This window comes from Rhodococcus sp. NPDC059968, from assembly GCF_042738615.1.
Taxonomy (GTDB): domain Bacteria; phylum Actinomycetota; class Actinomycetes; order Mycobacteriales; family Mycobacteriaceae; genus Rhodococcus_F.
This window is the reverse complement of record NZ_JBHWUE010000041.1, coordinates 1-57,671: the sequence shown is the minus strand read 5'-3', so window position 1 is coordinate 57,671 and position 57,671 is coordinate 1. Positions and strand designations below refer to the sequence as shown.

The following is a 57,671-nucleotide window of genomic DNA, read 5'->3' as shown; positions in this document are numbered from 1 at the left end:
CTGCCGTCCCGACCGAAGGAAGGATCGCAGGCGTAGGTGCGGTACGCGGCCTGGCGGTGACGTCCAAGCGCGAGTTGCTGATCAACGAGGCTGTGAAGATCTTCGACCGGCACGGCTACCACGACTCGAGCATCGAAGAAATCGGCGCCGCGGCCGGCATCAACGCGTCGAGCGTGTACCGCCACTTCCCCAGCAAGGCAGACCTTCTCGCGGCGGTGTTCTATCGCGCGTCCGACCGGCTGGCCGTGGCCACCTCGGCGGCGCTGTCCACCGCCACCGGCCCCGAGGATGCGCTCCGCAAACTCGCGGAGTCCTACCTGGAACTCTCGTTCGGGAACCCGGAGGTGCTGTCGGTGTACTTCGCGGAGATCGGGAACCTCCCGAAGAACGAGCGGACCAGTCTCCGCAACGTGCAGCGCCTGCACGTCGAGGAGTGGGTCCACCTGGTGACCGCCGTGCGCTCCGAACTCTCGGCTCCGGAGGCACGGTTCCTGGTACACGCAGCGCTGGGGCTGGTTCTCGACATCGGCCGACTGGTCCACTTCGACACCCGCGAGGAGTCGCGTGCGCGTCTCCACACCCTGATGACGGCGGTACTGCTGGGCGACTGAGGCCGTGTCTGTGGACGAATCGCCCAGGGACACAGCCGTCATGCCGCCCGTCGACGGGCTCCGCGGTGATTGTCGTTGTCCGCTCCCAGATCACGGGGACGGTAGCCCTCCGGATATCCGGGGTAGCTCCGGTTGCGCCGATCCCGTGCAGCCTTGGACTCCCTGCGGGGCGGCAGGAAGCGCACGAACCTCGCACGGATCCCCAGCGCACGGCGGGACGCGTTCTGCAGCCAGGTCGGGGCGGCGGGAAACCCGAACGCCGACAGCATCATCGGGTCGAGGAGGGCGAAGACCCCCTGCGCGACGAGCGGCCGCAGTGGCGCCGGAAACCAGGAACAGAACAGCTTCAGCGTGTAGGTGCCGACGCGATGATTGTCGTCGGTGTACCGGAAATGCCTCCGCTCGTAGTCGACCTTGAACCGGTAGAAGTCCTCGAAGCTTTCAGGAATGTTCTTGATTCCCATTCGGATTCCCACCTGACGGTAGAAGTGGAAACACGCGAGACGCTCGTTCGGGGTCAGCCGCCGCCACCCGAAGCGGTCGATCCAGTCGATCGGCTCGTAGATGAAGGTGGTCAGAACGTAAAGCATGTCGTCGTTGTCGATGTCGTACTTGCCGTGCATGCGGTTCACGACGCGCAGCGATTCGACGCCGCGCTCGGAGTCGTAGCCGTGTTCGACGAGTTCGGCCATCAGCAGTGCGGTGTCGTCGTACCGTTTCTGCGGCCGTTTCTCGAACTCACCGGTGCGCTGCAGCAGTTCCGAAATGGTGGGGACGCAGTACGTCCGGAACAGCGCGAACTCGAGGGACCGCTGGTAGTCCCATGGAAACTCGTAGCCGGCCGTGATCCTATGGATCTCCTGGTGATCCCGGACCGGGTCGAGTTCCTCGATGCGCCGCTGCCAGCCGTGCCTGCCCCGCGAAACCCCGCCCGGCGCGCCGGTGTCGGCGCGCTTGGTCTTCATCAGCATGTGGATACCCTCCTGCCGTGTGATCAGCGTCCGTGCCGGTTCTTCAACATCCAGGCCGAGATCTTCATGTCCCGCGACTTGCGCTGCATGGTGAGCAGGTTCAGCGGAGCCGCGAACTTCTGCCGGGCGATGGATTTGACCCGGCTGAATTCACGCAGACCGTCCGCGCCGTGGATGCGGCCGAAGCCCGAATCTCCGACCCCGCCGAACGGCAGTGCCGCCACGCCGGCGAACCCGAGCACCGAACCGATCGTCACGACACCGGCCCTGAGCTTCCCGGCAGCCTGCATCGCCTTCGTCGCATCCTTGGTGAAGATGGACGCGCCGAGCCCGAACGAGGTGCCGTTGGCCTTCGTGACCGCTTCGTCGAGGCTGGCGACCTTGTTGATGACGACTGTGGGGCCGAACGTCTCCTCGCGGATCGCGGTGCTGTCCTCGGGAACGCCGGTCAGCACGATCGGCCCGACGTAGCCGTCCTTGATGGAGTCCAATCCGCCGACCACCGCGGAGCCGCCCTTGTCGAGCGCGTCCTGGACGTGGCCGCGGACGACGTCGGACTGGCTGGTCAGCGTCATCGGTCCGTAGGCGGCGTCCCGGGGTCCGGGGCGCAGGACCTTCGACTTCTCGGCGACCAGCCGGACGAACTCGTCGTAGACCGAGTCGACGACGTAGATGCGCTCGACGCCGGCGCACGTCTGTCCGGCGTTGCCCATCGCGCCGAACACCGCGAAGCCGGCCGCCTCGTCGAGGTTCGCGTCGGCGTCGACGAGCATGGCGTCCTTGCCGCCCGCCTCGACGACGAGGGGGGTCAGCGTTTCGGCGCACGCGGCCATGACGCGCTTGCCGGTGGCGGCAGATCCGGTGAAGGCGATCTTGTCGACCCCGGCCGAGACGAGGGCCGCGCCGGTCGACCCGTCTCCGGTGACCACCTGCAGCACGGGTTGGTTGGGGACGAGCGCCTTCCACTTGTCGGCGAGCCACACCGCGACCCCGGGGGTCAGCTCGCTGGGTTTGAAGACGACGGTGTTGCCCGCCGCCAGCGCATAGGAGATCGACCCCATCGGGGTGTACACGGGGTAGTTCCACGGCCCGATGACACCGACCACACCCATCGGCTCGTATCCGACGCTGCTGGCCTGGTTCGCACTGACCAGTCCCGACGGCACCTTCCGCCGCTTCAGGACCTTGCCCGCGTTCTTCGCGGCCCAGTCGAGATGTTCGATGGCGAGCATCACTTCGAGGAGCGCGTCGTCGTACGGCTTGCCGGTTTCGGCGGCGACGAGCGCGGCGAGCTGCTCGCCGTCCCGGGCCATCGACTTCTTCCAGTCGAGGAGCCATTGCTTGCGGCCGTCGAACCCTAGAGCGTTCCACCACTGCGCGGCCGCGCGGGCCGCATCGACGGCGTCGCGCACCTCCTGCTCCCCCTGGATCGGGTACTCGGCCAGGACGTTGCCGTTGCGCGGGTCCAGGGACGCGAACGTCTTCGGCGCCTGCTCTGTCCGGGCTGCGGACTGCTCGCCGGCCGTCGTCTCGGTCGTCTCCGCCTGCTGTGGCATGGTCGATGTCCTCCCTCGAGATCACATCAAATATATGTGATGTGATGTAATGTAGTGGACATCACAGTATGCGGCTGACCCCATCGCGGCAAGCCCCACACAGTCACCTCCGGCCGACCGATTCGCCGGCCGAATCAACCATGAGGAGTCCCCCGGACATGAGCGTCGAATTCACCAGTGAACAGAAGGACTTCGCGGCGGCGATCGCCGATTTCTGCAAGCGCGAGAGCGGCACCCGCGAGCAGCGCGACAGGCTGACGAATCACGGCGAGCACAACCACAATCAGGACCTCTACGAGAAGATGGCGAAGCTGGGCTGGCTGGGCATCACCATTCCCGAGGAGTACGACGGCTCGGCCGCCAGCCACGTCGACATGTGCATCCTGCTCGAGGAGGCCGCCAAGGGGATGGCACCCATCGGCGGCATCGGTCCCACCCTGATCACGGGCGGCGCCTACGCGAAGTTCGGAACCGACGCCCAGAAGGACGTCGTGCTGCGCGGCATCGTGGCAGGCCGGTCGCAGTCAATCTCGATGTCCGAGCCGGAAGCCGGTTCCGACGTCGGCAACCTCAGCACCCGCGCGGAGAAAACCGCCGACGGCTGGGTGATCAACGGCCAGAAGACGTGGTGCTCCAACGCGCACTTCGCCGACAACATCCTGCTCGTGGCCCGCACCGGGCGCGGCGACGGCAAGCACGAAGGCCTCACGATGTTCCACGTCCCGGCGGATACCGCCGGGCTGAAGATCAGCGGCATCGACACGATGGGTGGCAAGGAGGTCAACGATCTCTACTTCACCGATTGCATCCTGCCCGAGGACGCGGTGGTGGGCGAGGTCGGCAACGGCTGGCGCCAGCTGATGACCGGCCTGAACTTCGAACGCCTGATCCTCGCCGCCATGATGCTCGGCACCGCGCAGCGTGCGTTCGCCGACACCCTCGACTTCGTCACCCAGCGCAAGCAGTTCGGGCGCCCCGTCGGATCGTTCCAGGCGCTGCGCCACCGCATCGCCGATCTCGCGACAGAGATCGAGTGCTGCAAGCTGCTCGTCTACAGCGTCGCCAAGGACGTCGACGCGAACCCGGACAAGATACTGGCCCGCGAGGCGTCGATGGCCAAACTGAAGGTCACAGAGACGGCAAAGAAGGTCGCGCTCGAGGGCATGCAAATGATGGGCGGGTACGGCTACGCCACCGAGTTCGACATGGAGAAGCACGTCCGCTCCACCATCGTCTCGAGCATCTACGGCGGTACCAACGAGATTCAGCGCGACATCATCGGCAAGACCTACGGCTTGTAATCACCCCCTGCGGTTTATGCTGGTTTGCCGCATCGAAGGAGTTCTCCATGGCATCGCCCTCCGTGTCACGATCCCCAGCGGGCCGCCGCACCCTGCGCCGCCGACCCCAGTTGTCGGACGACGTCGCCGTGCACGTCCGCAACCTGATCATGTCCGGGGTCGTTCGCCCGGGTGACTTCATCCGGCTCGACGAGACCGCGGCGGACCTGGGGGTCAGCGTCACACCCGTCCGTGAGGCGCTCCTGACCCTGCGCGGCGAGGGACTCGTCGAACTGGTTCCCCACCGCGGGTATGTGGTCGCACCGCTCAGCCGGGACGACATCCACGACCTCTTCTGGCTGCAGGGGCAGATCGCCGAGGAACTCGCGGTCCGCGCGAGTCGGTCGGCCACCCCGGAGGCCGTGGAGGAGCTGACCGCGATCAACGAGAAGCTGCGACGCGCCGTCGAGGACGGCGACGCCGACCGCATCGAAGATCTCGAGTTCTCGTTCCACCGGGTCATCAACCGGCTGGCCGACGCGAGCAAACTGTCGTGGTTCCTGCTCAGCGCCACCCGGTACACCCCGGTTCAGTTCTATTCGTCCGATCCGGCGTGGGGCGAGTCGGCGGTCGAGAGCCATCGCCGTCTCGTCGCCGCCCTCGCCGACGGGAAGGCCGACGTGGTAGGTGCGGAGAACAAGGCCCACTTCATCGACGGCGCCCAGCGACTGGTCGCGCATCTCGACGAGGTCGGCATCTGGGACTGACCCGCACCACCGATCCCCGGCGCCCGGTCAGCACGGTGCGGGGTTGCGCGCTCCGTAGGTGGGGTCCAGCGCCCGCTGGATGATGTACACGGCCCGCGGATCGGTGGTCAGCTGGTTGTGTTCGGCCGTGTTCGCGTCGCAGCCGTCCTGGAGCCAGATGTTGTGCACGACGGCCCCCGGACCGGCCGTCAGGAACGTGTTCTCCGGCGGGGTCGACACGGTGTCGCTGCGACTGGCGACCACCGTGTACTCGATGCCCGGGTCGGTGTCGCCGCCCGCGTTGAGGAGCTGAAGGAAGGGCGAGCCCACCATCTGCTGGATGTAGGACGGTCCGACCGCGACACCGGCGAGCGTCGTGACCGGCACTCCCAGTGCCTGCGCGATCGCACCGAGCGACTGGACGTCCCCGAAGCTGGTGCCGTGGTTGGTGGCACCGAGCGTGACGAGCGAATGCACCTTGTTCAGCGCGGGGTTCGTGCGGTCGGCGCCGCCGTCGAACCGCAGGTACTGGCGGGACACCGTGCCACCGAGCGAATGCCCGATCATGTCGACCTGCGAAGCGCCGGTGGTGGTGCGGACCTGGTCGACGAATCCGGCGAGCTGCCGAGCAGACTCCGCGATGTCGGCGCCGCCGAACATGCGCATCATGTTGCCCTCGGTCAGACCGGCGGCCTGTCCGTAGTTGAGGGCGAAGACGCAGTAGCCCTCCGCGGTGAGCGCCGGAGCGAGGTCCTTCCACGTTCCCAACATGCCGGTCCAGGTGCCGTGCACCAGCACGACGGGACGCGGATGTGCCGCGGTTGGCCTACAGCTCCAGTCGTTCGCCCCGGAAAGCATTGACGGATCGACCACGGGCGCGGGTTCCGCTTCCACGGGATCCGCTGCCGCTGGTGCCGCACTGCACAGCATCACGATGCCTGCCAGCACGAACAACAGGGCCCTACCGGCCGACGATATACGCATATTCCTCGTATCCTGAGTTAGCGGAAATAGACTTCAGGTTACGTTAGCCAACCGTCCATCAAAGTCTCAACTTGAGATCGAGACTCTGGGGGTGATAACCCACCTGGTTCGTATTCGGCCGATCGAACACAGCCCTCCCGGCCATCCGGAAGGCTAATGGAAACGAACCACCAACGACACACGATAGTCGGGATGAGAAAGCTACTGCCGATCGAGTGAGTGGGGCGACTATGTACTTCTCCGTAGAACAGCGGAACGGCGACGATTCCGGAGAGCATTCTGACGCCTCGGCGCAGCACGCACTCGAGGGTCTGCGCGCGGAACTCGACGCAGTCGACGCGACCCTGCTCGAAGCAGTCCGGCAGCGCTTGGAAGTGTGCCTGCGCATCGGCGAACTGAAGCGACGCGAGCACATCGCCATGATGCAGCCCGGCCGGATCCACATCGTCCACGAGCGGGCGCGACAGTACGCGGACAGCCACTCACTGTCCCCGGAGTTCTTCGATGCGCTCTACGACCTTCTCATCGCCGAGACCTGCCGACTCGAGGACCTCGTGATCAACACGGAGCCCGCAGACGAGGGCCCCCACCACAACGGACACCACGACCACCGTGACAACCACCACGTTCGTCACAGTTCCGTGCCCTCTGCGAATGTCGAGTCGTGATGAGTACCCGGACGCTCTTGGTCGACAACTACGATTCCTTCACCTACAACTTGTTCACCCTGCTGGCCGAGGTGAACGGTGAACCCCCCACGGTCGTGCACAATGATGTGGAGTGGGATTCGATCCCCTGGTCCGACTTCGACAACATCGTCATCTCCCCCGGCCCCGGACGCCCGGAGCGGCAACGAGACTTCGGGATCAGTGCGCGCATCATCACGGAGACCGAACTCCCCGTCCTCGGTGTGTGCCTCGGTCATCAGGGACTGTGCCAGCTGTTCGGGGGCAGTGTGGTTCTCGCCCCCGAACCGATGCACGGTCGCGTGTCCCTCGTCGAACACGACGGATCCGAACTGTTCGCCGGCATTCCGTCACCGTTCCCGACGGTCCGCTATCACTCGCTGATCGTCGAGGACCTCCCCGAGGACCTCGAGACCACCGCCTGGACCGCCGACGGCCTGCTGATGGGCGTCCGCCACCGCACCCGCCCGCTGTGGGGCGTCCAGTTCCACCCCGAATCGATCAGCACCGCGTTCGGTCACGAACTGCTCGCGAACTTTCGCGATCTCACCCAGACGCATTCCGGGACACCCACGCACGGTTCCATGCTCAGAATCCCGATTCCCCACGCGCCCTATGTGGTCCAGCAGGTGCGCGTCGACCACGAAGTCGATCCCCGCACCACATTCGAGGACCTCTTCGCGTCCGGGCCCAACGCGTTCTGGCTGGACGGGACGTCGGCATCGGAACCGACTTCGCGATTCACCATCATGGGTAATTGTTCCGGCCCGCGCGCCGAGTACATCACGTACGACGTCAGCGAATCGATCGTCCGAATCACGCGCGAGGGGTTGCCGGTCGAACAGGTGCATGCACCGTTCTTCGACTACCTCGAGCGGCAACTGCAGGCCCGGTCGGTGCCCGGCCTCCCGGGTGTGCCGTTCGGCCTCGGCTATGTGGGGTACCTCGGCTATGAACTGAAGGCCGAGACCGGCGGCGCGGCGACCCACAAGTCGCCTACCCCCGACGCCGCGCTGGTGTTCGCCGATCGCGCCGTCGTCATCGACCATTCGGGCGAGCGCACCTACGCGCTGTGCCTGAGCGATCACCAGGACGATCCCGAGTTGCGCCGCTGGCTCGACGAGATGGAGGTGGCGCTGCATCGGCTGGCCGAGCCGGACAACGCGCCGTCCGCGGTGTCGCCGATCCGGAAGCCGGAGTCCGCCGAACTCGCCCTGCGCCACGAGCACGACAAATACCTGGAGCACATCGCGACCTCGCTCGGTGAGATCCGGACCGGCGAGTCCTACGAGGTGTGCCTGACCAACATGGCGACGGTGGACCAGTCGATCGATCCCCTGCACACGTTCGAGTTGCTGCGCTCCATCAGCCCCACCCCGTACAGCGCTTACCTCCAGTTCGCCGGACTGTCGGTTCTCAGCGCCTCACCCGAACGGTTCCTCAGGATCGGCGCGGACCGGGTGGTGGAGTCCAAACCCATCAAGGGGACGCGCCCGCGCGGCGCCACCCCGGCCAAGGATGCGGCGCTGCGGCAGGACCTGCTGGACAGCGAGAAGGACCGCGCGGAGAACCTCATGATCGTCGATCTGACGCGCAACGATCTGGCCCGGGTGTGCGTCCCCGGATCGGTACACGTTCCCAAACTCTTCGACGTCGAGACGTACGCGGCCGTGCATCAACTCGTGTCGACCGTGCGCGGGACCCTCAGCGCCGATGCCTCCGTCGTCGAGTGTGTTCGTGCCGCCTTCCCCGGCGGATCGATGACGGGCGCCCCGAAGATCCGGACCATGGAGATCATCGACCGGCTCGAGTCCGGGCCGCGCGGTGTGTATTCCGGTTCCATCGGCTACTTCTCTCTGACGGGGACGGCCGACCTGTCGATCGTCATCCGCACGATCGTCGCCACGGACACCGAGGTGACGTTCGGTATCGGTGGTGCGATCACGGCACTCTCCGACCCGGAGGAGGAGTTCGACGAGGCGATGGTCAAGGCCGCCACCATGTTGCGGGCCCTGACCGTGACGGCAGACCGGCCGAACGAGATCGGGCCGTGAACGTCCCGGCCGCATCCGCCCGGACCGTCGCGCTGATCGGCGGTTCCGGCGATGTCGGCCGGATGCTGGCGGCTCGGCTGCGTGCCGACGGAAACACGGTGCGCACCATCGACATCCGATTCACCGACCGGTCCGACGCGGATCAGGTGAAGGGCGACGTCACCGACCCGTCCCCCGAGCTGCGGGCGGTGGTGAACGCTGCCGATGCGGTGATCCTGGCGATCCCCGAAAGCGTCGCGCTGGCGGCGATTCCGTTCGTCGTCGCCGAGTTGCCCGAACACGCCCTGCTGGTCGACACGCTGTCCGTGAAGTCCCGATTCGACGCCGCCCTGCGTGACAGTGCGCTGCGCAACGGCGCTGTGGGCATCAACCCGATGTTCGCGCCTTCCCTCGGACCGGAGGGCCGCCCCGTCGCGGCGGTGACCTACCGACACAGCCGTGAGGTCGAGTGGTTCTTGTCGGTGCTGTCCGGCTGGGGGTCGTCGGTGGTGCGCCTGGACGCCGAACACCACGACCGGCTCACGGCAGCGACCCAGGCACTGACACACGCCGGCGTCCTCGCCTTCGGCCTCGCGCTCGCCGAACTCGGTGTCGACGGCGCCGAACTCACCACGGTGGGGGCCCCTCCCCACCTCGTGTCGCTCGCGCTCCTCGCCCGGGTCGGCGGCGGCGTCCCGGAGGTCTACCGGGACATCCAGGCCGGCAATCCCTTCGCGGGCGAGGCCCGCCGTGCGCTCGCCGCGGCGCTGACCACTCTCACGGAAACCGTCGAGCAGGGCTCGGAGGACGATTTCGCCTCACTCATGTCCCGCTCGACATCGGCCCTCGGCGACCGGAGCGAACCCCTCGCCCGGCTGTGCGCCGACCTCTTCACCGACCTCGTTCACAGACAGCCGCAGTCGTGGGACAGGAACGGAGATTCGTCATGACACCCCAGAAGACTCCCTCGCTCCCGGAGTACGACCCGGCGGATCCGGTGGAGAGCGCCGTCGTCACCCGGCTCGCCCGGAACTGGGGACAGCGGGCGACCGTGAAGAAGCCGGAACCGGACCTCGACGCACTGTTCGACCTCGACAAGCAGGACTACCCGAACGAGTTGTTGCCCTTCGCCGATCACGATCGGTTCCTCGGCATGCACGAGGAGCAACGGAACCAACTCCGGGCGTGGGCCTGGATCGCCTTCAACAAGAACGTCATGGACATCGAGCAGTACGTCGTCAATCCCGGGTTCGACCTCGTCGCGCACGACGCCCTGGACACCGGGCTCGGAGACACGTTCGCCGTGGCCGTCCACCAGGCGATGGTCGACGAGCAGTACCACACCCTCATGCACCTGAACGCGAGCGCGGTCACGCGCAGGCAACGCGGTTGGGCGATGCCGAACAACGCCCTGCCCGACGTCCTGACGTTGCGCCGTCAACGTGCGGCGACTGCCGATGCCGCCGACCCGAGGAGGCGGGCGATCACGACGTTCGCCTTCATGACGGTGGCCGAGATCTCGATCAGCTCGTACCTCGACCTGATTTCCGAGAACGACGTCATCCAGCCGGTCAACCGGGCGACGGTACGACTCCACAACCGCGACGAGTACTGTCACGCCTCGATCGCCGACGACATCGCGGGCGTCGTCTACGACACCCTGAGCCCCGACGACCGCCGCCATTTCCTGGACGGGCTCGTCGACGCGATGACCGCGTTCAGCAGCAACGACTACTCGACGTGGCACACCATTGTCGGACTCATGGACTTGGGCGGCGGTCAGGCGATGATCGACGACGCCGAACACGACACCCGCCGATCCGCACTGGTCCAGGATTTCGGTGGCATCCACAAACTGTGCAAGCACCTCGGCGTCGCGGGCGAGATGTCCTTCGACTGGGCCTGACTCCGCGGCGACGGGAACCGACGGGGCCACGTGGTGGGATGGCTCGGAGCCTTCCCACCACGGGCCGCGGAGATCAGCGCCCGGAACGCTCCTCTGCCTGAGCCACGAGCGCGGTGAGCGCGGCCACCCAGAACTCCCCGAACCGCTCCACTTCCGGCGTCGAGAGGATGCCGGGCGGGAACGACATGAACGCCGACAACTGCAGGCCCTCCGCGGTTTCCGAAACCGCCGACTGGATGTCGAGAACCGCCTGAGCGGGCATCGCACTGTTCTCGAATCCGCCTGCGACGGGCGTCTCGAAGTCGGGCAGCCAATCGAGGCCGCGTACCGCCTCGGGGACCTCGGCCGCGCTGACGCGTCCGATGTAGTTGAACACGATCTGCGGTTCCGACCACTGCCTCATCACCGAAGACGTGTCGGGGTTCAGGTAGCGGAGCAGTCCGTAGCCGATGCCCCGGTCCGGGATCGCGCTCAGCTGATCCCGCACCGTGTGCACCGCATTCGCCGCTCCGGTGCCGCCGTTCATGGCATCCGCGATGTCGACCCCGGCGAGATCGAGACGTGCCGGATACATCGTGGTGAACCAGCCGACCGTCCGGGACAGATCCGCACCCGGCACCGTGGACTCTTCCCGTCCGTGGCCCTCGAGGGTGACCACCGTCGACGACGCCTCGACTCCGCGGTCGCGGCGCCAGGCGGCCACCGCCAACGCGAGAGCTGCCGCGAGGACGTCGCCGATCTCACCGTCGAGCGCACCCGGCGTGCCACCCAGCAATGCCTCGGTGACCGGTGCGGGAACATCCACCCGAGTCCGCTCCAGCGTGCTGATCAGATCGGTTTCCAGGTCCAGCTCACGCGATCCGAGCAGCGAATCCGGGCCGGTCAGCATGTGTTCCCACACCTCGAGTTCGGCCACCCGCTCCGGCTTCGCTGCCGCCTCCAGCAGACCGTCGGTCCAGCGCCGCAGCGACGTTCCGACCGGCTCGAGTGACGGCGACGCGCCGGCGGCGATCTGGGCGCCCGCGGTCGCGAAGTCCGGCACCAGGATCCGCCACGACACGGAGTCGATGACGAGGTGGTGCGGCACCACGAGGAGCCGGCCGCGCCGATCCGCCTCGGCGGGGTCGAACCAGACGAACTGGAGCATCGACCCGGTGCGCGGATCGAGGCGATCCAGCGCCGCGTCGAAGGCGGCACTCGCGACCGCGTCGAATTCCGGCGAACCGGGTTCGTCGCCGGCCGCGATCTCCACCCGCTGCACGGTGGCGTCGATGTCGACGCTGCCCGCGGGTGCGATCTCGAGCACATCCTCGACGCCGGACGTGACCAGGGTCGACCGCAGCACGTCGTGCTTGTCGACCACGGCGGTGATCGTCGCGATCACCTGCTCGCGTTCGATCCCGGCGGGCAGTGTCAGCAACAACGGCATGACGAACCGGTCGAAGTCGCCGCCACGCGCGACCATCTTGCGGGCGACCGGGGTGAGCGGCACCGTTCCGACGCCACCACCCTCGTACTCCTGCAGTGCGGCCGCCGCGGACTCGCCCGAATCGGCTACCGCGGCCAGCTCGGCAACGGTGCGCCGCTCGAACACATCTCGCGCGGTGAAGTGGATACCGGCGGAACGTGCCCGCGCCACCAACTGGATGGACACGATGCTGTCGCCGCCGAGCTCGAAGAACGAATCGTCGATTCCGACGCTCTCCCGGCCGAGCAGCTCGCCGAACACGGTCACGAGTGCACGTTCGGTGTCGGTGCGCGGCGCCCGGAAATCGGCCGCCGATGCGAAGTCCGGCACCGGCAGCGCGCGCCGGTCGAGCTTGCCGCTGGTACCCAGCGGAAGTTCGGCGAGCACCATCACGGAATCCGGAATCATGTACTCGGGCAGCGATTCCGCGACGAACCCGTTCAGCGCCGCCGAGTCGAGAGCCGCATCCGGCTTCGGCACGACGTAGGCGACGAGCCGCGCACCCACCTCGCTGTTGTGGACGATCACGGCGGCCTGCGCCACGTCGCGATACCGGACCAACGCCTCCTCGACCTCGCCGAGCTCGATGCGCAGTCCGCGCACCTTCACCTGGAAGTCGGTGCGGCCCACGAACTCGAGGACGCCGTTCTCGTTCCACCGGACGAGGTCGCCGGTGCGGTACATCCGCGCACCCGAATCGCCGAAGGGGTGCGCGACGAACCGTTCCGCACTCAGCGCGGAACTGTTGACGTATCCGCGAGCGAGTTGCGCGCCGTCGAGGTACAGCTCACCGGGAACACCGATCGGCGCCGGGTTCAGATGAGCGTCGAGCACATAGGCCCGCGTGTTCCAGGCCGGCGACCCGATCGGCGCGATCGTCGCCGTTCCCGACCGCTCCACCACGTGGGCCGTCGAGTTGATGGTCACCTCGGTCGGGCCGTACAGGTTCACCAATTCCGCGGAGCCGAGACCGGCGACCCGCTCGGCCGCCGACTGCGGCAGCGGCTCACCGCCCGCGAAGACCAGGCGCAGCGAACCGCACCGGTCGGCCGTCGCGGCGTCGAGGAACATGGTCAGCACGGACGGGACGAACTGGATGACCGTCACCGCTTCGGTGCCCACGGTCGCTGCCATGTACTCGGGGTCCCGGTGACCGTCCGGCGACGCGATCACGAGCGTGCCACCGACCACCAACGGCAGGAACAGCTCCCACACCGAGGCGTCGAACGTGAACGGCGTCTTCTGCAGCACCACGTCCTGCGCGCCGATGCCGTAGACGTCCCGCATCCACGCCAGCTGGTTGGCCAGCGCCGAGTGCCCAATCGCCACGCCCTTCGGGCGTCCCGTCGAACCCGACGTGTACAGCGCATAGGCCAGGTTGCCCGGGCGCAACTCGGCGAGCCGCTCGGAATCCTCGACCGGGCCGTCCGCGTACTCGGACAGGTCGAAGTCCTCCACCAGGTACACCGGCACGTCCACGTCGAGATTCGCGATGTCGTCGGCCAGGCTCAGCACACACGTCGGCTTGGCACTGTCCACCACGTACGACGTGCGGTCCGCCGGGTGCTCCGGGTCGATCGGCACGTACGCGCCACCCGCCGCATGGACGGCGTAGAGGCTGACCACCATGTCGAGCGAGCGCCGCATCGCGATGCCCACCACCGAGTCCGGCCCCACACCGATCGACATCAGATGCCGCGCCAGACGATTCACCCGCGCGTCGAACTCGGCGTAGGAGAGGCGCACGTGGTCCGCCACCACCGCCGTTCGATCCGGCGTGCGGGCAACCTGGGCGCCGAACATCGACACCACGGATTCGTCGGCGACGTCGTGCCCCGAGTCGTTCCACCCGGACAGGACGAGTTCGCGTTCGTCGCCGGTCAGCAGATCGAGATCACCCACCAGCGTGGAACTGCCGGCCGCGATGGTCTGCAGGATCCGGTTCAGCCGGGACCCGAGCCGCTCGACGGTGTCGGCGCCGAACACGTCCGGGAGGTACTTCAGGACCAGCTGCAGCTCGCTGTCCGACTGGGCCAGCAGGCTCAGCGGGTAGTGCGAGGCGTCGCTGATCTGCGCCCCGGCGACCCGGAGGCCGTCGATGTCGCTGTCCTCGGTGAGACCTGCGCGGTCCACCGGGTACGACTCGAACACCGTCAACGTGTCGAACAGCCCACCGATTCCGGCGATCTGCTGGATCTCCGGAAGACCGATGTGATGGTGGTCGAACAACGTCGACTGTTCCGCCTGCAGCCGCTCGAGCAGTCCGAGCAGCGACTCACGGGGATCGATACGCACCCGGATCGGGATGGTGTTGATGAACAGCCCCACCATGGACTCGATGCCTGCGACCTCCGGCGGGCGACCCGACACGGTGGCGCCGAAGACGACGTCGTCCGATGCCGTCATGCGGGCCAGCAGCAGACCCCATGCAGCCTGGACGATCGTGTTCATCGTCAGACCACGGTCCCGGGCGATGCGCGCCAGGTTCTCGCTCACCACCTCACCGAGGTGCAGCGCGAACTCGGCCGGCTCGGGATGGTCCTCGCTGCTCGGTGCCGGGGCCAGGACGGTCGGACCGTCCAGCCCCGCCAGTGCGTGCGCCCAGGCGCTGCGCGATGCGTCGGTATCGCGTTCGGACAGCCAGCCGAGGAAGTCGCGGTAGCCACGCACGCGCGGCAGCACCGAACCGTCACCGCGGGTCGCGTACAGCACCAACAGGTCCTTCATCAGCAACGGCATCGACCATCCGTCGAGCAGGATGTGGTGGTTGCTGATGGAGAACCGGTAGCTGTTCTCACCCGTGCGGATCAGCAGGAACCGCATCAGGGGCGGACGACTCATGTCGAACCGCGCCGAACGATGGTCGCTCAGAACGGACCTCATCCGCTCCTCGCGTTCGGCCCCGGACAGACCGGAGAGGTCGAGCTCTTCCCACGGCAGTGCGACGCGGTCGACGACCACCTGGACCGCGGTCCCCGAATCGTCGGGGACGAACGCCGTGCGCAGGTTCGCGTGGCGTGCGATCAGCGCCTCCGCCGCGCCGCGGAGCCGGCCGGTGTCGACGGCGCCCTGGAAGTCCAGCACCACCTGAGCGGTGTAGACGTCCACCGCGTCCTCGGCGAGAACGGAATGGAAGAACATTCCGGACTGCAGGGGGGCGAGCGGCCACACGTCGGTGGCGTCGGGGTAGCGCCGTTCGAGCGCCTCGAGGTCGTCCTGCGTGACAGTCACAAGCGGAACGTCGGACGGGGTGAGACCGCCGCCGTTCGGCCCGGAGGCGTGTTCGGCCAGCGCGGTCGCCGCGGCGTGCCACAGTTCGGCGAGCTCCCACACGTCCGCCTCGTCGAGAATCTCGGTGACGAACGCGATCTTGGCCTCGATCTGGGGGCCGGACGCCGTCTCCGACGTCAACGCGTTGATGCTGAGCACCGCCGGTGCCACCATGTCGTCGTCCATGGCACCGCCGAACTCACCCGAATCGCTGTCCGGGATCCAGCCGAGATCCCGGATCTCGGCGGGCAGATCCACCGAGCCCGCGCGACCGAGGTAGTTGAACCCGATCTGCGGAGTCGGCAACGATGCCAGGGCCGGAGCGGTCTCCTCGTTCAGGTAGCGAAGCAGCCCGTAGCCGATGCCCTTGTCGGGCACGGCAAGCAACTGTTCCTTGACAGCCTTCAGCGCCGCGCCGGTCGACGTCCCGCCGTCGAACGCGTCGGCGAGATCGGCCCGGGAGACGTCCAGCCGCACCGGGTACAGGCTCGTGAACCAGCCCACCGTGCGGGAGAGGTCGGCACCGGGCACGGTCGCCTCTTCCCTGCCGTGTCCCTCGAGGTTGATCAGCACCGAGCGATCCTCGGTCCCGTTGCGGAGTTCACGCCAGCGGGCGACCGCGAGAGCGAGAGCCGCGAGCAGGCCGTCGTTGACACCACCGTTCACGGACTGCGGGATCGTGGTGAGCAGCGCCTGCGTCACCTGCGTCGAGAAAGTCATGCTGAGGCGGTCGGTCCGGGCGATCACGTCGCGTGCGGGATCGAACGCACGCTGTCCGATCAGCGGATCCGTGCCCGCGAGCATCCCGCGCCAGAAATCGAGTTCCGCCACACGGTGCGGCGACTTCGCCTCCTCGACCAGACCGTGCGCCCACGCACGGACCGACGAGCCGACCGGTTCGAGCTGCGCCGGCTGTCCCGCCGTGATCTGCGAGCCCGCGGTCGCGAAGTCCGGCAACAGCACTCGCCAGGACACACCGTCGACGACGAGGTGATGCGCGAGCACCAGCAGGCGGCCGCTCTGCCCCGGCAACGACGCCGCGGGAGCGAACCACACGAACTGCGTCATCCGGCCCGTCGCCGGATCCAGCCGTTCCGCCGCACGGTCGAGAGCCGCGCGTGCGAGTCTCTCGAATCCGTCCGTTCCCGGCTTGTCGGTGAACTCGATCTGCTCGATCAGGTCGTCCGCACCGAATGCCTCTTCGGTGGGGAGAGCCTCGAACGCCCAGTCGTCCCCGGCCCGGGTGAGCCGGGATCGGAGGATGTCGTGGCGTTCCAGGACCGCATCCACCGTGGCCACCAGCTGATCCCGTGTGACCGCGGGCGGGGTGGTCAGCAGAACCGCCTGCGAGAACTTCTCGAAGGTCCCTGCCGTCTCCACCAGCCAGTGCGCGATGGGCGTGAGCGGAATCGAACCGACGCCGCCGCCCGGCAGCTCCTCGAGCTTCACCGAGTCGACGTCGGCAGCCCAGGCTGCCACGTCGGCCAGCGCCGAGACGGTCTTGCGCTCGAAGACGTCCCGCGCCGTGAACAGCACCCCGGCGTTCTTCGCTCGGGTCGTCAGCTGGATGGACACGATGCTGTCGCCGCCGAGGGCGAAGAACGAGTCGTCGACACTGACACGGTCCACACCGAGCACCTGCGCGAAGACGTCGGCGATGGCCTTCTCCATCGGCGTCGACGGCGCGCAGTACTCGCCGGCCGCCGACACGAACTGCGGCTCGGGAAGCGCCTTCCGGTCGAGCTTTCCGGCGGGCGTCAGCGGCACCGAAGCGATCGCCATGATCGACGACGGCACCATGTACCCGGGCAGGGTCTCGGACACGAACGCCGACAGTTCCGCGACGTCGATCGACGCGCCCGCAGCCGGCATCACGTACGACACCAGCACGGTCTGACCGGTCTGCTCGCGGTGATGGCCCAGCGTGACCGCGAAGTCGACGCTGGGGTGGCTGCCGAGTTCGGCGTCGATCTCGCCGAGTTCGATACGGAACCCGCGGACCTTCACCTGGAAGTCGGACCGGCCGACGTAGTCGAGGACGAGGTCGCCGGTCTCCCCGTCGTACACCCAGCGGACGACGTCGCCGGTGCGGTAGAGCCGCTCACCGGGACCGCCGAACGGGTTGGCGACGAATCGCTCCGCCGTCAGGGCGAACCGGTTGTGATAGCCGCGCGCCACGCTCGGGCCCGCCACGTACAGCTCACCCGCGACCCCCACCGGGACCGGCGTGAGCCGGGAGTCGAGCACGACCACGTCGACGCCCCGGGTGGGACCACCGATGGTGACGGGCTGATCCGCCTTCATCGGGTTGCTCGACGTGCTCCAGATCGTCGCCTCGGACGGGCCGTACAGGTTGAACATGCGCCGGCCCGGTGCCCACTTCTGCATGAGTTCCGGCGGGCAGGCCTCGCCGGCCACCGACAGCACCTCGATGCCTTCCAACCCGGCCGGGTCGACCGTGGTCAGAGCCGCGGGCGTGATGAACGCGTGCGAGACCTTCTGCTTCTTCAGCAACCGGGCGAGTTCGTCGCCGCCGTACACGACGCCGGACGCGATGACCATCGTCGACGCGGCGGCCACGGCATGCAGCAACTCGAACACGGACGCGTCGAAGCTCGGCGAGGCGAAGTGCAGCACCCGCGACTGCGGGGTGAGCCGGAGCCGCTCGACCTGCTCGGTCGTGACGTTCGCCAGCCCGGTGTGGGTGACGACGACGCCCTTCGGCAGACCCGTCGACCCCGACGTGTAGATGACGTACGCCGCGTCGTCGACCCGCGTCGGACGGATGCGGTCGGCGTCGGTGACGGCCTCGGACGACACGGACGCGCAGTCGCCGTCCATCTCGTCCTCACCGAGCACCAGCCACCGCACGGTGTCGGGCAGCTCGCCGACGTGGGCGCCGGTGGTGAGACCGACCTCCACGCGAGAGTCCGTGACCATGTGCAGGATCCGGTCGAACGGGTAGCTCGGATCGACGGGCACGAACGCGGCGCCGGTCTTCGCGACCGCCCAGATGGACAGGATGGATTCGACGGAACGCGTCAGCGCCAGCGCGACGAAGTCGTCGGCCCCGATGCCCCTGCCGATCAGGACGCGGGCGAGTCGGTTCGAGCGCTCGTCCAGCTCCCGGTAGGTGACCTGCTCGTCGCCGCACACGACGGCGACGGCGTCGGGGTCCACCGCCGCGGCGGTGGCCAGGATGCTCGACAGGAGCTCGGGTGTGGCGCTGTCGGCGCCGCGCACGGGTGCGAGCACCGCGTGCTCGTTCTCGCTCAGGACGTCGATGTCCCCGATCAGCACGGAGGCGTCGGTAGTGATCGCTTCGAGGATGCGCTGGAAACGGAACGCGAACGACGCGATCGTGCGTTCGTCGAACAGATCCGTCGCGTAGGTGAAGACGCCCCGCATCGGCGCGTTCCCGTCCGCGTCGGCTGCGTCGGCGAGCGTGAGCTGCAGATCGAACTTCGCGGCGCTGATCCCACCGTCGAGCCCCTCGACCGTCAGACTGGGAAGTTCCAGGTGTGCCTGCTCGATGTTCTGGAACGCGAGAGCCACCTGGAAGAGCGGCGAGAACGCCGTCGAGCGTTCCGGCTGGAGGATCTCGACCAGCCGCTCGAACGGCACGTCGGTGTGCGTGAACGCACCGAGGTCGCGCTGACGCACCTGCGCGAGGAGGTCGGAGAACGTCGCGTCGACGTCGACCCGGGCGCGCAACACCAGCGTGTTGACGAACATGCCGACCAGGTCGTCGAGCGCGGCCTCGCCGCGGCCCTCGATCGCGGTACCCACCGCGATGTCGTCCGTGGCACTCAGCCGAGCGAGCAGCACCGACAGTGCCGCGTGCGCGACCATGAACAGCGACGCATTGTGCTCGCGCGCCAGCGCCCCGAGCCGCTCGCGCAGTTCCGTGTCGATCTCGAAGTCGAAGTTCGCGCCGCGCATCGACTGCGCGGGCGGCCGCGGCCGGTCCGTCGGCAACGGCAGCACGTCCGGCAGACCGCTGAGCGTGGTCCGCCAGTAGTCGATCTGCTTGGTGGCCAGCGAATCCGACGCGTTCTCGTCGCCGAGCAACTCGTGCTGCCAGAGCGAGAAGTCCGCGTACTGGATGTCGAGCGGAGCCCAGGCAGGTTCGGAACCGGCGGCGCGGGCGCTGTAGGCGATCACCACGTCGCGCGCCAGCGGTGCCGTCGAGGCGCCGTCGGACGAGATGTGGTGGACCACGATGACCAACACGTGCTGCTCGGCGTCGATCCGCAGGAGACGCGCGCGGACCGGGACGGCCTGCGCGACGTCGAAACCGGCGGTGACCAGAGAGATCACGCGCGCACGCAGGGCGTTCTCGTCGGCGACGTTCTCCACGTCCAGAGAGGTGAAACTCCGGGCCCGCGACAACACGACCTGGCCCGGACCGTCTCCGGTGTCGGGGTACGTCGTGCGCAGCGTCTCGTGCCGTTCGACGACGTCGCCGAGTGCCCGTTCGAGCGCCGAAACGTCGAGGTGGCCCGTCAGCTTGATCGCCAGCGGAATGTTGTACGCCGCCGACGCCGTGTCGAACTGGTTGATGAACCACATACGGGACTGTGCCGGGGACAGCGGAATCCGGGCCGGACGCGGCTGCGGCACCAGCGCCGGCCGGTTCGCGCCGGCCGAGTCGGACTGCTCGGCGCGAGCCGACAGCGCGATCACCGTCGGGGCCTCGAACAGTTCACGCACACCGATCGACGTGTCGAGCGCGGCGTTGACGCGGGCAACCACGCGCGTCGCGACCAGCGAGTTGCCGCCGAGGTCGAAGAAGCTCATGTCCACGCTGACCCGCTCGTGACCGAGCACGTCCGCGAACACGCCCGCGACGATCTCCTCGACGGGGGTACGCGGAGCCTTGTAATGGTCCACGGCGCCACCGAACTCGGGTTCGGGGAGCGCCTTGCGATCGAGCTTGCCGTTGATGTTCAGCGGCAGCGCATCGAGGGTGATCAGCGCGGACGGCACCATGTACCCCGGCACCGACCGGCCGGCGAACGTGAGAACGTCGGCTTCGTCGACGGAGTCGCCCTGCTCCGGCACCACGTAGCCGACGAGCCGGTCCCCGGTGTGACGGTCGTGGTGGACCACGACGACGGCCTGCGCCACCGACGGGTGCGCCACGAGCGCCCGCTCGATCTCGCCGAGTTCGATCCGGAAACCGCGGACCTTGACCTGGAAGTCGCTCCGGCCGACATAGTCGAGGTTACCGTCGCGGTTCCATCGCACCAGGTCACCGGTGCGGTACATCCGGTGTCCGGCCTCGCCGAACGGGTTGGCGACGAACCGTTCCGCGGTGAGGTCGTGGCGGCCGAAGTAACCGCGCGCCAACTGCTCGCCCGCGAGATAGAGCTCACCTGTGACGCCGGCGGGAACTGGGTGCAGACGCGAATCGAGAACGTAGGTCTGCGTGTTCCATTCGGGCCTGCCGATCGGGACCGAACCGTCGCGCTCGTCGCCGCACCGGTAGTGGGTGACGCTGACGGCGGCCTCGGTGGGGCCGTACAGGTTGAAGATCTCCGCGTCGGAGACGTCGCGGAACCGGAGCATCGTGTCGGCGGGCAGTGCCTCACCGATGCAGAGCACACGTGTCAACGACACCAGCTGGGCCGGCTCCGCCACCGCGACGAACGCCGACAGCAGCGAAGGCACGAAGTGCACGGTCGAGACCTGCTGCTTCGCAACGAGTGCGGCCAGATACGACGGGTCGCGGTGGCCGTCCGGTGTGGCGACGACCAGACGTGCGCCCGCGGTCAGCGCCCACCAGAACTCCCACACCGAAAGGTCGAACGTCGCCGCCGTCTTGAGCAGCACCGAATCCTCGGCGGTGAGCGGGTATTCCGCCTGCTTCCACCGCAATTGGTTCGCGATCGCACGGTGCGCGATCGCCACACCCTTCGGGCGACCGGTCGAACCGGATGTGTAGATCACGTACGCGGCGTTCTCCGGCAGCAGCGGTGCGATCCGCTCCGAGTCGGTGAGCGGAGACGGGTCGATCCCGCCCAGATCGAGTTCGTCGAGGAGGAGGTAGTCGACGCCACCCGGCAGTCCCCCGACGACGGCGCGGGTCGCCAGGACACAGACGGGTTGCGCGCTCTCCAGCACGTACGCGGTGCGCTCGGCCGGATGGTCCGGGTCGATCGGCAGGTACGCGCCGCCGGCCGCGGCGATCGCGTACATGCCGACCAGCAGTTCCACCGAACGCGAAATCGCCAGGCCGACCACGGTTTCCGGGCCGACCCCGCGGCCGACGAGGTGCCGGGCCAACCGGTTGACCCGCGCCGAGAAATCGGCGTACGTCAGCGACTCGCCCTCGAACACGAGAGCGGTGACGTCCGGATTCTCCGCGGCGGCGGACGCGAACATGTCCGCGAGCGTCGTATCCGGCAGGGCCCGCGCGGTGTCGTTCCATCCGGACACCACGAGCGTGCGCTCGTCGCCGCCGGCGAGAGGTAGGTCGCCGACCGCGGTTCGCGGAGAATCCACCGCGGCGGCCAGGACGCGGCGGAACATGTCCGCGAAACGCTGGACGGTGGCGTCGTCGAACAGGTCGGTGGCGAACGTGAACACGCCCGACATCGGCTCACCCTCGGGGCTGTCCCCCAGGATCAGATGCAGGTCGAACTGGGCCGTCTCGCCCTCGACCTCGAGCGGGGTGACGGTGAGGTCGGGCAGTTGCAGCTCGGCCTTCGTCGTGTTCTGGAACGAGTAACCCACCTGGAAGATCGGATGGTGGGCCATCGAGCGTGCCGGGTTGAGGACCTCGACCAGGCGCTCGAACGGAACGTCGGCGTGCGAGAACGCCTCGAGGTCGGCCTCGCGGGCGCGGTCGAGGATCTCGTTGAACGTATGCTGCCCGTCGATCTGCACACGCAGTGCGAGGGTGTTGACGAACATGCCGACGACGTCGTCGAGTTCGCGTTCACCGCGGCCCGCGATCGGGGTGCCCACGGCGATGTCCTCGGTGCCGGACAGTCGGCTGAGCAGCACCGCGAAGGCGGCGTGCACGGCCATGAACACGCTGGCGTTGTGCCTGCGGGCCAGCGCAGCTAGGCCGCGGTGCACCTCGGCGTCGATCGTGAAGTCGATCCGAGACCCGCGCAGCGACTGCATGGGCGGCCGCGGCCGGTCCACCGGCAGCTCGAGGAGATCGGGCACACCGGCCAGCGTTTTCTTCCAGAAGCCCAGCTGGGTGGAGATCAGGCTGTCCGGGTCGTTCTCGCTGCCGAGGCGTTCACGCTGCCAGATCGCGTAGTCGGCATATTGCACCGGGAGCGGCGCGAAGCCGGGCTCCCGGCCGGCAGCCCGGGACGCGTACGCCACCATGACGTCACGCACGAAGGGCGCCGTGGATTCGCCGTCCGTGGACACATGGTGCACGACTAACGCAAGCACGTAGTCCTGCGGTCCGACCTCGAACAGTTGTGTCCGGATCGGCGGGACGTCGGCGGTGACGTCGAACCCGGTGGTGACCATCTCGAACAGCCGCGACCTCAGTTCGGTCTCGGTGACCGGCGCGGGCGCGACATCGATCGGCACCTGTGCAACCGGAAGGATCACCTGGTGTGGGCCTTCCGCCGAATCGGGGTAGACCGTGCGCAGCGACTCGTGCCGTTCCAGCACGTCGAACACCGCGGACTGCAGTGCGTCGACGTCCAGCGCGCCCGTCAAGCGGACCGCAAGGGGGATGTTGTACGCGGGTGAGTCCGGGTCGAACCGGTTGATGAACCACATGCGGGACTGTGCCAGCGACAGCGGGATACGCGCAGGCCGTTGGACGGCGCGCAACACGGGACTGTCGGTGTCCCGCGCGGCCAGAGCAGACGCCCGCGTGGCCAGTTCGGCCACCGACGGGGCCTCGAACAGCTCGCGTACGCCGACTCGGCCACCGACAATGTGACCGATACGTGACACCACACGGGTGGCGCTGAGCGAGTTGCCACCGAGGTCGAAGAAGCTGTCGTCCACGCTCACCTCGGTTAGCCCGAGGACATCCGTGAAGATGTCGGCGATCGACTGTTCAAGTGATGTCGATGGGGCACGGTACTCGGCTACCGACGACACGAATTCCGGCTCGGGTAGCCGAGTGCGATCAAGCTTCCCGATGGTCGTCAGAGGGATCTCGTCGAGGAAGATCACGACGGTGGGAACCATGTACGGCGGCAGGGTCTCGCCGACCACAGCCTTCAGGTCGTCTGCCTCGAGAGTGCCGCCCATGGCTGGCAGCACGTAGGACACGAGCGCGGTCTGACCGGACGGGTCCTGGCGACCCACCGTGACGGCGAACTCCACCGACGAGTGCGCGGCCAGCGCCGCATCGATTTCACCGAGTTCGACGCGGAACCCGCGGACCTTTACCTGGAAGTCGGACCGGCCGACGTACTCCACCCGATGTCCGTCGGCCCAGCGCACGACGTCGCCGGTGCGGTACATGCGCGCGCCGGGCTCGCCGAACGGGTTGGCTACGAACCGCTCCGCCGTGACCGACGGACGGTTGTGGTAGCCGCGGGTCACCGACGGACCGCAGATGTAGAGCTCTCCGGGAACTCCCTCCGGCACCGGACGCAACCGCGAATCGAGGATGAGGGATTCGACGCCACGCAGCGGCGAACCGATCGTCACCCGCTCACCCGCCACCATCGGTTCGGTGATGGTGACGATGACCGTGGTCTCGGTGGGACCGTAGGCGTTGCGCATCTCGCGGCCCGGAGCCCACCGTGCCACGAGTTCCGGTGTGCAGGTGTCGCCACCGACCACGACGGACGTGACGGAGTCGAGCCCGTCGGGGTCGACGGTCATCAGCGCGGTCGGGGTGATGACCACGTTGTTGACCCGTTCGCGGCGGATCAGGTCGGCGAGTTCGTCGCCGCCGTAGACATCCGCGGGCGAAATCACCAGAGTGGCACCCGCGCTGAACGCGGCGAGCATCTCCCCGACCGAAGTATCGAAGCTCGGCGACGCCACGTGCAGGAATCGGGACCTCGGCGACACGACGTAGTGCTCGCGCACCTCGTGGGTGAGGTTCGCCAGACCGCGGTGGGTCACGACGACGCCCTTCGGCTTACCCGTCGAACCCGAGGTGTAGATGAGGTACGCCGGATGGTCGACCGTGAGGAGACGGATGCGGTCATTGTCCTCGACCGGGCCCGCCTCCTCCAAATCGACGTCGGCGACCAGCTTTTCGTTGTCAAGCTGCAACCACGTCACGGCCTGTGGGAGGCTGTCGTGCACGCCTGACACAGTGAGGCCCAGGCCCGCACCCGAGTCCGACAACATCTCGGCCACGCGGTCGAACGGAAGCTTCGGGTCCACGGGCAGGTAGGCGCCGCCGGCCTTCGCGATCGCCCAAATTCCCCAAATGGATTCGACAGAACGCGTGATCGCGAGAGCAACATAGGTCTCCGGACCGACGCCGTGCCCAATGAGCACTCGTGCCAAGCGGTTGGACTGCTCATCGAGCTGACGGTAGGTCAGCTCACGTCCCTCGAAAGATACCGCGGTTGCATCCGGAGCGATCTCGACCCCGGAACGCAGCAGATCGGGCAGCACCTGCGGTGCCACCGAATCGAGACCTCGCACGGGCGCGATTGCCGCCTTCTCCTGCGGATCGAGGATCTCGATGTCACCGAGCACTGCCGACGGCTCGGTCGAGACCACGTCGAGGATGCGGGCGAACCTCCTCGCGAAGCCCTGGATCGTGTCCTCATCGAACAGATCTGTCGCGTAGTTGAAGGACGCGGAGATACCCGCTGCTCCCCCGTCGACGTAGCGCTCGCCGACACTGAGCTGGAGATCGAATTTCGCCACATCCAAAGGCGTTTCGAGTACCGACACCTCCAGTCCGGGGAGTTCGAGCGTGGTGCCGGTGCTGTTGTTGAACGCCAGCGCGACCTGAAACAGCGGTTGATGCGCGGTCGAGCGGGGCACCTTCAGCACCTCGACCAGGCGCTCGAAGGGGACGTCGCCGTGCGCGAATGCCTCGAGGTCCGCCTCGCGAACCTGCTCGAGCAACTCGACGAAACGGGCGTCCGGGTTCACCGTGCTCCGCAACACCAACGTGTTGACGAACATGCCGACCATGTCGTCGACTTCCCGAACGCCGCGACCGGCGATCGGGGTTCCGATGGCGAGATCGGTGTCGGAGCTGAGGCGCTCGAGCAGCACCGCGAACGCCGCGTGCACAACCATGAACATGCTCGCGTTGTTCCGGCGCGCAACAGCGGCCAGCGCTCGATGCGTCTGCGCATCGATCTCGAACGCGAATGTCGCGCCCCGCAACGACTGCACCGGCGGACGCTGATGGTCGGTGGGCAATTCGAGCAGTTCAGGGAGGTCTGCGAGTGCACTACTCCAGTAGCCGATCTGGCGCGCCGCGATCGAACCCGGTTCGGATTCGTCGCCGAGCACCTGACGCTGCCACAGTGCGAAATCCGCGTATTGCACCGAGAGCGGATTCCAACCGGGCTCTGTGCCCGCAGCGCGCGCGACATACGCTTCCATCATGTCGCGGAACAGCGGCGCCATCGATGCACCGTCAGCCGAGATGTGGTGGACGACGAGGACGAGGATGTACTCGTTCTCGCTCACCTGCAGAAGGCGGACGCGAAACGGAACGGAAATGCTGACGTCGAAACCGGCGTTTGCCAGTTCCCTGGCCTGCCTGTACAGCTCGGCTTCGTCGCCCGCAGACTCGGCGACCAACGGCGGCACCGCATCCGAGGCCGGGAGAATGACCTGATACGGCCCGTCGGGCGACTCGGGAAACACGGTGCGCAGCGACTCGTGCCGTTCCACGACATCAGCAAGAGCAGCGTGCAGAGCCTCGAGGTCCAGGTTTCCACGCAGGCGTAGCGCCATCGGCAGGTTATACGCCCCCGACCCGGTGTCGAACTGGTTGATAAACCACATCCGAGACTGTGCCAGTGACAGCGGAATCCGTTCCGGACGCGGGCCGGAGACCAGTGGAACACGGGGCCGGTCGTCGTCGACAGCCTGCTCGACCAGCGCAGCAACACCCTCGACGGTGGGGTTCTCGAACACCGAACGCACCGTGAGCTCCGTGCCGAGAGCCATGTCGAGACGTGCAACGACTCGGGTGGCACTGAGCGAGTTCCCGCCGAGATCGAAGAATGAATCGGTGGCTCCGACCCTGTCGATTCCGAGGACCTGCGCGAAGACGCCCGCCACGACCTCCTCGACCTCGGTCCGCGGTACGACGTACTCGCGATGCTCCGATTCGAAATCGGGTTCCGGCAGGCGCTTGCGGTCGACCTTGCCGTTGTTGTTGAGCGGCATCGACTCGAGCATCACGAGTGCGTCCGGAACCATGTGCGCGGGCAGCTTCTTCTCGAGCGAGGCCAAGACCTCGCGCGAGTGCAGCTCGCCCTCGGCCGGCACCGCGTACGCCACGAGGCGCTGACCCTGCGGACTCTCATGCACTACTGCCACCGTCTGGTAGACGTCGGGGTGGGCGAGCAGCGCGAACTCGATCTCACCAAGTTCGATACGCAGTCCGCGAATCTTGACCTGGAAGTCGGTACGGCCCAGGAAGTCGTAGTTCTTGTCGTTTCGACGACGCACGAGGTCGCCGGTTCGATACATGCGCGTTCCTGGAGCACCGAAAGGGTCGGCGATGAAACGGGTCGAGGTGACACCGAACATGTTGCCGTACCCGCGGCCAACCGCGATGCCACCGACGTACAGCTCACCCGTCATGCCGTCCGGCACTCGGCGCAGACGGCCGTCGAGAACATAGAGAGCAACGTTGTCCAGCACGGGTCCGATCGGCAGACGCAGCTGATCGGACACCGCGTCCGCTGGCTGGATCACGTACGACGTCACGATGTCTGACGCCTCGGTGGGCCCGTAGCTGTTGTGGCACCGTACGCCTCGGTCGAGGAACTTCTTCAGCGGCGCCGCCTTGACGGCTTCGCCACCGAGCGCAATGGTGCGAACGGAGGCGAGTTCCTCATCGTTCTCCAGCTCGGCGACGATCTCGAATGCTCCGGGCGCCATGTTGACCACAGTCAACTCGTTCTCGGCGATCTGCCGCAGAATCGACTGCGGCTCGAAGCCTTCCACCGCGAGATGGATCGCGCCTCCCGAAGACAGCGTTCCCCACACCGTCTTCTGGGTGAGGTCGAATCCCGGAGCCGACGACACCAGAACACCGTCGCCCTGCTGGAGGGAGAGCTGCCCCCGGAACCAGACCATCATGTTGCAGAAGCCGGTCATCGGTACAAGCGCGGGCTTCGGCCTGCCGGTGGACCCTGACGTGGAGATCACGTATGCCAGGCGTGCACCGGAACCCGGCTCCGCCCAACGGTTGTCGGGATCGGTGCCCTCGCGTACGGCGAGTGCCTCGGACACATCGGGATCGTCGAGAACGAGCACGTCGGCATTCACACCGTCCGCGTCGGCCCACGAGCACGTGCTGATCACCACGCGAGCGCCACAGTCCTCGATCATGGCCGCGATGCGCCCTGCCGGATACGCCGGATCGATCGGAGCATAGGCCGCTCCGGCCTTCCAGGTCGCCAGCATGCCCACGATCCACTCGATCGAACGCGGGACGACGAGGGCTACCACGTCGTCCGGACGGACTCCGCGAGCCACCAGCTCGTGCGCAACCCGGTTCGCACGCGTGTTCAACTCGCGCCGCGACAGTCGGGTCCCGTTACCTACGAGCGCGAGAGTCTCCGGGTCGAGACTCACCTGCTCGTGCCAGCACTCGATCAGATCGACAGGAAGGGCATCTACGCGTCCGTCGGACGTCGAGGTGGCCTCGGCGATCACCCCGGCGAGCATGCCTGCGAACTGATCCGCGAAACCCTCACCGGACGCACCGTCGAGCAGACCGGGCAGCAAGGTGGACAGCGCCACAGTCACCGCGGCCTCCGGACCGACACCGACACTCGCCAAGGTTCTGGCCAGCTCGCCAGACTTCTCGTGCCACTGGCGATATGTGACGTCTATTCCGTTGTGCGACAGCGCGATGCCCTCGGGGTTGATCGATGCCGCAGCGTCGAGCAGCTCCGGCAGCGGCTTCGCCGCCAATTCCTCGGCGACACTGTGCGAACCGAGCGACGCCACGGGTACTTCGGACGCGACGCGGCTGTGGAGCTCCGCATGCTCGTCGGCCGACAGGATGTCGATGTCGCCGACCACGACGGAACTGTCCGCCACGACCGCGTCGAGGATGCGCTGGAAACGATCCGCGTACGTGCCCACGGTCGCCTCATCGAAGATGTCGGTGGCATAGGTGAGGACCGCCCGCGTCGGGCCTTGGGCGTCTGCTCCCTGCTCGTCGATTGCGAGCGTCAGATCGAACTTCGCGAGGGTGGCTTCACTGTCCAGTGCCGTCACGGTCAGTCCCGGCAGCTCGAGCTGGGCGGTCTCGTTGTTCTGGAAGGTCAGCATGACCTGCACCAACGGTGCATAGGAGTTGGACCGCACCGGCGCGAGCGCTTCGACCAGTCGCTCGAAAGGCACATCCGTGTGCTCGAAGGCGCCGAGATCCGTCTCGCGCGCACTCTCCAGGACGTCGCCGAAGGTGGCCGATTGCGCGACCTTCGTACGCAGCACGAGCGTGTTGACGAACATACCGACGAGGTCGTCGAGGGCGGCATCTCCGCGACCACCCACCGGGGTGCCCACCGTGATGTCCTCGGTCCCGCTCATCCGCGAGAGGAGCACCGCGAAGGCTGCATGCACCACCATGAAGACGGTCGCGTTGTGCCGACGGGCGACCTCGGCGAGTGCGGCCTTCTGCTCGGCATCGATCTCGAACTCCACACGCGCACCCTGTGGCGACCTATGGGGGATCCGCTGACGGTCCAATGGGAGGTCGAGCAGGGCCGGGAGGTCCGCGAGGGCGTCCTTCCAGTACTCGAGCTGCTTCGACGCCGGGGACGTCGGGTCATCCTCCGAGCCGAGCACCTCACGCTGCCACAACGCAAAGTCGGCGAACTGCACCGGAAGCGGCGTCCAGCCAGGCTGCCCGCCGACAATCCGAGCACTGTAGGCGGTCAGCAGGTCCCGCGCAAGAGGCGCCATGGACCCGCCGTCCGCGGAAATGTGGTGGATCACGATGACGACAACGTGCTCGGTGCTCTCGAGCCGGTAGAGCGCGGCCCGCACCGGTACCGACTTGGTGACGTCGAAACCGGTGGTCCCGAAAGCGAGAACCTTCTCCTGCAACTCCTGCTCATCGGACACAGCAACGAGCGGAAGCCCGAGGTCGACATCACCGGCGGAGCGCACGACCTGGTAAGGCCCCTCCGGAGAATTCGGGAACTCGGTGCGAAGCGATTCGTGCCGTTCGAAGACGTCTCCGAGCGCGCAACGCAACGCCTCCACATCAAGTGCACCCGAAAGACGCAGGGCAAGAGGAATGTTGTAGGACGGTGACGCGGGATCGAAGCGGTTGGCGAACCACATCCGCTGCTGCGCGAGAGACAGCGGGATACGGTCGGGGCGCGGACGAGGAACGAGCGCGGGGCGGGTAACCGACCCGGAGCCGCGTTCCGCCACGCGCCGGGCGAGGCCTGCGACGGTCGGGGCCTCGAACAGTTCTCGCACACCGAGGTCGGTGCTCAGCGCTGCGTTGAGCCGCGACACCAAGCGCGTTCCCGCGATCGAGTTTCCACCAAGCATGAAGAAGTCGTCATCCAGACCGACATTCTGATCGGTACCAAGCACCTCGGCGAAGATCGACGCCAGGATCGTTTCGACGTGTGTAACAGGCGTCCGAAACGCGTGCGCTTGGTCGTGGAAGTTGGGCTGCGGCAGGGCTTGACGATTGATCTTGCCGGCCGGAGTCAGGGGTATTGCCTCAATTGCGACGATTGCCGTCGGCACCATGTATCCAGGAACGAATGTTCCGACGAAGTCGAGAACTGCAGTCTCGTCGAGGTCCGCCCCGGATGTGACAAGCACATAAGACACGAGCGTGGGATCACCCGTTGGGCCGGGCACCACAGACGTCGTAGCGAAGTCAATGCCTGGGTGCCTTCCGAGAACAGCATCGATCTCTCCAAGTTCGATGCGGAAGCCACGCACCTTCACTTGAAGGTCGGATCGACCAACGTAATCAAGGGTCAGATCGCCGCTCTCGCCTTGAAGCCAGCGAACGACGTCGCCAGTCCGGTACATCCGCGAACCTGGATCACCGAACGGATTCGCCACGAAGCGGTCGGCACTGAGACCCGCTCGTGCGTGATATCCACGGGCCAGCGCCGCACCGGAAACATAGAGTTCACCCGACACCCCAAGCGGTGTCGGTCGGAGACGCGCATCAAGCACAAGCGCAGCAGACCCACGGACGGGACCACCGATTGTCACCCGCTCGCCGACGGTCATCGGCCCGTTGAGGTTGGTCATGACCGTAGCTTCCGTGGGTCCGTACGCATTGAACATCTGCACGGAGGACGACCAACGATCTGCCAGCTCACGAGGGCATGCTTCGCCACCCGTCACGACTACCTCGAGCGACGGCAATCCCGTCGGATCCAGCGATGCCAGCACGGCAGGGGTCGCGAAGGCGTGGGTTACCTGCTCGGTGGAGATGAGGTGCTTCAGCTCCTCCCCACCGTAGATGTCTGCGGGCGCGATCACCATGGTCGCCCCCGCCGGGGTGGCCATCAGCAACTCCAGCACCGACGCGTCGAAGCTCGGCGACGCGAAGTGCAGAGTACGGGAGGTGGTGTCGATCCCGTACCGTTCGCGCTGTTCAGCCGCGAAGTTCGCAAGACCGCGGTGCGTAACCACGACACCCTTGGGCTGCCCGGTGGTACCGGACGTGTAGATCACGTAGGCGCTGTTGGCCGGTGTCACCGCCGTGCGACGGTCCGTTTCCGCGACGGGAGCAGTGGAGTAACGCGCGCAGGAGTGTTCGAATTCTTCGCTGTCGAGGATCAGCCAATCGACGTTCTCTGGAAGCCGTCCGACCTCGGAGCTAACCGAAAGCCCTAGCGACACACCGGAATCGGTGATCATGTGAGCGATGCGCTCGTCGGGGTAGCGCGGGTCGACCGGGACGTAGGCGCCGCCACTCTTGGCGACGGCCCAGATGCCGACGATGGACGCGATCGAGCGGGTGATCGCGAGCCCGACGAACGTCTCCGCGCCGACTCCGCGCTCGATCAGGATGCGCGCCACGCGGTTGGACCACTCGTCCAGCTCGCGATAGGTAATGCTGTCACCGCCCGCGACGATCGCGTCCCCGTCCGGATTCGCGGTGACCGCCGCCGACAGCAGTTCGACCAGCGTCGTGGGTGATACGCCCTCGATACCGCAGACCGGTGTCAATTCCACGGTCTCCCGCGGGTCGAGGATGGGAATGTCTCCAACCGCGACGTCGGTGCCGGTCGACACAGCGTCGAGGATCCGGACGAACCGGTCCACGAATCCCTGTACCGTACCTGCGTCGAAGATCTCCGTGGCGTAGCCGAAGGACCCGGTGATGCCGGTCGGAGCGCCCGCGTCGGACCACTCCTCCTGCAGGTCGACAGTGAGGTCGAACTTGCTGAATTCGACGTCGACCACGCCGGGGGTGGCTTCGAGGCCCGCGAACTCCAGTGCGGGAATTCCGTTGACCTGGTGCGTCAGGACGACCTGGAACAGCGGTGTGTGCGCCGTGGATCGGGCCGGCTTCAACGCGTCGACCAACTGCTCGAACGGAACGTCCTGGTGGCTGAACGCCTTCAGGTCTTGCTCACGGACCTGCTCGAGAAGAGTGCTGAACGACGCACCGGGCTCGACCTCCGTCCGCAGCACCAGAGTGTTGACGAACATGCCGACGAGGTTGTCGAGCGCCTCGTGGCCGCGCCCTGCGATCGCCGTGCCAATGGCGATGTCTGTCGTCGAACTCAGCCGCGCCAGCAGCACGGACAATGCCGCATGCAGCACCATGAACAGGGAGACGTTGTGCTCCCGCGCCGTCTCGCCGAGCCGGCGGTGCAGGTCGGCGTCGACAGTGAAGCCGACGGCCCCGCCGGCCATCGACCGCTGCGCGGGCCGCGGCCGGTCGGTCGGGAGCTCGAGCACGTCAGGCACACCCGCGAGGGCCGCCGACCAGAAGTCGATCTGCTGCGCCGCAAGGGACTCAGGGCCATCCTCGGGTCCGAGGAGTGCCCGCTGCCAGATCGCGTAGTCGGCGTACTGCACCGGGAGTTCGGGCCACTGCGGCTCCACGCCCTCCCGGCGCGCCGCGTAGGCCGCCATGATGTCGCGGGCGAGCGGCAGCGTCGAGGCACCGTCGGACGCGATATGGTGCATCACCATAACCAGCATGTGGTCGTCGGCGCCGATCCGGAACAGACGCGCGCGGACCGGCAGAGTGTCGGTGACGTCGAATCCCTGCGAACCGAACTCGAACAGCCGCGCCTGCAGATCCATTTCGGTGACGTCCACCGGTTCGAGATCCAGGTCGACGTCCGAAATTGGCAGGATCACCTGGTGCGCGCCGGAATCCGAGTCCGGGAACACCGTCCGCAGAACCTCGTGGCGCGCGACGACGGCCTTCAATGCCGACGCCATCGCCGCAACATCCAGCTCACCCCGGAGCCGCACGGTGAGTGGCACGTTGTAGGCCGGCGACGCCGGGTCGAACCGGTTGAGAAACCACATCCGCTGCTGCGCCAGCGACAGTGGAACTTCCTGGGGCCGGTCCTGCGCGACGAGAGCGGGGCGCGGAGTTCCGTCGCCACCCTGCTGCCCGACGAAGGCGGCCAGTTCGGCGACGGTGGGAGCCTCGAAGAGATCCCGCATGCCGACGGTCGCGCCCGTCGTGGCGGACAAGCGGGCCGCCACCCGAGTGGCGCTGAGTGAATTACCGCCGAGATCGAAGAACGACGCGTCGACGCTCACGCGATCGACACCGATCACGTCGCCGTAGATAGCGGCCACGACCTCTTCGAGAGGGGTACTCGGAGCGACGAACTCGGCGCTGTCTGCTGCGAATTCGGGTTCCGGAAGAGCCTTGCGATCGATCTTGCCGCTCGAGTTGAGCGGCATCTCGTCGACGACGACCACAGCATCCGGAACCATGTGTGCAGGCAGCACAGAGCGCAGGCGCGGGGTGATGTCGTGTCCCTCCACTGTCGCGCCAGCCACGGCGGTGACGTATCCGACGAGCCGCTGCAGACCGTCGCGTTCGTGGACGACGACTATCGATTGCTTGACCTCGTCCATCGCGGTCAGGGCCGACTCGATCTCACCGAGCTCGACCCGCAGACCGCGGATCTTGACCTGGAAGTCACTGCGCCCGAGGAAGATCAGCTCACCGTCGGCGCGCTCGCGCACAAGGTCGCCGGTCCGGTACATGCGGGAGGCGGCATCGCCGACGGGGTTGGCGACGAAACGCGCGGCGGTGGTGCCAGTCATCCCCCCGTAACCGCGGCCCACTACGACGCCGCCGATGTACAACTCGCCGGTCACGCCTGCGGGCACGGGGCGCAGCCGCTTGTCCAGCACGTAGTAGTCGGCACCGGGCAGCGGGGACCCGATGGGGATCGGGGTCTCCTCGGCGCCGGGCGCGGTCAGGTCCAGTTCGTAGGAGGCGCTCACATCCGACGCTTCCGTGGGGCCGTAGGAGTTGACGAGGCGGACACCACGACCGATCAGCTTCACGTACGCGGCCGGCCGGATCTGCTCCCCACCGAGAACGACGCAGTCCAGCGATGCCAAGAGGTCGTCGACGTCGAGTTCGGCCAGCAGTTCGAAGGCGCTGGGCGCCATGTTGACGACGCGGACGTCCCCCATGGCGAGGTGACGGAGGATGTCCGCCGGATCGAATCCCTCGGCTGCGAGATGGATCACACCGCCGGAGATCAGCGGAACCCACACGTTCTTCTGGGTGAGGTCGAACAGCGGCGAGCTCGCGACGAGGACACCCGTGCCGTCGCCGATGCGAATTTCGTCGCGGTACCACCGGTAAGTGTTCATCACACCAGCCATCGGCACCATTGTCGGCTTCGGCCGTCCCGTCGAACCCGACGTCGAGATGACGTAAGCGAGACGGGCTCCCGCCTCGTCGTCCGTCCACGGGTCGAACGCGAGGTCGCTCGCGTCGTACTCGGCCAGCGCCGCGACTGTCTCAGGAGCGTCGAGGACGACGGCGTTATCAAGAACGATGTCGCCCAACGGATTCCGATGAAGTTCGCGCCACGACGCAGTGGTGATCGCCGTTCGCGCGCCACTGGTCTCCACCAGACCGGCGATACGCTCGAGAGGCCACGCCTGGTCGAGTGGCGAGTACGCGGCACCGACCTTCCATGCGGCGAGCATCCCGACGACCCAGTCGAGCGAACGCGGGACGATCAACGCGACGACGTCGTCGACACCGACACCCCGATTCGCGAGTTCGCGGGCAACCTGGTTGGCGCGGCCGTTCAGCTCGGCGCGCGTCGTCGTGACTCTCGCCCCGACCACCACGACGGCGTCGGGGTCGCGCTGCACGTGCTCGTTCCATGCAGCGAGTGGGGACTCCGGCCGGGCCGCGGCCGTATCGGCGGGGCCCGCCTGTTCCGAGACGATCGGTGCGGCCGTGTACTTGTCGAGGTCGATGTCTCCGACGAGCGCGTGCGCATCGGCGATCACCGTGTCCAGGATGGCGCTGAATCCATCGGTCCCGTCCTCGGTCGGCGGGGCCATCATGATCGTGGGTACCAAGCCTGACAGAACCACCGAAACGATCGCGTCCGGACTCATGCCTCGCTCGGCGAGCGGACCGGACATCATTCGTAGTCTGTCGTCGAACTCACGATACGTCACCTGCATGCCGTCATGTGCGACCGCGACGGCGTCGGGAGCGACCTCGACCGCAGCAGCCAGAAGCTGCGGGAGCTCGCGAACGGTCATCGTGCGGGCGGGCCTAACAGGGCTCAACTTTGCTCTTTCACGTTCGGTGAGAATATCGATGTCACCCACGGCGACATCGGGGTCGGTGACGACGGCTCGGAGAATGCGGTCGAAACGCTCCGCGATCCGCTCCACGCTCGCCCGTTCGAACAGGTCGGTGGCGTACGTGAACCGGCCGGTGAGTCCCACGGGCTTACCGGTGTCGTCGACTCGCTCGGTCAGGGTGAGCGTGAGGTCATACTTCGCGCCCTCGCCCAAGTCCTCGAGCACTCGCACCGACAGGCCGGGCAGCTCGAGAGCACCGATACGGTTGTTCTGGAACGACAGCATCACCTGGAAGAGCGGCGAGTACGCGGTCGAACGCCGGACACGGAGAGTCTCCACCAGGCTTTCGAACGGCACGTCGGAGTTTTCGAAGACGTTCAGGTCGTGCTCTCGTACCCGCGTGAGCAAATCTCCGAACCCGTCGCCCGCGTGCACCTCGGTACGCAGGACGAGCGTGTTGACGAACATTCCCACCAGGTCGTCGAGAGACTGGTCCCGGCGCGCCGCACTGGGGGTGCCGATAGCGATGTCGTCGGTGCCGCTGAGCCGCGAGAGCAGCGTCGCGAGAGCGGTGTGCGCGACCATGAACAGCGACGCGCCTCGCGCCTTCGCGAGTCGCTCGAGCCCGTCGTAGACCTGTGACTCGATTCCGAAGTCGATGAAGTCTCCCCGCATCGACTGCCGGTGGGGCCGCGGGCGATCGGTCGGGAGTTCGAGCAGCTCCGGAGCGCCCGACAGCGTCTCCGACCAGTACGCGATCTGCTTCGCCGCGAGCGAATGGGTATCGGCGGGGTCGCCGAGGACTTTGCGCTGCCACAGTGCGAAATCTGGGTACTGCACCGGCAGCGGCTGCCACAGCGGAGCGACGCCGGCGGTACGTGCACTGTAGGCGACCATGACGTCCCGAGCGAGCGGCGACATCGACGCACCGTCGGCGCAGATGTGGTGCACGACGAGGACGAGCAGGAACTCGCTCTCGCTCGTGGCGAACAGACGGATACGCAGCGGGGGCGCGACCGTGACGTCGAATCCGTCGGTGGCGAATTCGGTGAGGGCCGTGTGAAGTTCGGCCTCGGTCACCGGGACGGGCGTCAAGTCGAGCGGAACCTGCTCGATGTCGACGACCTGCTGGTAAGGGCCGTCGTCGGAGTCGGGGAATGCTGTCCGTAGGGACTCGTGCCGTGCGAGCACATCCGACACGGCCGACGACATCGCGTCGATGTCGAGCGAACCGGACATCCGCACGGCGAGCGGGATGTTGTACGCCGAGGACGCCGTGTCGAACCGGTTCATCAGCCACATGCTCTGCTGAGCCATCGACAGCGGAACGCGCTGGGGACGCGGTCCCGCGACAAGTGCTGGGCGGTCGGAGCCGGTGCCTGCCTGCTCGGCCACCTTGACGGCGAGCCGTTCCACGGTCGGCGCCTCGAACAACTCGCGCACACCCAGGCGGGTGCCCGCGGCGGCGTTGAGCCGGGCGACAGCCTTGGTGGCCACGAGCGAGTTCCCGCCGAGGTCGAAGAAGGACTCGACGACACTGATCTTCGCGAGCCCGAGCACGTCGGCGAGGACATCGGCGACCAGTTCCTCGGTGGGCGTACGTGGTTCGACCATCTCCCCCTGCAGGGAGTCGAAGTCGGGCTCGGGCAGAGCCCGCCGATCGAGTTTGCCTACGGTGGTGAGCGGGATCTCGTCGAGAACGATGACCGCGCTCGGCACCATGTGCGCCGGCAGCGTATGGCCGACGAAATGCATCACCTCGGTGGCGTCCACCGAGGCGCCTGCGGTGGGCAGCACGTACGACACGAGAGCGGTCGAACCCGACGGCATCGCCGTGCCGAGTGTGGCCGCGAACTCGACGTCCGGGTGCTTGACCAATGCCGCGTCGATCTCGCCGAGTTCGATCCGGAAGCCACGGACCTTCACCTGGAAGTCGCTGCGGCCCACGTACTCCACGCCGTAGCCGGCGCGATGCCCGCGATCGACGACGAACCGGACGATGTCGCCCGTGCGGTACATCCGGCTTCCGTTGTCGCCGAACGGGTTCGCGACGAACCGTTCTGCGGTGAGGCCCAAGCGGTCGTGGTAGCCGCGCGCGAGACCGGGGCCTGCGATGTACAATTCCCCCGCCACGCCGACGGGTACCGGGCGCAGCAGTTCGTCGAGAACGTAGACGGTGACACCGCAGACGGGACCGCCGATCTCGATCCGGCTTCCGGACACCAGCAAGCCGCTGATGTTGCTCATGACGGTGGCCTCGGTGGGTCCGTAGCCGTTGTACATCCGGCGACCCGGCGCCCAGCGTTCCACCAGTTCCGGCGGGCACGCCTCGCCGCCGACCACGACGACCTCGAGCCGGTCGAGTCCGGCCGGCTCCACCGACGCGAGCGCCGCCGGCGTGACGAAGGCGTGGGTGACATTGTTGTCCGCGAGGAAGTTTCGGAGTTCCTCACCGCCGTACAGGTCTGCGGGGGCAACGACCATCGTCGCGCCGCAGCCGAAGGCGAGCAGCAATTCGAGGACGGACGCGTCGAAGCTCGGGGACGCGAAGTGCAGGGTTCGCGCCGACGGGCTCACCCCGTAGTGGGTGCGTTGCTCGGCGGAGAAGTTGGCCAGACCGGTGTGAGTGACGACGACACCCTTGGGCAGACCGGTGGTACCGGATGTGTAGATCATGTACGCGGGGTGGTCGAGCTGCACCGGCGCGGTCCGCTCGGAATCCGTGACCGGCTCCGCCGACTTCGGGGCGCACAGCGCGTCGCATTCGGAGGAGTCGAGGGCGAGCCATTCGACGTCCGAGGGAAGGGTGTCCTGCTGAGCGATCACGGTCAGGCCGAGGATCGCGCCGGAGTCGGCGACCATGTGTGCGATGCGCTCGGACGGGTAGCGGGGGTCGACGGGCACGAAGGTGCCGCCGGCCTTGGCCACTGCCCATGTTCCGATCACCGAGTGCAGCGAGCGTGTCATCCCGAGCGCTACAGACGTTTCCGGTCCCACACCGCGATCGACGAGAACCCGGGCGAGTCGGCTCGAGCGCGCGTCGAGTTCCGCGTAGGTGAGCGATTCGCCGTCCGCGACGAGAGCGGTGCGCTCGCCGTTCTCGGCCGCGGTCGCGGCGAGGATCTCCGGCAGCGACAGCGGTGTGGCGGCGTCGGTGCCGTGCGCCGCCAGCAGGGAGGCACGCTCATCAGGGGCGAGGATGTCGATGTCCGCGACAAGTGTGTCGACGTCGCCGGACAGCGCACCGAGCACGCGGACGACCCGCTCCATGATCTCCTCGACCTCGGCGGCCTCGAAGATCTCGGGAAGGAACTTGGCCGTCAGGTGCAGCCGCGGGTCGGTCATCGCGACGATCGCCAGTGGGTAGTGCGTGGCGTCGTTGGACGTCACGTCGAGAACGCGGAGACCCTCGATGTCGCTGCTCTTGGTGAGCGCCTCACGGTCGAGCGGGTAGGACTCGTAGACCATCAGGGTGTCGAACAGCGCGCCGAGGCCGAGTCCCTGCTGGATGTCGGTGAGCCCGACGTGATGGTGATCGAGCAACTCGGTCTGCTCGTGCTGAATGCGGTCGAGGAGGGTGCGGACGGCGTCCCCAGCCCGCACGCGGACCCGCACGGGCAGGGTGTTGATGAAGAGCCCGAGCATGGACTCGATGCCGGGCACCTGCGGCGGACGTCCCGAGACGGTGGTGCCGAACACCACGTCGTCCCGTCCGGTCAGCCTGCCCAGCACGATTCCCCACGCGGCCTGGACGAGGGTGTTCATGGTGACGCCGAGTTCGCGCGAGCGCGCGGTCATGTCGGCGAGCAGGTCGTCCGGCAGGTCGATCACGAGCTCACCGGGGGTGAGCGTCGGGGCGGTCTCCGCGTGCGCGGGCGCGAGGAGCGTGGGCTCCTCGATGCCGCCCAGGGCCTTCGTCCACGCGGCCACGGGCACCTGCGGGTCCTGCGCGGACAGCCACTCGAGGTAGCTGCGGTACGGACGCGGCTGCGGCAGTGCCAGCGCGTCGCCGTTCACGGCGTACAGGGTCAGCAGATCCTGGATGAGGATCGGCAGCGACCAGCCGTCGAGGAGGATGTGGTGGTTGGTGACGGCGAACCGGTAGCGGTCCTCGCCCGTCTCGACCAGCAGGAATCGTACCAGAGGCGGTGCGGTCATGTCGAACCGGTGCGTCCGGTTCGCGAGCATCAGCGCATCGAGTTCCGCCTCGCGGTCGGCGTCGGACGCGGCCGAGAGGTCGACGTGTGTCCACGGCACGTCCACCCGGTCGACGATCACCTGCATGCCGGTGCCGTCGTCGCCCGCGACGAACGCGGTGCGCAGGTTGGGGTGCCTCGCGACGAGCGACTCCGCGGCACGGCGGAGACGGTCGGTGTCGACGGATCCGCCCAGGTCCATGACGAGCTGGGTGGTGTACACGTCGGTGGCGGTACCGGCCAGCGACGCGTGGAACAGCAGGCCCACCTGCAGCGGGGCCAGCGACCAGACGTCGGCGAGCGCGGGGTAGTCGCTCTCGAGAGTGTCGATCCGGCTCTGACTCAGGGAAACGAGGTCGAGGTCCGACGGCGTCCGGCCACCGGCTCCGGGCCGCTTCGTGTAGTCGACGAGCCCTTCGAGCGCGCGCGTCCACAGGCCGGTGAGCTCGCCCACCTCGGAGTCGGTGAGAACACCCTGGGGGAAGTCGACCGTGGCCGAAAGCCGCTGTTCGCCTTCGACATCCACGATCATCGCGTTGATGTCGAGGGCGAAGTGCACCGGCATCTCGCTGTTGCGGGTACCGGTCAGCTCCATCGTGTCGGTGTCGGGCACCCAGCCCGCCGCCCGGAACGCGTCGGGGATCTCGCCCACCGACACGCGACCGAGGTAGTTGAAACTGATCTGAGGGCCCGGCAACCCCGCGAGAACCGCGCGGGTCTCGGCGTTGAGGAATCGCAGCATTCCGTAGCCGATGCCGTGCTCGGGCACCCGGGCGAGTTGTTCCTTCACCGACTTGACGGCCTGACCAGCGGCCGCACCGCCGGCGAGCGCGTCGCGCACGTCGACTCCGGGCGCCGACAACCGGACCGGGAACATGCTGGTGAACCAGCCGACCGTGCGGGAGAGGTCGGCGCCGGGCAACACCGTCTCCTCGCGGCCGTGACCTTCGAGGTGCACGAGGGTCGAGGTTTCGGTGACGCCGCGTTCCGCGCGCCAGGCCGCCACGGCCAGGGCGAGGGCGGTGAGGAGACCGTCGTTGACACCGCCGTGGAAGGCGCGGGGCACGTCGGTCAGCAGACCGTCGGTGACGTCGGCCGGGACCTCCAGGCGGACGCGGCCGGTGGTCGAGACCGTGTCGCGGCCGTCGAGGGCCCGCGAACCGATCAGCGGATCTGCACCGTCGAGGGTGGTGCGCCAGTAGTCGAGTTCGGCCACGCGGCGAGCGCTCCGGGCGTTGTCGGCGAGGCCGTGCGCCCAGCGGCGGACCGAGGTGCCGACCGCCGGAAGCAGAGGGTCGGCCCCGGCGGCGATCTGCGCCCACGCGGATGCGAAGTCGGGCACCAGCACTCGCCAGGACACCCCGTCCACGGCGAGGTGGTGGATCACGACGAGCAGTCGTCCCGACTGCGGGGCGCTCTCGCACTCCCCGCCGTCGCTGTCTTCGCCGTCCCGCGGTGCGAGATCCCCGGAGTCCTCTGCGGGCGCGAACCAGACGAAACGCACCACGCTGCCGGTCGTCGGGTCCAACGTGTCCACCGTGCGCTCGAGGGCGTGCGCGGCGAGCGCCTCGAACGAGTCGGTGCCGGGCCCCTCGCTGAACTCGACGCGATCGACGAGCCGGTCGACGTCGACGGAGCCGATCGGCGCGACCTCCAGCGACCATCCGGCCGGAGAGTCGGTGCGGCGCAACGACGAACGCAGAGCGTCGTGGCGGTCGACGACGGCCGCCAGCGTGCGCACCAGGCGGTCGCGCTCCACCTTCGGCGGCAGGGCCAGGAGAATGGACTGGGAGAAGCGATGGAAGTCGCCGCCCAGCTCCGCCATCCAGTGCACGACCGGTGTCAGCGGCATCGTGCCGATACCGGCGCCCGGCAGTTCCTCGAGGACGTGCACCGTGGCCGATTCGGATGCCGACTTCGCGACCTCGGCGAGCGAGGCCACGGTCTTGCGCTCGAAGACGTCGCGGGCCGTGAACAGGACACCGGCTTCCTTCGCGCGGGACACCAGCTGGATCGAGACGATGCTGTCGCCACCGAGCGCGAAGAACGAGTCGCCGACACTGACCCGAGGCAGACCCAGAACCTCGGCGAACAGTCCTGCGATCGACTCCTCCATGGTGCTGCGAGGGGCCACGTACTCACTGGACTCCGCCGCGAATCTGGGTTCGGGCAGAGCACTCCGGTCGAGTTTGCCGCTCGCGCCGACCGGCATCTCGGCGATCACTACGACGGCGTCGGGAACCATGTACGAGGGCACCGCGCGGCCGACGTGGACCGTCAGATCCTCGACGTCCAGCGCCGAATCGGGTTCGGGGACGACGTAGCCGACGAGCCGCTGCCCCAGGGAACTGTCGTGCACGACCGCAACCGACTGCGCCACATGGGGATACGAGGACATCGCGGCCTCGATCTCGCCCAGTTCGATCCGCAGGCCGCGCACCTTCACCTGGAAGTCGGTGCGACCGAGGTACTCGATGCTGCCGTCGACGCGCCACTTGACGAGGTCGCCGGTGCGGTACAGACGGGTTCCCGCGGCGCCGAAAGGATTGGCCACGAAGCGTTCTGCCGTGAGCTCCGGCCTGCCCTCGTAGCCGCGTGCGACCTGGGCGCCGGCGAGGTAGAGCTCGCCCGCGGATCCGATGGGAGCGGGCCGGAGGTGGCCGTCGAGCACGTACGCCTCGGTATTCCACACCGGGGTGCCGATGGGGATCGTGTGGAGGGTTTCCCGATCCACTTCGCCTGCGGTGGCGTGCACGGTGAACTCGGTGGGGCCGTACAGGTTGTGCAACCCGGCGTCGGACTTCGCGCGGAACGCTGCGGCGACGGCAGGCGGAAATGCCTCTCCCGCAACGAGAACGACGCGCAGGCTGACGAGTTGTTCGCGGTCCGACTCGGCGACGAACACCGACAGCATCGACGGGACGAACGACGTCGCCGTGACCTTCTCGCGCGCGATAACGTCGGCGAGGTAGGCGGGATCGCGATGACCCTCGGGCGCGGCGATCACCAGGCGCGACCCGGAGGCGAGTGCGGCGAACAGTTCCCACACCGACACGTCGAACGTCGTCGGGGTCTTCTGCAGCACGACATCGTCCGCATCGAGCCCGTAGCCCGACGCGATCCACGCGACCTGGTTCAGGACCGAAGCGTGGCTCACCGCCACACCCTTCGGACGTCCGGTGGACCCGGACGTGTAGATGACGTAGGCCGGGTTGGCCGGCCGCAGATCGGCGGCCCGTTCGTCGTCCCGGATCGGGCCTGCCGGGACGCCGCTCAGATCCAGGGTGTCGATCTCCACGACGTCCTGACCGGCGGGGAGGACGAGGCCGTCCCGCGCGACCGTGAGGATGCACAGCGGGCGGGCACTCTCGAGCACGTACGCCGTGCGCTCGGCGGGGTGGTCGGGGTCGAGGGGCACGTACGCGCCGCCCGCCTTGACGACGGCGTACATCGCGACCATGGAATCGAGCGAGCGGCGGATCGCGAGGGCGACCCTCGTCTCCGGACCCACTCCCCTGCCGATCAGCGTCCGGGCGAGACGGTTCACCCGCGCATCGAACTCGGCGTACGTGAGCTCCTCGCCGTCGAAGACGAGTGCCGTCGCGTCGGGTGTGCGCGCGACCTGGGCGTCGAACAGGTCGACGACGGTCCCCGTCGGCGGGGACACGACATCGCCGTTCCACCCGGTCACGACCTGTCCGCGTTCCTCCTCGCTCATCGCGGCCAGGTCCGACACCGAAGCGTCGTCGCCGGCGCCGAGGAAGCGCTCGAAGAAGTCGAAGAAGCGGCTGTGGTGACGGTCCAGCTCGTCCGCGGAGTACAGGTTGGGGTTGGCCTCGAAGTCGATGTGGATCTTGCTGCCTGCCACACCCTGGTAGATGTTCAGCGAGAGATCTTCGACCGGTCCGGTGGTGAGGACGTTCTGGTGTCCGGTGACCGTCCCCAGCTTGATCTCGCTGTGGAACATCATGATGTTGATCGAGGGACCGAAGAAGCCACGCTGACCCTGGGACGCTCCGGCGTCCCGGCGGATGTCTTCGTGCCGGTACCGCTGGCGGCGCAGGGCGCCGGTCAGCTCGATCTGGACGCTCTTGACCAGCTCGGGGACGGTCATTTCCGGGGTGATCTGCAGTCGGAGCGGAACGATGTTCGACACCATCCCGCCGGAGCGGCGCAACGTGGCGGTGGTGCGCGCCGAGACCGGGAGACTGAGGACGACGTCCGTCCGGTCGGTCATGTGGGCCAGGTACGCGGCGAATGCGGCCACCACGATGGGCGCGGAGCTGGCGTTGCTGCCGCCGAGAGCCTCGTCGAGAAGGGTGGCGGTGGACTCGGGCAGGGCCTCGGAGGAGAGCCGCGCGAACTTGCCCACCATCGCCGCGCGACCGACGAGGCTCGGGGCCTCGGGCAGGTGCGCGGTTCGTTCGGCCCAGTATTCGCGATCCTTCGCGAACCGCTCGGAGTTGCGGTACCGCTGCTCGTCCTCGACGATCCGGACCAGGTCCTCGGCGCGGCAGGCCGGCGGCTCGGTGCCCTCGACCAGCGCGGTGTAGATCTCGGCGATGCGTGCGATCAGCGCCATCGCGCCGAATCCGTCGAGCGCGATGTGATGGATCCGGCAGAACCAGAAGTAGTGATTCTCCCCGACATGGAGCAGGTAGACCACGACGAGGCGGTCCTCGAGGAGGTCGACGGGAGCGCTGTAGTTGGCCCGCATCCACTTCTCGGCGGCGTCGACGGAATCGTCCTCGCCCCGAAAATCCACGTAGGTGATGGCGTCGTCGAGCGCCTTGTCGACGTACTGGTACGGAACGCCGTCGATCTCGACGAGGCGGAGGAAGCCTGATCCGAACTCTCGGCCGGTGCGCTTGCTGGCCTCGGTCAACAGATCGAGGTCGATGTCACCGCGAAGCTCGATGTACTGGGCGATGGTGAGAGGAACGTCGCCCATCGCGTGTTGCGCGAACCAGATGCCTCGCTGCGCAGCTGACAGCGGAAACGCCCCTTCCGGAGCGCCGCTACTACCCGCTGCTTGTCCCGACCCCAAGGGTTACTCCGTTCTCGAACGCGTGGCGACTGCCGCCTGTGTCTTTGGTGATTCGTAGTTCTCGGTCCCACGGACTGCGTCGTGAGCCGGCCTTCCGATGAACGCCATCACATGAACGGGCCTTGCCGGTTCGAAGCTTCTCGCGGAGCGGGGACGTGCCGGGCATGGGATGCCCTGCGCTGATCGAAGAGTTCCACCACACTCGGAGTCCATGTCAGACGATCGTCCGAAACCCGATTGCCTGCGACGCTGAACACTCCAAGGCCCTTACATCCCGAACTACTTGCGGTGAGCGGGTTCATCCGTGGCTCCGTTCTCTCATCGATCCAACAAGCGGCCACCCAATCGGTGCTCGTCATCCTCCGAGTCGAGAGCCGAGTCTACGGCGCTGGTGAAGGAGCGAAACATCGTCGCGATCATTGCTTCGGCCTCCTCTCGCTCGGTGGTGACAATTTCGGTTCGTACGGCTCCGCGGCAACGCCGGGAATTACATCGGTGTCACATCCACTAGCGTTACCGGTGAAGCTGTGACGTACCCAACCCTCGATACTTCCAGAACCAGGCCTGAATTCGATCTTCGACGCGCACATATTCAACAGGCCGAACCACATTCCGGGCACTGCGTCCAGCCAGAACGCGGATACCGTACCGAGAGTCGGAATTTCGCTAGGTGTACAACTGTCGTATCCAGTTTCATGTCCCGCCTCCCGACTGTTATCCGTGCACGGTGCAGCCGATCTGATGATCGACTGCGGCGTTGAACACTCCCTGCCCCCCATGACCGCAGTTTTGCCAACCACCGTGTCTACCAAAGCCCCGCGCAGGTCTCAAAACGAAGAACTCCCGGGGTTGCACGCAGGGAATAACCGACCAGGTCCGTCGCGCATCCGCACCGAACGACGACCTGGACGTCCGCCCATTGCCGCGTGAGCATCCGGGCGCCGTCAGATCGCCCGCTGACCTGCTACGAGGACGCGGAAGCACGTCCCCCGGCGAGGAGACGCGAACCGACGACAACTCGCTGCATCCCAGCATCTGGAACACCCTCCCGGGGTGCGGCACTATCGATGTCCGATTAGTCGCGATCGCTGCGGCGCGGCCGATCGCAGGCAGACGGGAGATTTCTCACATTCGCCGACACGGGACCGGCGGGGCGCTCGTCCCTACCGGAGGATAACCAAAGTAAGACTAACCTAATTGTCGTCGCTCAACGACACTGCCATCGACCGACTCACTGCTCAGCGTCCGTACCGTGCGAACCAGTCGAGCAGGCCGGGGTCGTCGACGGCGCTGCGGTCCACCGCGCGCCGCGCGTCTGCACCCTGGAAAATGCGCTTGAGAGGCACCTCGAGTTTCTTGCCGGTCCGGGTGTGCGGGATGCCGGGCGCCTCGATGATGTCGTCGGGCACATGCCGGGGAGAGGCCTGCTCACGAATCGCTCCGCGGATACGCTGCTTCAGCGCGTTGTCGAGTTCCACCCCCTCCGACAGGACCACGAACAGTGGCATCCAGTATCCGCCGTCCGCCAGATCGACACCGACGACGAGCGCTTCGGCAACTTCCGGCAGCTTCTCCACCACCTGGTAGATGTCGGCGCTCCCCATCCGAATTCCGTTGCGATTCAATGTGGAATCGGACCTCCCGTGCATCAGCACGGTCCCGCGATCGGTGATCGTGATCCAGTCGCCGTGCCGCCACACTCCGGGAAACACGTCGAAATACGCGGCGCGGTAACGTTTTCCGTCCGGATCGTTCCAGAACGACACCGGCATGGACGGCATCGGCGCTGTGACGACCAGTTCACCCACCTCGCCTCGCACCGGTTGCCCCGACTCGTCGAACGCGTCGACGGCGACGCCCAGACACGGGGCGGACAGCTCCCCCGGCCAGACCGGCACGTTCCGCGCTCCCCCGACGAACGCCGACACCACGTCGGTCCCACCGGTGATCGACACGACGGGAACGCGGCGACCGACGTTCTCGGACAACCACAGTGACGACGCCGCCGGCAGCGTGGACCCCGTCACTCCCACCGCCCGGAGTGCGCTCAGATCGTGCTCGCGCACGGGGACGACACCCGCCTTGTCGCACGCGAGGACATAGCCGGGACTCGTGCCGACCACGGTCACACCCAGACGTGACACCAAGTCCCACAACGCATCCGGCGTCGGATATGATGGACTTCCGTCGTAGCAGACGATGGTGGCCCCCACCAGCAGGCCCGCCGTCTGGAAGTTCCACATCATCCAACTGGGACTGGTGTACCAGAAAAGGGTGTCGTCGCGGCCGATGTCGAGTTGGAGCGCGAGCGACTTCACGTGTTCGAGCAGAACACCGCCGTGACCGTGCACGATGCCCTTCGGCAAACCCGTGGTTCCCGAGGAGAACACCACCCACAACGGGTGGTCGAACGGGACGGCGACGGGCTCCAGTGCGTCGCCCCGGCCGGTGGCCTCCGCCCAGGTGAGGGTGCCGTCGACAGCCGCGGCCGGATCGAGATGCGGCACGACCACCGTCAGGGCCAGCGACGACAATCCGCCGCGCAGGTCGGCCGTCGCCGCGAGCCGATCGTGTTCCTTACCCCCGAACCGGTAGCCGTCCGCGGTGATCAGCGCTTTCGGTTCCAGTTGACCCAGCCGATCGAGCGCGGCCGGCGCAGAGTAGTCCTGTCCGCACGCGGCCCACACGGCACCGAGCGACGCCGTGGCGAGGAACGCGACGACGGCCTCGGGAATGTTGGGGAGGTAGCCGACGACGCGATCACCGACGCCGACTCCGTGCTCGCGGAGAGTCGCGGCGAGGCCCGCCACCGCAGACCGCAACTCGTCCCACCCGACGGAGATGTCGGTGGCGCCCTCCCCCGCGTACAGGATCGCCGGTGTTCCGGGTCGGGCGTTCCGGAAGACGTGGTCGACGTAGTTGAGGGCCGCCCCGGGGAACCAGACGGCACCCGGCATCGCGCCGTCCGCGAGGGTCGGTCCGGGGTCGGTGGCGGACCGGATCTCGAAGTAGTCCCACACGTCCTGCCAGAACGCCGACGGGTCGGCGACCGACCAGCGCCACAGCGACCGGTAGTCGTCGACCCGGACGCTGTGACGCCGTGCGACGAACCGGGCGAAGTCGGTGACGACCGCGTCGCGCACGTCGGATTCGGTGGGCACCCATTGCGGATCGGCGGTCATGGGCACCATCTTCCCCGAGAGCGCGGCCGTTCCGCGCTCTTTCGCCGCCTACCGCGGGGACTCGGACGTGCTTTTCCCCTTCGAATCGACCTGTGAACGGCGCAGGATCGCCTCGGCGTGACGCAGGACCGGCGCGTCCACCATCTTTCCCTCGAACGCGAACACTCCGCGCTCGTCGGCGACGGCGGCGAGAACCCGCGTCGCCCAGTCGACGTCCTCGTCGGACGGCGCGTACGCCTCCCGGATCACCCCGACCTGGCTGGGATGGATGCCGACCTTGATGTCGAATCCGACAGCGACGGCGTCGACTGCCTCGGCGCGCAACCCACCCGGGTCCTTGATGTCGAGATAGACGGAATCCAGGGCGAGCCGGTGATATGCCTTGGCGGCCAGCAGTGTCGACGACCGCACGTGGGTGGCGACGTCACGGTAGCTGCCGTCCTCGCGGCGACTGGAGTTGCCGCCCATCGCCGCCACGAGATCTTCGGCGCCCCACATCACGCCGATCGTGCTCGCCGCCAGCGCGATCTCGCTCACCGCGAGCGCACCGAGCGGCGACTCGACGAGGGCGATCACCTCACGCGGCGCCAGCGACAGCACCTGGTCGGCGGACTCGCACTTGGCCAGCATCAGCCTCGTGTAGCGGGTGCCGTCGAGTGCCAGCAGATCGCGCTCGTGGTCCTCGGTTCCGACCGGATTGACCCGCACCACCGTGCGATCCGGATCCAGCGGGGTGTCGATCAGGGCGACCCGGGCCGCTTCCTTGTCCGCGGGTGCCACCCCGTCCTCGAGGTCGAGGATCACGACGTCGGCTGCCGCAGCCGCTTTCGCATACCGTTCGGGCCGGTCGGCCGGGCAGAACAACCAGGCGGGCCCGGGCAGTTCCCAACTCACGACGGCTTCTTCTGGACGAGGGTCTTGCGGACCGCGATCGCCACCACGTCGCCGTTCTGGTTGCGGCCGGTGTGCTCGAGCGTGACGATGCCCTCGCCGGGCCTACTCTTCGATTCGCGCTTGTCCGCGATCTTCGTCTCCGCGTAGAGCGTGTCGCCGTGGAACAGCGGCTTCGGGAAACTGATCTCCGAGAACCCCAGGTTCGCGACGATGGTCCCCTGCGTCAGTTGCGCCACCGACAACCCGACCAGCGTCGAGAGGGTGAACATCGAGTTGACGAGTCGCTCACCGAACTCGGTGTTCTCGCTGTACGCGGCGTCCAGGTGCAGGGCCTGGGTGTTCATCGTCTGCGTCGTGAAGAGTACGTTGTCGGCCTCGGTGACGGTCCGGCCGGGACGGTGCTCGTACACCGCTCCCAGCTCGAACTCCTCGAACCACAGGCCCCGCTGAACGATTCGCTTCGGTTCGGTCGTGGCGGTCACAGGCCCGCCTCCCGCGCGATCAGCATCAGCTGCACCTCGGTGGTGCCCTCGCCGATCTCCAGGATCTTGCTGTCGCGGTAGTGCCGCGCGACGGTGTACTCGTTCATGAATCCGTAGCCGCCGTGGATCTGGGTGGCGTCCCGGGCGTTGTCCATCGCGGCCTCGGAGGCGACGAGCTTGGCGATGGCTGCCTGCTTCTTGAACGGCTTGCCGGACAACATCCGGGCGGCGGCGTCGTAGTACGCCGTGCGTGCGGTGTGGGCACGCGCCTCCATGCGGGCGATCTTGAACGCGATGGCCTGGTTGTGTCCGATGGGCCGTCCGAAGGCCTCACGTTCCTTGGCGTACTTGATCGACTCGTCGACGCAGCCCTGGGCGGCGCCGACGGCGAGCGCAGCGATGGCGATGCGACCCTCGTCGAGGATCCGAAGGAAGTTCGCGTACCCGCGGCCACGCTCGCCGAGCAGATTCTCCTCGGGAACGCGCACGTCCGAGAACGTGAGCGGGTGGGTGTCGGAGGCGTTCCAGCCGACCTTGTTGTACGCCGGCTCAGCGGTGAAGCCCGGCGTCGACGTCGGCACGAGGATGGTGGAGATCTCCTTCTTGCCGTCCTTCACACCGGTCACCGCGGTGACGGTGACGAGCTTGGTGATGTCGGTGCCGGAGTTGGTGATGAACTGCTTGTTGCCATTGATGATCCATTCACCGCTGTCGAACTTCGCGGTGGTCTTCGTCCCGCCGGCATCGCTTCCGGCCCCGGGCTCGGTGAGCCCGAACGCGGCCAGGCTCTTGCCGCTCGTCAGCTGCGGCAGCCACTCCTGCTTCTGCTCCTCGTTGCCGAACCGGTAGATCGGCATCGCACCCAGCGACACGCCTGCTTCCAGGGTGATCGCGACACTCTGATCGACCTTGCCCAGCTCTTCGAGTGCCAGGCAGAGGGCGAAGTAGTCGCCGCCCATTCCGCCGTACTCCTCGGGGAACGGCAGGCCGAACAGGCCCATGTCGGCCATCCCCGACACCACCTCGTACGGGAACGTGTGGTTGGCGTCGTGTTCCGCCGCGACCGGTGCCACCACGTTCTTGGCGAAATCGGCGACCGTCTTCGCCAACTGCTGGTACTCGTCGGGAAGCTGGCCGGTGGCAAGGAATTCGGTCATGACGCGTCTTCTTTCGTGTCGGTGGTGTCGGTGTGCGGAGTGACTCGTGCGAGCAGCTGGTCGACCATCACCTGGTCACCGGGTGCGACGAGGATGTCGACGACGCCGTCGACGGGGGCGGTGAGTGAGTGCTCCATCTTCATCGCCTCGACCACGACAAGCGTCTGGCCGGCGGTGACGTGGGCACCAGCCTCGGCGCCGACGGCGATGACGGATCCGGGCATGGGGCTGGTGATCTCGGCCTCACCGGCGTGGACGTCGCCGGTGCGGACACTGAGTTCGCGGACCTCACGCAGCATCGTGGTGCCGTCGGAACCGGCGAGCCAGATATGCCCGTCGGTCTGGGCGACCCGGTAGGTTTCGCGCCTGCCGTCGATCACCACGGAGAGGGTGGTTCCGTCGAGCACCGCTGTCAGGGACAAGGTGTCGCCGTCCTCGACCTGCGCGGTGGCCTCCGACGGACTGCCCGTGATCCGCACGTGGTCGGTGCGGGTGGCGGAGGACAGCCGGATGCTGGTGGGCGCGGGAACCCCAACCCGCCAGCCGCTCGGGACGTCCCACAGATCGGCCTGCGCCCGCTCGGGCCAGCGCTGCAACCAGCGGAAAGCAGCAGCGGCGATCAGGGCGGCGTCGATGGCCTCCGCGGCGACGAAGTCCTCGAGCCGTCGGTCGAGCAGACCGGTGTCGAGGTTGCCCGCCACCACGTCGGGATCGGCGAGCAGGAAGCGCGCGAACTCGATGTTGGTGACCACTCCCAGCACACCGGTGCCGGCCAGCGCCCGGTCCAGTTTCCGCAGCGCGCCGGCGCGGTCGTCGGCGTGGGCGATGACCTTCGCCAGCATCGGGTCGTAATCGCTGCCGACCACCGTGCCGGGCTGCAGCCCGGAGTCGACGCGGACACCGGGGCCTGCGGGTTCGACCACGTCGGCCACGAGTCCACCGGTGGGGAGGAAACCGCGGCTCGGGTCCTCGGCGTAGACGCGGGCTTCGATGGCGTGACCGGTGAGGGTGATGTCGTCCTGGGTGAAGCCGAGAGGCTCACCGGCGGCCACCCGCACCTGCCACTCGACGAGGTCCAGGCCGGTCACGAGTTCGGTGACCGGGTGCTCGACCTGCAGCCGGGTGTTCATCTCCATGAAGAAGAACTCGTCGGGCGTGTCGGCGGAGACGATGAATTCGACCGTTCCCGCTCCGGAGTAGTCGACGCTGCGCGCCGTGTTGCAGGCGGCCTCGCCGATCCGGGCGCGCGTCGCCTCGTCCAGCAGCGGCGACGGCGCCTCCTCGATGACCTTCTGGTGGCGACGCTGCAGGCTGCATTCGCGCTCGCCGAGGTGGACGACGGTCCCGTGCCCGTCCGCGAGGATCTGCACCTCGATGTGCCGGGGCCGCAGCACGAATCGCTCGAGGAAGAGCGTGTCGTCGCCGAACGCCGACGCCGCTTCACGCCGCGCGCTGCGCAGCGCCTCGGCGAGTGCGCCGGGCTCCTCCACCAGTCGCATGCCCTTGCCGCCGCCGCCTGCCGACGGCTTGACCAGGACGGGGTATCCGATGTCGCCTGCGGCCGCGATCAGTTCGTCGTCGGACAGGCCCGGACGGGCGATGCCGGGGACGACGGGCACGCCGAACTTCGCCACTGCGTTCTTGGCGGTGATCTTGTCGCCCATCACCTCGATGGCGTGGGCGGACGGGCCGAGGAACGCGATCCCCGCGTCCGCGCAGGCACCGGCGAACTTGGAGTTCTCCGACAGGAACCCGTAACCGGGATGGATGGCCTGCGCGCCGGTGGCGCGGGCCGCCGCGATCACCTTCTCGATGACGAGGTAACTCTCCCGCACCGCGGCCGGACCGAGCAGCACCGCGGTGTCTGCCTCGCGGACGTGCCGGGCGTCCCGGTCCGCCTCGCTGAACACGGCGACGGAACGTATTCCCATGGCCCGCAGTGTGCGGATCACGCGCACCGCGATCTCGCCGCGGTTGGCCACCAGGACGGTATCTATCCGAGTCATTTCAGTCATTCCACTCACATCCGGAAAACGCCGTAGGAGACCGGCTCGACCGGTGCGTTCGCACACACCGAGAGCGCCAGTCCGAGAACAGTTCTGGTATCGGCGGGGTCGATGATGCCGTCGTCCCACAGCCTTGCCGTCGAGTAGTACGGATTGCCCTGCGCCTCGTACTGCTCGCGGATCGGCGCCTTGAACGCCTCCTCGTCCTCGGCCGACCACGGGTTGCCCGCGCTGTCGAGTTGCTCGCTGCGCACCGTCGACAGCACCGACGCCGCCTGCTCGCCGCCCATCACGGAGATCCGGGCGTTCGGCCACATCCACAAGAAGCGCGGCGAGTACGCCCGCCCGCACATCGAGTAGTTGCCCGCCCCGTAGGAGCCGCCGATCACGACGGTCAGCTTGGGAACCCGGGCGCACGCCACCGCGGTCACCATCTTGGCGCCGTGCTTGGCGATACCGCCCGCCTCGTAGTCGCGACCGACCATGAAACCGGCGATGTTCTGCAGAAACAGAAGCGGGATCTTGCGCTTGTCGCACAGTTCGATGAAATGCGCGCCCTTCATCGCGGACTCGGCGAACAGCACACCGTTGTTGGCGACGATGCCGACCGGGTGGCCCTCGATGTGCGCGAAACCGGTGACCAGGGTCTTGCCGTACTCCGCCTTGAACTCCTGGAACTCGCTTCCACCGGCGGTGCCGGATCCATCGACGCCGTCCACGATGCGGTCGATGACCTCGTGGACGTCGTACGGGGTGCGCGGGTCGGTGGGGACCACGTCGTAGAGGTCGGTCTGCGGCGCCGACGCGGGAACGGTGGAGATCACATCCCACGGACGCTCGGCGCGCGGGCCGAGGGTCGCGACGATGTTCCGCACGATCCGCAGCGCGTCCTGATCGTCCTCCGCGAGGTGGTCGGTGACGCCGGAGACCTTCGAGTGCAGGTCGCCGCCGCCGAGCTCCTCCGCGGTCACGACCTCACCGGTGGCCGCCTTCACCAGCGGCGGGCCACCAAGGAAGATGGTGCCCTGGTTGCGGACGATGACGGCCTCGTCGCTCATCGCGGGGACGTAGGCGCCGCCGGCGGTGCAGGAGCCGAGAACCGCCGCGATCTGCGGGATGCCCTGCGCGCTCATCGTGGCCTGGTTGTAAAAGATGCGGCCGAAGTGCTCGCGGTCCGGGAACACCTCGTCCTGCCTGGGCAGGAACGCGCCGCCGGAGTCGACGAGGTAGATGCACGGCAGCTGGTTCTGCAGCGCGATCTCCTGCGCCCGCAGGTGCTTCTTCACCGTCATCGGGTAGTAGGTGCCGCCCTTGACGGTGGCGTCGTTGGCGACGATCACGCATTCCCGGCCGGACACCCGGCCGATGCCGGCGATGACGCCCGCTCCGGGGCATTCGTCGTCGTACAGACCGTTCGCCGCGAGCGGCGAGATCTCGAGGAACGGGCTGCCAGGGTCGAGCAGAGTGTCCACTCGATCGCGGGGCAGGAGCTTGCCTCGGCTGACGTGCCGCTCACGCGACTTCTCGCTGCCGCCGAGCGCGGCCACGGCCAGCCTCGACTTCAGCTCGTCCACCAATTTCGTGTGCTCTGCCCGGTAGCCCTCCCGTGCAGTGGTTCCGCTCAGTGCCATCCTGCCGCCTTCTCGTCTTGACGCCCGTGTCGAGTGAGTTAATACTCGATAACTGAAACTAAGATAACTGTGATTAACTGAGTTGTCCAGACCGCATCCGAGAAAGAGCAAGGCGATGACCACAGACGTCGACGGTGCCGAAGCGCCGATCACGCGCCGGGAGCAGATGAAGGCGGATCGTCGCCGCCAACTGCTCGACGCCGCCGCCCGCCTCATCGCCGAACGGGGCTTCCTCGGTGTTCGCCTCGAGGACCTCGGTTCCGCGGCGGGAATCAGCGGCCCCGCCGTGTACCGGCACTTCCCCAACAAGGACGCCGTCCTCGTCGAACTGCTCGTCGGGATCAGCACGCGACTGCTCGAGGGCGGGTCGCTCGTCGTCGCGGAGGCCGCCTCCCCGGAATCGGCCCTGGAGGGCCTGATCGACTTCCATCTCGACTTCGCGCTCGGCGAACCCGACCTCATTCGCATCCAGGACCGGGACCTGGAGAGCCTGCCCGCCGAGGCCCGCCGCGAGGTCCGGCAGACGCAGCGGCGGTACGTGGAGATCTGGGTGAAGGTGCTTCTGCAGGTGGACACGTCACTGGACGAGACGGATGCCCGCACCAAGGCGCACGCCACGTTCGGGCTCATCAACTCGACCCCGCACAGCGTCGATCCCACGACCCCCTCGCGCACCCGGAAAGTCCTGCGCGACATGACGATCCTCTGCCTGCGCCCGTGAGTACTTATTAACCGCGGGCGGTTGATAAGTACTCACGGGCGGCGAAGCCGCAGAAAGGCCCCGCCCTGACCGGACGGGGCCCTTGTCGTGACGGTGCGATGTGGCGTCTACACCCTGTTCTTGCTCGTCATCGAGGTGTATCCGAGGGTCAGCACGGCTGCTACGGCGATGCTGATGATCCACCGGATCCAGTCGATTCCGCCGGTGTCTCCCTTGTCGAGGAGCCCCTCCCACACCCAGTACCCGATCAGCGCACCGATGATGCCGAGGACGACGGTGATGACCCACCCCATCGCTTGCTTTCCCGGAATCACGAGACGCGCCAGAACGCCGATGACCGCACCGAAGATGATGGTGCCGATGATGTTGCCGACCATGGCCCTTGTCCTCTCAACACGCAATTCATGGTGCGAGCGGAAGGTCACCGCTCATTTCGAACATAACCACCTGGACAGCCGTTCGACAGGGCTTCGGCAAATCGTTGCCAAAAGGTTCACACGGCGTACCGCCGTGAAACCCGCCGGTTCAGCGAATGCCCTGCCGTCGCAGGGCAACGGACACCGCTGCGGCACGGGTGTCGACACCGAGCTTCGCGTAGATGTGGACGAGATGCGTCTTGACCGTCGCCTCGCTGATGAAGAGGGCTTTGCCGAGCTCCTTGTTGGTCATGCCCTCGGCCAGCAGGGTGAGCAGTTCGGCCTCCCGCGGCGTGAGGGCCTCCGCGGGGCGCTGCATCTGCTGCAGTAGTCGCGACGCGACGGGCGGCGACAGCACACTCTGGCCGGCGGCCGCGCCGCGCACGGCGGCGAAGATCTCCTGGGGTGTCGAATCCTTCAGGAGGTATCCGATGGCTCCGGCGTCGATGGCGCGCACCACGTCGGCATCCGTGTCGTAGGTCGTGAACACCAGCACCGGCAGGTCCCGATCGACCTGCCGGATGCGGCGGATGGCCTCCACCCCGTCGATGCCGGCTCCGAGGGCGAGATCCATCGTCACGAGCTGCGGCCGGAATGTGCTCACGGCGTCGACCGCCTCCTCCCCCGTGCCCGCCTCGGCGATCACCTCGATGTCCGGCTGCGAGTCGAGTAGTGCTCGCAGTCCGGCGCGAACGACCACGTGATCGTCGACCAGCAGCACGGTCACGGTCGTCATGCCGCGGTTTCTCTCGCGCAAGGCATCTGGGCGGCCACCACGGTGCCCTCGCCCGGCGCACTCTCGACCGTGAACGTGCCGCCCAGTTCGAAACCGGTGCCGTCGTCGAAGATGTCGAGGGCGACGGCGCCCGGGAGGCACGTCAACGTGACACCCACGGTCTCGGCGTGGGCGTGCCGGGCGATGTTGGAGACCGCGATCTGGGTGATACGGAGCAGCGCGGGCGTCACCTCCGCCGGAATCGCGATCGGAGTACCCACGATCCGGAGCTCCGCCCGCGGGTGGTGGGTGCGCGCGGCAGCGAGCAATACCGCGTCGAGCGGCTGGGATTCCAGGTTGGGCGCCGCGAGATGGTGCACGAGGCTGCGTGTTTCCGCCAGATTCTCGCGCAACGTTCCGGTCGCCACGCGGACGTCCTCGCGGGCCCGTTCCTCCGTCCGCGGATCTGTCTGCGCCCAGATCTGCTCGGCCGCCTCGAGCCGGAGCAGGCTCTCAACTGTTGACGTGGTGTCTAATACTTCCTAATCCTTCCTGTTGCTATCGGATCATGCGCCTCGGCGAGGCGGCGGCATACCTGAACATGTCGGTGGTGGGGATCCGGAAGGCCGCGTCGGAGGGCCGGTTAGCCTCTCCGCGTGAAGGTCCGGTCAGCGAGTCTTCGATCGGGAGGATCTCGCCGTCTACCTGGGTCGACCTACACCGGAGAGTGTTCGGGCCGGCAGGGCGGAAGCGTTGTACTGCCGGGTGTCCGGCTCGACCGGTCAGGAATCCTCGCTCGCCCATCAGGAGAAGATGCTGCGGGAGAGTGCCACCGGCACCGTGTACCGGGCCTACACGGATCGTGGTTCAGGTCTGCGGGAGACCCGAGCGGGACTGAATCGGATGCTCGACGACGCAGCCAAGGGTCACTTCACGGTGGTGCGAGTGGTGTGGCGTGGATCGAGCGGTACCTGTCGGTGGTCGGCGTTAGGTCGAGGTCCCGCGTGAGCATGGGGACAAGTCGCTGGTGGAGGAGCTGTTGGATGACTTCATGGCAGTGCTCGCTTCGTTTTCCGGCCGGTTCTACCAATTGCGGTCGAAGCGGAGTCAACGTCGACGTCTTCGGCGATGCGGCAGCACGGTGGGAGAGGGGCTAGCTGATGGCCGATACCGGATTCACCGCGCTGCGGCAGTTCTCGTTCACCACCCGCCCCTACCTGGCTGTCGATGACGCGACCGGTGCGCCGATCGGGCGGGGCGACCTCGACGTTCGTGTCGGGTGGCTGCTCGACCTGATCTCCGGTGCCGAAACCGAGCTGATCTCGCGGCTGTGGCACCCGGCCACCTTCGATGTCCTGGCCGCCGGATGCGACAGCCACGGCCGGACACTCCCGAAGCACGGGCATGTCGCGGCCGCCCGCCTCGGCTGGACCCCGCACTACCCGGACGGTGTCCACGTCCCCTCGCGCGTCACGCGAGTGGTGACCGCACAAGCGATGGCGACGCTGCGGACCCTGGCCTACCGGGACACCGCGATCACGGCACTCTCGGCCCGGTTCGACCCGGCCACCGGCCGCATCGCCGCACCCACCACGACTGCGGAGTACGTCCCGTCCGGATACGCCCGAGGCGTGGTGCGGCAGCTCACCGCGCGCTCACACCGCACCGCCGGCGCGGCCGAGGATGAGCGTCTGCGGATCACCGACGTGCAAGCACCACCCCAGACCTCGGCGATGGCTCGGCTTTCCGCAGCGGATCGACAACTTGCCCACATCACCGTCACCGAC

General features: G+C 67.4%; 21 protein-coding genes and 2 pseudogenes (1 of these 23 running past the window's edge). 10 read left to right on the top strand and 13 right to left on the bottom strand.

Translation table 11 applies throughout. From position 1 onward, the window contains the following. Positions 1-611, top strand: the final stretch of a protein-coding gene (locus tag ACFWAY_RS28410) for a TetR/AcrR family transcriptional regulator (RefSeq protein ID WP_378512960.1). Its footprint begins 628 nt before the window's first position; 611 of the gene's 1,239 nt are visible here — the last part of the coding sequence; its start codon lies off the left edge, out of view; the stop codon is at positions 609-611. A gap of 38 nt (positions 612-649) precedes the next feature. On the opposite strand, the gene ACFWAY_RS28405 is transcribed toward ACFWAY_RS28410, so the two are convergent. Both ACFWAY_RS28405 and ACFWAY_RS28400 read right to left on the bottom strand, forming a co-directional pair. Next, the gene (locus tag ACFWAY_RS28405; RefSeq protein ID WP_378512959.1) at positions 650-1,582 is read right to left on the bottom strand and encodes an oxygenase MpaB family protein; all 933 of its coding nucleotides are present in this window, start codon (positions 1,580-1,582) and stop codon (positions 650-652) included. Positions 1,583-1,605: 23 nt separating this feature from the next. Further along, complete coding sequence (locus ACFWAY_RS28400; protein ID WP_378512958.1) at positions 1,606-3,138, bottom strand: aldehyde dehydrogenase family protein; 1,533 nt, start codon at positions 3,136-3,138, stop codon at positions 1,606-1,608. A gap of 158 nt (positions 3,139-3,296) precedes the next feature. Between ACFWAY_RS28400 and ACFWAY_RS28395 the strand changes: the two genes are divergently transcribed. Together ACFWAY_RS28395 and ACFWAY_RS28390 are read left to right on the top strand one after the other, a co-directional pair. Continuing rightward, the gene (locus ACFWAY_RS28395) at positions 3,297-4,439 is read left to right on the top strand and encodes an acyl-CoA dehydrogenase family protein (protein WP_378512957.1); all 1,143 of its coding nucleotides are present in this window, start codon (positions 3,297-3,299) and stop codon (positions 4,437-4,439) included. Positions 4,440-4,486: 47 nt separating this feature from the next. Next, the gene (locus tag ACFWAY_RS28390; RefSeq protein WP_378512956.1) at positions 4,487-5,185 is read left to right on the top strand and encodes a GntR family transcriptional regulator; all 699 of its coding nucleotides are present in this window, start codon (positions 4,487-4,489) and stop codon (positions 5,183-5,185) included. A gap of 27 nt (positions 5,186-5,212) precedes the next feature. Here the strand turns inward: ACFWAY_RS28390 and ACFWAY_RS28385 are convergent, their stop codons facing one another. Beyond that, positions 5,213-6,148, bottom strand: coding sequence for an esterase/lipase family protein (locus ACFWAY_RS28385; RefSeq protein WP_378512955.1), 936 nt, complete (start codon positions 6,146-6,148; stop codon positions 5,213-5,215). Positions 6,149-6,378: 230 nt separating this feature from the next. On the opposite strand from ACFWAY_RS28385, the gene ACFWAY_RS28380 reads away from it, so the two are divergent. From ACFWAY_RS28380 to ACFWAY_RS28365, 4 genes are read left to right on the top strand one after another with little or no spacing between them, the layout of a single operon-like run. Then, positions 6,379-6,816: a chorismate mutase family protein gene (locus ACFWAY_RS28380; protein WP_378512979.1), complete on the top strand. Its 438-nt coding sequence runs from the start codon at positions 6,379-6,381 to the stop codon at positions 6,814-6,816. After that, positions 6,816-8,888 (top strand): aminodeoxychorismate synthase component I, encoded by a 2,073-nt coding sequence (pabB, locus tag ACFWAY_RS28375; protein ID WP_378512954.1) that lies wholly within the window; start codon positions 6,816-6,818, stop codon positions 8,886-8,888. The genes ACFWAY_RS28380 and pabB overlap by 1 nt, the downstream gene beginning before the upstream one ends. Continuing rightward, positions 8,885-9,817: a prephenate dehydrogenase/arogenate dehydrogenase family protein gene (locus ACFWAY_RS28370; protein WP_378512953.1), complete on the top strand. Its 933-nt coding sequence runs from the start codon at positions 8,885-8,887 to the stop codon at positions 9,815-9,817. The genes pabB and ACFWAY_RS28370 overlap by 4 nt, the downstream gene beginning before the upstream one ends. Continuing rightward, positions 9,814-10,773 (top strand): diiron oxygenase, encoded by a 960-nt coding sequence (locus ACFWAY_RS28365; RefSeq protein WP_378512952.1) that lies wholly within the window; start codon positions 9,814-9,816, stop codon positions 10,771-10,773. The genes ACFWAY_RS28370 and ACFWAY_RS28365 overlap by 4 nt, the downstream gene beginning before the upstream one ends. Positions 10,774-10,846: 73 nt before the next feature. Here ACFWAY_RS28365 and ACFWAY_RS28360 read toward each other — a convergent pair whose 3' ends face one another. The 7 genes from ACFWAY_RS28360 to ACFWAY_RS28330 form a co-directional block, all read right to left on the bottom strand. Further along, the gene (locus ACFWAY_RS28360; RefSeq protein ID WP_378512951.1) at positions 10,847-44,584 is read right to left on the bottom strand and encodes a non-ribosomal peptide synthase/polyketide synthase; all 33,738 of its coding nucleotides are present in this window, start codon (positions 44,582-44,584) and stop codon (positions 10,847-10,849) included. Between the two features lie 1,334 nt (positions 44,585-45,918). Then, positions 45,919-47,862: an acetoacetate--CoA ligase gene (locus ACFWAY_RS28355; RefSeq protein WP_378512950.1), complete on the bottom strand. Its 1,944-nt coding sequence runs from the start codon at positions 47,860-47,862 to the stop codon at positions 45,919-45,921. Positions 47,863-47,910: 48 nt separating this feature from the next. Beyond that, positions 47,911-48,756 carry an HpcH/HpaI aldolase/citrate lyase family protein gene (locus tag ACFWAY_RS28350; protein ID WP_378512949.1) on the bottom strand — a complete coding sequence of 282 codons (846 nt, stop codon included), beginning with the start codon at positions 48,754-48,756 and terminating at the stop codon, positions 47,911-47,913. Further along, on the bottom strand, positions 48,753-49,238 hold the full coding sequence (locus tag ACFWAY_RS28345) for a MaoC family dehydratase (protein ID WP_378512948.1): 486 nt from the start codon (positions 49,236-49,238) through the stop codon (positions 48,753-48,755). The genes ACFWAY_RS28350 and ACFWAY_RS28345 overlap by 4 nt, the downstream gene beginning before the upstream one ends. Beyond that, positions 49,235-50,395 carry an acyl-CoA dehydrogenase family protein gene (locus tag ACFWAY_RS28340; protein WP_378451931.1) on the bottom strand — a complete coding sequence of 387 codons (1,161 nt, stop codon included), beginning with the start codon at positions 50,393-50,395 and terminating at the stop codon, positions 49,235-49,237. The genes ACFWAY_RS28345 and ACFWAY_RS28340 overlap by 4 nt, the downstream gene beginning before the upstream one ends. Beyond that, positions 50,392-52,401, bottom strand: a complete 2,010-nt coding sequence (locus tag ACFWAY_RS28335; protein WP_378512978.1) for an acetyl-CoA carboxylase biotin carboxylase subunit — start codon at positions 52,399-52,401, stop codon at positions 50,392-50,394. Before ACFWAY_RS28335 ends, ACFWAY_RS28340 begins: the two co-directional genes overlap by 4 nt. A 14-nt stretch (positions 52,402-52,415) precedes the next feature. Further along, entirely contained in the window at positions 52,416-54,032 is a 1,617-nt protein-coding gene (locus ACFWAY_RS28330; protein WP_378512947.1) for a carboxyl transferase domain-containing protein, read from the bottom strand. A 115-nt stretch (positions 54,033-54,147) separates the two neighbouring features. Here ACFWAY_RS28330 and ACFWAY_RS28325 point away from each other — a divergent pair, with 115 nt between their 5' ends. Further along, positions 54,148-54,753 carry a TetR/AcrR family transcriptional regulator gene (locus ACFWAY_RS28325; RefSeq protein ID WP_378455280.1) on the top strand — a complete coding sequence of 202 codons (606 nt, stop codon included), beginning with the start codon at positions 54,148-54,150 and terminating at the stop codon, positions 54,751-54,753. 107 nt (positions 54,754-54,860) lie between these two features. On the opposite strand, the gene ACFWAY_RS28320 is transcribed toward ACFWAY_RS28325, so the two are convergent. From ACFWAY_RS28320 to ACFWAY_RS28310, 3 genes and pseudogenes are all read right to left on the bottom strand, one after another. Then, positions 54,861-55,130, bottom strand: coding sequence for a GlsB/YeaQ/YmgE family stress response membrane protein (locus ACFWAY_RS28320; protein ID WP_005239513.1), 270 nt, complete (start codon positions 55,128-55,130; stop codon positions 54,861-54,863). 148 nt (positions 55,131-55,278) lie between these two features. Then, positions 55,279-55,905: a response regulator gene (locus ACFWAY_RS28315; RefSeq protein WP_378512946.1), complete on the bottom strand. Its 627-nt coding sequence runs from the start codon at positions 55,903-55,905 to the stop codon at positions 55,279-55,281. Then, positions 55,902-56,399 (bottom strand): annotated as a pseudogene (locus tag ACFWAY_RS28310) (sensor histidine kinase); the annotation flags it as partial. The pseudogene ACFWAY_RS28310 and the gene ACFWAY_RS28315, both read right to left, overlap by 4 nt. A 250-nt stretch (positions 56,400-56,649) precedes the next feature. On the opposite strand from ACFWAY_RS28310, the gene ACFWAY_RS28305 reads away from it, so the two are divergent. Both ACFWAY_RS28305 and ACFWAY_RS28300 read left to right on the top strand, forming a co-directional pair. After that, positions 56,650-56,892 (top strand): recombinase family protein, encoded by a 243-nt coding sequence (locus ACFWAY_RS28305; RefSeq protein WP_378512945.1) that lies wholly within the window; start codon positions 56,650-56,652, stop codon positions 56,890-56,892. Positions 56,893-57,044: 152 nt separating this feature from the next. Next, positions 57,045-57,671 (top strand): annotated as a pseudogene (locus ACFWAY_RS28300) (transposase); the annotation flags it as partial.

Coding starts and splice junctions, on each gene's coding strand:
- ACFWAY_RS28405 (WP_378512959.1), bottom strand. CDS start 1,582: ATGCTGATGAAGACCAAGCGCGCCGACACCGGCGCGCCGGGCGGGGTT.
- ACFWAY_RS28400 (WP_378512958.1), bottom strand. CDS start 3,138: ATGCCACAGCAGGCGGAGACGACCGAGACGACGGCCGGCGAGCAGTCC.
- ACFWAY_RS28395 (WP_378512957.1), top strand. CDS start 3,297: ATGAGCGTCGAATTCACCAGTGAACAGAAGGACTTCGCGGCGGCGATC.
- ACFWAY_RS28390 (WP_378512956.1), top strand. CDS start 4,487: ATGGCATCGCCCTCCGTGTCACGATCCCCAGCGGGCCGCCGCACCCTG.
- ACFWAY_RS28385 (WP_378512955.1), bottom strand. CDS start 6,148: ATGCGTATATCGTCGGCCGGTAGGGCCCTGTTGTTCGTGCTGGCAGGC.
- ACFWAY_RS28380 (WP_378512979.1), top strand. CDS start 6,379: ATGTACTTCTCCGTAGAACAGCGGAACGGCGACGATTCCGGAGAGCAT.
- pabB (WP_378512954.1), top strand. CDS start 6,816: ATGAGTACCCGGACGCTCTTGGTCGACAACTACGATTCCTTCACCTAC.
- ACFWAY_RS28365 (WP_378512952.1), top strand. CDS start 9,814: ATGACACCCCAGAAGACTCCCTCGCTCCCGGAGTACGACCCGGCGGAT.
- ACFWAY_RS28360 (WP_378512951.1), bottom strand. CDS start 44,584: ATGGGCGACGTTCCTCTCACCATCGCCCAGTACATCGAGCTTCGCGGT.
- ACFWAY_RS28355 (WP_378512950.1), bottom strand. CDS start 47,862: ATGACCGCCGATCCGCAATGGGTGCCCACCGAATCCGACGTGCGCGAC.
- ACFWAY_RS28340 (WP_378451931.1), bottom strand. CDS start 50,395: ATGACCGAATTCCTTGCCACCGGCCAGCTTCCCGACGAGTACCAGCAG.
- ACFWAY_RS28335 (WP_378512978.1), bottom strand. CDS start 52,401: ATGACTCGGATAGATACCGTCCTGGTGGCCAACCGCGGCGAGATCGCG.
- ACFWAY_RS28330 (WP_378512947.1), bottom strand. CDS start 54,032: ATGGCACTGAGCGGAACCACTGCACGGGAGGGCTACCGGGCAGAGCAC.
- ACFWAY_RS28325 (WP_378455280.1), top strand. CDS start 54,148: ATGACCACAGACGTCGACGGTGCCGAAGCGCCGATCACGCGCCGGGAG.
- ACFWAY_RS28320 (WP_005239513.1), bottom strand. CDS start 55,130: ATGGTCGGCAACATCATCGGCACCATCATCTTCGGTGCGGTCATCGGC.
- ACFWAY_RS28315 (WP_378512946.1), bottom strand. CDS start 55,905: ATGACGACCGTGACCGTGCTGCTGGTCGACGATCACGTGGTCGTTCGC.